A 57,671-nucleotide genomic window follows, 5' to 3' on the forward strand; every position below is an offset into this window, starting at 1 on the left:
CACTGGAAAGCCGCCCGCCTCCCACACGCCCCGTTTCACGCCTTCGGCTAGATCACGAAGGCCCGAATTGCAGGGCGTCAGTTCCGACCATGTGTTGCAGATGCCGATGATGGGGCGCCCGTCAAAAGCGTGATCCGGAAAGCCCTGGTTTTTCATCCAGGACCGGTGAATGAACCCGTCCTTATCGAGTTTTCCGTACCAATGCTGTGAACGGCGTTTCTTGGTCATTATTGGCTCTGTCTGTCTGGCGTTGGAATTGAGTGTTTTTTGAGAAGACGAAGATTAAGCTGCGCGGGCGGGGCGGCACCAATCTGGCAGCCAATCGCCATGGGCAGAAAGCAGATCGGTGACGAGGCCGCGAATTTGGCGCAGATCCAGCTCGGCCGCAGTATGGGGATCCATCATTGCGGCGTGATAGATGTATTCGGGGTTTTCTTCGGTCAGCGCGCGAACCGTTAGCTCTTGTACGTTGATCTGGGTCCGCATCAACGCGATCAGTTGTGGCGGGATATCCGTGACCACGGAAGGCTGGACGCCATTCGAGTCAACCAGACACGGCGTTTCAACCGCTGCACCTAGGGGTAGTTGCGGAATCTGACCCGTATTTGGCAGGTTGCCGTAGGCTGTGTACGGTGTGTCTGTCACGATTGCGTTCATAAGGTCGGCGGCGAATTCATGGCTTCGGGTTACTTCGATGTTCCGACCATCTGTCAGGGTCTTTGCCTGTTCCTTCCAATTGGCCACCTGCTCGACACAGCGGGTCGGGTATTCGTCCAGCGGTATGCTGAACTGTTCGATCAGGTCATTGCGACCGTCTTTGATGAACCAAGGAACGTATTCTGCAAAATGCTCGGAACTTTCGGTGCAGAAGTATCCAAGATGGTCCATCACTTCGTACCGGACTTTGTTTGGACAGCGCGGCATTAGCAGCGGAGGCTTGGGTAAATGCCCGGCGCGATAGCCCTGACGCAAAGCCGGATACAGATCGCGGCCTTCATGCTCGAGCTTGAGGAAGAACGCGACGTGATTGATACCGGCAACTTTGTAGCGAAAGTCCGCCTTGGGCAGGTCTAGATCATGCGCCAGTTCTTCGACCGTGTTCTGGACAGAATGGCACAGGCCGACATGTTTCAGATTAGGGAAGCGCTCAGCCAGAGACCAGGTGTTGATGGCCATCGGATTCACGTATTGCAGCAGCGTTGCATTGGGGCACAACTGCATCATGTCCTGCGCGACGCCCCACAGAACGGGTACAGTGCGCAGGCCGCGCATAATGCCACCAACACCCAGCGTATCGGCGATAGTCTGACGCAGGCCATATTGTTTTGGGATTTCAAAATCTGTCACCGTGCAAGGCTCATACCCGCCAACCTGAAAGGCAGTGATCACGAAATCTGCGCCGTCCAGCGCCGCGCGACGATCCGTGTGGGTTGAGACGGTTGCAGCCGTGCCGACTGAGCGGATCATGGCCTTGGCCACAGCCTCGCTTTCAGCCAAGCGCACCGGATCGATATCCATCAGCGCAAAGTGGCTGTCTGCAAGGGCAGGGGTGAGCAGGGCGTCGCCCACGATGTTCTGCATGAAGATCGTGGAACCTGCACCTACAAAGGTGATCTTGGTCATGAGGTAAACCTCTGGTTTGACGTTATTTTACGGCACCGAGGGTCAGGCCCGCGATGAAGTGTTTCTGCATCAGGAAGAACATGGCAACCGGCGGCAGGGCTGCCACTATAGAACCGGCACTCATCAACTGATAAGCAGCGCGAAATTGCGCGTTAAAGCTGGTGATCCCGGCTGTCACGGGCTGGCTTTCGGCCCCTTGGGTCAGAACAACAGCCCAGAAATAGTCGTTCCAGATGAAGGTGAAAATCAGGACACTGAGTGCGGCGATGGCCGGTTTCATCAGTGGTAGAACGACGTACCAGAAGATTCGCCATTCGCTAATGCCCTCGACCCGTGCGGCCTCGATCAGTTCGAATGGCAGGGCGCGGATGAAGTTGCGCATGAAGAGCGTGCAGAACCCGGTCTGGAAGGCGATGTGGAATAGCACAAGCCCTGTTTTGGTGTTGTAAAGGCCCAACTCCAGCGTGAGATCGCGCACAGGGACCATCAGGATCTGGAAGGGTACGAAATTGCCCGCCACAAACATGAAGAAGATCCAGAGGTTCGATTTGAATTTGTAGATCCCCAGCGCGAAGCCTGTCATGCAACTGAGCGCAACGGCCCCGATTACCGTTGGTACGGTGATCAGGAACGAGTTCATCAAGTAACGTGGCATATCCGAATTGAAAAAGACCTGACCATAGTTGAACGCGCCCTCAAAACTGGACGGCATCCCCCAGTAATTCGCATTGGTGAAGTCTGCGGCTGGTTTGACCGAGAAAAGTGCGACCGCCAAAAGGGGCCCCAGCCATAGTAGCAGTGCCAGAGGCAACATCGCCTGATAAGTGATCTGTGCCGCACGGGGTTGTTTTTCGATCGGTTTGGGAAACATCTCAGTGCCCCCTTTCTTCGCGGTACATCGACCACAGGAAGTAGGCGATGAAGCAGAGCATAATCAGGAACAGGATCACAGCGATAGCTGCGCCATATCCCATGCGGAAGCCGTATTCGGACAGCGCGACCTCGAACATGTAGTAGGCCAGCACGCGGGACGAGCCAAAAGGACCGCCCTGTGTCATGATCGAGATCAGGTCAAAGCTGCGCAGCGCGCCGATGATTGTCACAACGAATGCGATGAAGGTTGCCGGGCGCAGCTGCGGCAGAATAATGTGCCACAGCATTCGCCCACCTTTTGCGCCGTCCAGACGCCCGGCTTCGATCTGTTCGGGGTCGACGGCGTTAAGGCCGGTGAGGTAGAGGATCATGCAATAGGCCGTTTGTGGCCATAGACCTGCGAAGATGATGCCGTAGGTTACGAAGCGCTCATCCCCCAGCACGTTCAGTGGACCGAGGCCAAAGAGGCTTAGGAATTCGTTTAGAAGGCCAAAGGTTGGGTCGTAGAACCATGTGAATACTAGCCCAACGACGACCTGAGAGATGACGAAGGGAAAGAAGAACAAAGACTTGTAGAGGCGGATGCCCCAGACCGTCTGGTTCAGGAACAGTGCAATAAACAAGCCTGCAGGGATTGCGGCCAGATACAGGATCAGCCAGATCAGGTTGTTCTTGAGCGAGATGTAGAAAGCGTCGCGGTCCACCCATTCCCAATACAGATCTTCATAGTTTCGAAAGCCGACATATTCAGCTGCACCTAAACCGTCCCATTCATAAAGAGACAGATTGAAAGACTGAAAGACCGGGATGATCACATAGACCATGAAGAACAACAGACCCGGAGCCAAAAACAGCCAGGGCGCGATGCGCTGTTGGTTTCTGTGGAACCAGCTTTCTTGCTCGGGGGCGTCAACGGCAGCGGTCATGGGCATCTCGGATCTGGTGGGTGAAGGCGGGCTGAAGCCCGCCCTACTATTGTGCAAGGTGTAGGCCGGGCTTCAGCCCGACCCTGGACAAGATTTAGTTGTCGTAGATGCGCTCGCGCGCACGTTCCAGCTTGGCCAGAATCTTGTCAGCGTTGTCCGGCTTGACCATGAATTCCTGGAAGCCTTCCATCGACACTTTTGCCATTTCCGCTGGTGCGTCGCGGTCCCAGAACTGTGCAACACCGCCGGGGCTGTTAGACGATAGCATGACAAAGCCCTGCTGCAGAAACTTGTCGTCGTCCACTGCGGATTGCGCGTTCACAGGCAACTGGCCGAGGTTTGCACCGTTGTTGATTTCGGTCTGTTCGTCCGCAGACACTGCGAAACGCAGGAACTCACGCGCGGCTTCCTTATTCGAGGCATTGGCCGGGATATGGAACGTATCGGTCGGCGCGTCTTCAGCCAGTTCAACATCGGGGTTGATGGCGACAAACTGATAGAAGTCCAACTGATCGTCGGTTAGGCCTGCTTCACGCAGCGGAGCCACAGCGAAGTTACCCATCAGATAGGCGGCGGCCTCACCGTTGACCATAAAGGGCAGGGCTTCTTGCCAGCTATATGTCTGGTGGTTGTCAATGAATGCGCCCATGTCGATCAGCTGTTTCCAGTTGGCGAAGGTCTGCTTAACCCGGTCGTCTTCCCAGCTGATCTCGCCATTTGCGAGTTGATTGTGAAAGTCGAACCCGTTGGTGCGCATGTTCAGATAGTCAAACCAGCCACCTGCTGTCCACAGGAACTTGGTGCCGATGGTATAACAGGCGCGGCCGGAATCGACGATCTTCTGGCAGTTGGCCAGTTCTTCTTCCCAAGTGGTCGGCTCGGTCAGACCCAGCTCATCAAAGATGTCTTTGCGGTAATAAACGCCCCATTGATAGTAGGTGTACGGAACGCCCCACTGTTTGCCATCAATGGTCATCGCACCTTTGGTCGAGGCCAGATTGTCGGCGATTTCAGGTTCAGCCCACAGGTCCGAGACGTCTTCGAAAAGACCCGCTTCAACATAAGGCTTCATCCGGTTGGCTGCATACCAGGTGGCAACGTCTGGCGTGTCAGCCGTCAGGAAGTTGCGAATCTGGGTCTTGTAGGCCTCACGGTCGATCACGGTGGTTTCAATTTCCAGACCGGGATGTTCGGCCGCGAATCGCTCGATCATCGCTTCCATCGTCGCGCGCGGCGCCGGGTTGGACGTATCGAGGAAGATTCGCAGCTCGCCGGTCAGCTCTGCCGCGACGGGCGCAGCAAGTGCCACACTGGCAGCCAAAGCAGCCGCTGTGCGCTTGAACATGGAATGCATAGTTTCCTCCCTAAAGCTTCCATATTGGTCTCAAATATTGAAACCATGTTTTATATATTGAAAACTACACATCGACTCGGCTACTCTTGTCAAGACCCTCGTGCCCAAAGCCGAGGGAAAGTGGAGGAGAACAGGCACCCGTGGCAGGTGACGGAACAATAGGAAAAGCATGTGACGTGCTGGAACAGGTCGCGGCCTTCGAACGCCCGGTGCGGTTCGGGGAATTGCTGGAACGCAGTGAATTTCCCAAGGCGACGCTATACCGTTTTCTGCAGTCGCTAACCAATCAGGGCATGCTGCACTACGAACCGGAACGGCAGACCTATTCGCCAGGTATGCGATTGGTGCGACTGGCGCATTCGGCATGGACGCATAGCTCATTAGCTCCAATTGCGCGGCCTTTCCTGGACGCTCTCAGCGCCGAGACAGGGGAGACCGTGCACTTGGCGCAACTTGATTCCGGGCAGGTGCTTTATGTGGATAAGCGCAACGCGCAACGACCAATTGAGATGTATTCTGAGGCCGGCAAGGTCGGCCCGGCCTATTGCACAGGCGTTGGCAAAGCGATGATGGCCTATTTGGACGAGGCACAGTTGGAAAAGACGATCTCGCAACAAAGCTTTCATCGGTTCACTGACAAGACCTTGGCCTCGGAAAAGGCATTGCGGGCTGATCTCGTTAAGATCCGCAGCCGTGGTTACGCAGTTGATGATGAAGAGCATGAGCCTGGCATCATCTGCATTGCCTGCCCGATTCTGACTAACGGGGGCCGCATGTTGGGGGCCCTCTCGGTGACAGGATCGACTGGGCGAATGGATTTCGAACAATTGCAATCTTGGGTGCCGCGCGTCCGGCGCGTCGCTGAACAGATCGGCACAGAAGCACAGGCGTGGCGGTTCCCCGAGGGCCAACAGAATAGGATGCAAGCAACATGACAGGTGTAACCCTGAAAGGCGCGATCAAACGGTATGGCCAGACGCAGGTCATTCACGGGATTGATCTGCAGATTGAAGATGGTGAGTTTTGCGTGTTCGTGGGCCCCTCGGGCTGCGGTAAGTCGACGCTGTTGAGGATGATCGCGGGTTTGGAAGAAACCTCGGACGGGGAAATCCATATCGGCGCACGTGAAGTCACGCATGTGGATCCGGCCAAACGCGGAGTGGCGATGGTTTTTCAAACCTATGCGCTCTATCCCCATATGACCGTGGCCGAGAACATGGGATTTGGTCTGCGGATGAACGGTGTTGCCAAGGCCGAGATCGATCAGAAGGTTCAGGAAGCGTCAAATATTCTGAAGCTCGACCAATATCTTAAACGCAAACCCAAAGCATTGTCGGGTGGTCAGCGTCAGCGGGTCGCGATCGGGCGTGCCATTGTGCGCGGCCCCGAGGTTTTCCTGTTCGACGAACCGCTCTCGAATCTGGATGCAGAACTTCGCGTGGAAATGCGGGTTGAAATTGCGCGGCTTCATCAGGAAATCGGTGCGACGATGATCTATGTTACGCACGATCAGGTTGAGGCGATGACCATGGCCGACAAGATCGTGGTATTGCGCGACGGTCGGATTGAGCAAGTGGGAGCCCCTATGGACCTGTATCGCGACCCCGACAATAAGTTCGTGGCGGGTTTCATCGGGTCTCCTGCAATGAACTTCCTTGAGTGCGATGTCGTGGACGGCATGGTGCGGCACCCTGCACTTACTGATGATGTCCCGGTCACCGAGAGCGTTCCCAAAGGAGCGACGAAAGTAACATTGGGTATTCGCCCCGAGCATATTCAGGTGGATCGAAACGGTGACACCTGCACAGTTGATCTGACCGAAGCGCTCGGTGGCGTTTCATATTCTTATCTGCTGACGCCAAATGGCGATAAGCTGATTGTGGAAGAACGGGAAGACCAACGCAGTACGACCGGTGACCGCATCGGGCTTTCGGTTCGTCCTGAGCGTGCGATGCTGTTCGATCCCGAGACGGGTCAGCGGCTGCGATAGGGCTTGCCAGACCGGATCTGTTTTGCATGACTGCGCATTATCCATCGGCTTTTCGGAGGCTTTATGCGCAGTTCCAAAACCATCCATGTAATCTCGGCCCATGCTGAAGGCGAAGTGGGCGACGTTATCGTCGGTGGTGTCGCTCCGCCTCCGGGAGAGACGATATGGGACCAAAGGACCTTTATCGCTGAAGACCAGACATTGCGGGATTTCATGCTGAATGAACCTCGCGGCGGTGTCTTTCGCCATGTGAATCTTCTGGTTCCACCAAAAAAACCCGAGGCGGATGCAGCGTTCATCATCATGGAACCAGAAGACACGCCACCGATGTCAGGCTCCAACTCGATTTGTGTCTCAACGGTTCTGTTGGACAGTGGCATTCTTCCGATGCACGAGCCTGAAACCCATCTGACATTGGAAGCCCCAGGAGGGTTGATCCGCGTCCGCGCCGAATGCCGAAATGGCAAGGCCGAACGTATCTTTGTGCATAATGTGCCAAGTTTCGTCGACAAGCTGGATGCTCGGATCGAGGTTGAGGGCATCGGGACGTTGCGCGTGGATACCGCGTTTGGTGGCGACAGTTTTGCAATTGTCGATGCCGCCGATCTGGGTTTCGAGCTTACCCCTGATGAAGGGGCTGATCTTGCAAGGATTGGCGCGCGTATCACCGATGCCGCCAATGAGCAGCTTGGCTTCGATCACCCTAGTAAAGACTGGAGTCACATTTCGTTCTGCCAGATTGCAGGCCCGCTCGATCGTCAGGGCGATATTCTCATCGGACGTAATACTGTCGCCATCAAACCGGGTAAGCTGGATCGTTCACCTTGTGGCACCGGTGCTTCAGCGCGGATGGCGGTTTTGCTGGCCAAGGGAGAAATGACGATGACCGACCGCTACCACGCGCGTTCAGTCATCAACAGTGAATTTCGCTGTCGTATCGTAGAGCGGCATGATCTGAACGGCCGCGTGGCGATCACCCCGGAAATCTCGGGGCGAGGCTGGATTACGGGTACGCACCAGCACATGTTGGACCCCGATGACCCATGGCCTGGCGGCTATCGCCTAAGCGACACTTGGGGGGCATAAGCCGGGGCCAAACTCGACCCCGTACTTTTCTTAGGTTTCAACCTTCGAGACTGAACATCAATCGTGCGGTCACCGGTACGGTGCGGGTGATGCTGGGTAGTTGCGCCAACTCCATCAGCTTGTCTACGCCTGCCGAAACGCCCGCATCCTCGGTGCTGATGAACACCATGTCGTTGGTTGAAACCATGACGGTATCTTCGGCCACACGCAGGACAAACATATCGGTGTAGAATTCCACCTCGGTCCCCGCCAGAGCCAGCTTCGCATCCACCTCAATCGTGTTACTGGCCCCCACATCCAGTTTCGACACTTGGTCCATATCAATATTCGCGCTCAATGTCGCGGTCGCGGCCTTGCGAAACACATACTCGATCATCCTTTCGTTACGGATGTCGATATTCGTTTCGACCGACGACAGATCGATATCGATACTAACCTTGCCATCTTCGCTGACATGACCCGAAAGGTTGGTGAAAGAATTGACCTCTCCAACATCATCGATCTTGACCGTTCCATAAGCCAGATGAGACGCATCCGGGTTTAGTGTCCAATCTGCAGCCAGACCCGGGCCTGCAATAATAGCCGACGCAATCGTGATTGTTTTGAACAGAAGTTTCATTTCTTTCCTCCAGGATCTATGACAGTTCTGACCAAGCGGGCCCGGTCCCATGTCAAAGCAAACACACACAGGTCGCGTTTTATTCGATGAGTGTTGAGATGAGCACCGAACAAGCCGTGCGCGGCGCAATCCAGACCCACTCGAAACGGGTCTGGCGGTTTGGGCTGGCTTTGTCGGGTGCGTCGGACGTTGCGGATGATCTGTTGCAGGCGACGGCATTGCGTGCGTTGGAGAAGCACCACCAGGTCACCTCGTATGAACGGCTGGACAGTTGGCTGATGACGATCTGCCGTTCAATCTGGCTGAACGAGATACGGGCGCGATCCGTAAGAAAGGCGCAGGCGCTTTCAGTCACGCCCGAGGCGGAATTAGTCGCGACAGGGCCTGATTCAGAAACGAATATTTTCGCCGCTCAGGTGTTTACTCAAGTGATGCAGCTGCCAGAGGCGCAACGTGAAACGGTGATGCTTGTGTTTGTCGAAGGCTACAGCTACCGCGAAGCTGCGGATATGCTGGACGTACCCATCGGCACAATCATGAGCCGGCTTTCCAATGCCCGGCAGAAACTGAAAACCGTTATGCAGCACGATGCGGCTGACACCGTGCAACGGAGTGGCAAATGAAGTTTTCCGACGAAACACTTCTGGCCTATCTGGAAGGCAGCCTCGATGAGGCCGAAGCCCGCGCCATCGAAGACGCGGTGGCCGAGGATTCTGCACTCGAACACCGTCTCATGGCGCTCGACCCATTTGCCCAGGTTGTGCAGCAGGCTTTTGAAGGCATTCCAACTGAGGCGCCTTCGATCGATCTGCCCATTCCGAGCGCTCAACAATCCAATGCCGGACCGCTCCGTTTGCTGATGGTCGCAGCCTCAGTTGCTGTTATTGCTGCGTCTGCAACATTCTGGGCCACGCGACCACAGGCATTGGGCTGGGCGGAGCAGGCTGCGATCTATCAATCGCTTTATTCACCGGACACGATTGCCGATCTGGACAATTCTCAGCAAACGCTGGACGCGCAGTTTGTTCAGGCCGAGGCTCAGTTGGGTCGTTCACTGAACCGGGACGTGTTGGAAACTCTGCCGGGCCTTGATCTGAAACGTGCTCAGGTACTGTCGTTCAAAGGTAAACCTTTGGTGCAGGTGGTCTTTGCTGACGCCCAGGGTAATCCGGTGGCGTTTTGTGTGATCCGGCAAGGCGCGGGAGCACCGGTCAAGGATGTGAACCTTGCGGTGCTCAGTGGTCTTGCGACAGCGACATGGGCGAATGATGGCTACGGCTATATGCTGTTGGGTGGAGATGCGCAAACAGACCTGAGTGGAGAACTAAGTGTTTTGACCGAGGCGTTCTCAGGCTGAGCGACAAGAATCCGCAAAACCACTTGTGAACCGCGGTAAATGCCCGAAGAATACCCGACATGAAGCCGAACCCTCAGATACCGGACCCGGATGATGAGGCCTTGGAAGAAGGGCCGCGCAGCATCTATGACGCCGATCCGCCGGAAGACGACGATTTGTGGTTCCTTCCGCCCGACGGCGAAGAAGACCCGGGAGAATTTCTGCCCTCTGTACCGAGACCGGACCAGCGTTTGCTGTTTGACCCAAGGGACTGGCGTGCGGCCCAATCCGAGTTATCAGCTGAACTTGCCGATCTGGCCGTGACATTTGGAGCTCTGGATGAACGTTTGCGCGCGGGTCCCAAGGGGTGGGGTCACCGTCTGGCCCTGATGGAGGTCTCGGATCTGGGCTGGTGGACGGGCGATCGGATCAGCGTCGACCGCCTTGCGCTTTGGACCGGTTTGCGGATCGGAGCAACCGGTGATGATGTGCAGGCTTTGTATCGGGCGGGATGGGCAGTGAGGCGGCTGTCGTCGGGTGCTGCGCCATCAGAGGGCGGCTGGGATGCGGGGCTGACCGCTTTTCTAGACCGTCAGGCCCAAGGTTTCGAAGATACACCCGAAGCAGTGATTGATCTGGCGGAAACCATGCGAAATGTCGCCGGTTTGCACCCGGTTACCCAGGCCGCCATCGGATTTCACGCGTGGCGCGCGTTGTCTCCTGGCATAGGACAGGATACCGAGGCTGCGGTCATCGCGGCCCGTCATGCCTCCGCGATGGGTCGAGGTGGCGCATTGTTCATGCCGCTTTCTCTGTCGGGCCCAGGTGCATTGCGGGGGGCAGGATCGTTGGACGAGAAACTTTCGGCCTGGATTCAGGGGGCAGGTCAGGCCTCACTTGCGGCTTTGCTGCATTTGGACCGGATCAGCGCTTGGGAAGGGCGCGCCCGCGACGCCATTTCGGACCTAAGCGGTCGAATCCCACCCGTGCTGATTGATGCATTAACGGCTTGGCCGATGGTTTCCGCCCCGCTGGCCGAAGAACTGACCCATGCCTCGCGTGCAGCGGCACAGCGAAATCTGGACAAATTCAGCGATAGGGGGCTAATCCGCGAAGTAACCGGGCAGGGTCGATATCGCGTATGGACGGCGGCCTTGTAACTGGCCTTGATCTGCCGCTTTCACAAAGAGTGAAATGATAGGGTTGTTAGCTGGGTTCCTGGTATCGATCTTGGGTACAGGATAAGACAGATCTTTGCGTGTTGTCTGGATCGGTCAGAAACCAATTTGCAAGAACGATAACCGTCCGGGCGATGGCCCGAACGGTCTTTATTCAGTACCAACGTCCGACTGCGATCACTGTTGGCGCTATACTGGTAGCGTCCAAGGATGGAGCCATCACCTGATACGTCGCTTGAGTTTCTGAAGGTGCGTCAAACCCCATAAATCGGCCAATACCGCCGCCGTTCCCGCTGAGAGCGGGAGAACTGCTGTCAGCAAAGGCAATAGGGAAATCCCAATTGGCGGTACCGCTGGCGAACATACTACCAGTTGCGGTCGTGCAGGCCACCGCACTTAGAACGGCGGTGCAAATCTGGGTTCCGTCAGCAAAGCGCGTGTAGTCACCATTTGCATTGCTGCCCCTCTCGATCACCGCTCCGCTGGGTACACCGCTGCTTTCGGATACGGTGCCCAGCACATTGCCCGGTCCGTACCCGTAATCTGCCCGCATCAGGCGACCCGAGGTGGTGTCATCGGCGCTGCTTTGCACAGCCGCTCCGCTGGCTGTTCCGGTTGTGGCGTCAAACCGCAAAGCATCGACCCAGCTTCCGCCATCCTGCGAGACCTTGATTGAAAAATTTGTATCGCCGGATAGGCCCATTTCGGCATGGCCGGTCCAGTTCGATTGAAACAGCAGCGAGGCAGTATCACCGGCACCAGCCTTGTTGATCTTGAGTTGGTGGCCAGCGCCCTCATGCGTCAACAAGGTGGCAGGGCTACGTACGGCCAGACGGTTTGTGCTGTCTGATCCGGTTGCGATGCCGATCCCGGAAAGGTTCTGTGTATTGACCGGCGGGTCGATCCACGCTGACCCGTCCCAGACTTTCAACAGCCCTGCATTTTGATCCCAAGCCCGCCAGCCCATGTCGGGCGTCAAGAAATGCCACCCGTTGTCCAACCAAGCCGCCAGTTTTCCATCCTGTCCGGACCATGCCCCGGTCGGAGACGTGCCCAATGCATAGGTTTCACCCTGATCAGGAGCAGCTGGTGGGATCGTCGCGTTAACGGACGCAACGCTTAGCTGCACCACCAGATCTAGCGCACGCAGAGCTTCGTTATGGGTCACATGTTTTTGGGCCTGCGCGGGTTGCAGATAGGGCAGATTTAGACGGGGAGAGTTCTGTGGCATGGGCATCCTCCTGTGGTGTCGGTCCGATGATGATTGCGCGCCACACTGCCGTGATGTGCGTAAATCCCGCCTGACCCAGCCGAACGCCCAGGTTTCGAATTTTTAAGATTTGGTCTCAGATATATGGAGACATCTGCCTTGCAGATGCCCCAAACTTGGATCAGTTCTTGAAATCAGATCTCAGTCACGCGCGTAGACATCTTCGTAGCGAATAATGTCATCTTCACCCAAATAGGTCCCGGTCTGCACCTCGATAAGAACCATTGGCACTTTGCCTGGGTTTACCATCCGGTGCACGGCCCCGAGCGGCACATAGACGGATTCATTCTCAGACACGAGCTGTACCTTGTCGTCAATAGTCACCTCGGCGGTGCCTTCCACGACAATCCAATGCTCGGACCGATGGTGATGCGATTGCAAGCTCAGCGAAGCGCCGGGGTGGACGTGAATGCGTTTGACCTGAAACCGATCGCCGATGACGAGGCTTTCGAACCATCCCCAAGGGCGATGATCAACGGGCAATGCTTCCGCCTGCTTGGCGCCTTTTGCCTTCAATGCTGCGACGGCCTGCTTGACGTCTTGCGCCCGGTCCATGCTGGCGACCAAAACCGCGTCAGGCATAGCCACGGTGATTACGTTCTCTAACCCCATTGCAACAACTTCTTGCGCGGGCGATTCAGAACGCACCAGCACGTTTCGACAATCTATGGCGGTCACTTCGCCGGCAGTTGCAACGCCGTCCGGATCGGGGTTGCTAAGCTCTTGTACGGCAGACCAGCTGCCCACGTCTGACCACCCGGCGGCATAAGGGACAACGCTGAGATTGTCGGCCTTCTCCATAACCGCATAGTCGATAGAGATGTCCTGAACCGTCGCCCAGGCCTCGGGATCTAACCGCAGGAAGCCCAGATCACACTGCGCATGCGCAACCGCCTTCTGAACGGGCGCAATTAGATCATGTGCATGCTGGTCGAACGCCTCAAGGATATCTCGGACTGCGAACAAAAAGATGCCCGAGTTCCAAAGATAACTCCCTTCAGCCACCATTGCCTTGGCGTTTTCAAGATCGGGTTTTTCAACGAACCGGTCAAGTTGCACAGAAGCGCCTGACGAGTCCGGTGCTTGGGCGAGCTTAAGGTAGCCATATCCGGTTTCGGGTCGGTCGGGTGTGATCCCAAACGTCACCAGATCTCCACGCTCGGCTATTGTGCGGACCCCTTCGGCGACGGCCGCATGAAAGGCCGCACTGTCTGGAATGACGTGATCCGACGCGGCCACCAGCATCATCGCGTCGGGGTCAGTGGATGAAAGGTGCAGGGCAGCGGCCAGCACTGCAGGTGCAGTATTGCGTCCTTCGGGTTCGATCAAGATCGGACCCGGATCGACTCCGATGGCCATCAATTGTTCAGGGACAACAAAGCGGAAAGCCTCGTTGGTCAGGATCAGAGGTTTGGCGTAAGGCGTGTCGGTCGGGCCTTTCAACCGCTCGGCACATTGCTGCAGCAGGCTGGTTTCACCAATCAGCGGAACAAACTGTTTGGGGTAGCTTTTACGCGACAACGGCCAAAGCCGAGTACCGGATCCGCCACATAAAATTACAGGATAGACCATGCTCACGGTGCCTGCCCCTTCTGAACCTTTTAGCTTAAACTATTGAATTGAAATCGGAATAGCTGACACAACTAGGCCTACTGCGCGGCCCGATCAGAGGCTACGACTTCATGCAGATATTGGTTTAGGTCGTCGCGCAGATCATCGCGGGCCAATGCGAACGAGACCGTTGCTTGCAGAAAGCCAGCCTTTGAACCACAATCGAACCGCTGTCCATCAAACTTGTAGCCAAAAACAGGAACACCATTGCCTATATCCTCGGCAATTGCGTCGGTCAGTTGGATTTCGCCGCCACTTCCCTTCTTTTTCTGGTTCAGATTGTATAGAACCGAAGGACCTAAGATGTAACGACCGATCACCGCTAGATTGGATGGCGCGTCCTCGGGTTTCGGTTTTTCAACCATTCCTTTGGCACGGACAACCGTTCCAACATTCTGGCCGGTATCCAGAATACCGTAGGAGCTGGTTTTTTCGTTGGGAACTTCCATCGCGGCGACCATGTTGCCGCCGGTTTCCTCATAGGCTTCGACCATCTGCTGTAGGCAGGGTTTGTCGGCGGCAATCACATCGTCGGGCAGCATCACGGCAAAGGGTTCATCCCCGATCAGTCGACGGGCGCACCAGACCGCATGCCCCAATCCCAAAGCCTTGTGTTGACGGATATAGGCAATTGCTCCGCTTTCCATATTGGTTGCGTTCAATACTTCAAGCAGTTCGTCTTTGCCCTTGGATTTGAGGTCCTGCTCCAGCACGAGATTGTGATCGAAATAGTCCTCAAGCGCTGATTTTCCGCGCGATGTCACGAAGATGAATTCAGTGATCCCGGCCGCACGCGCTTCGTCGATGGCATATTGGACCAGTGGACGATCAACCAATGTCATGATTTCCTTTGGCACCGACTTTGTCGCCGGAAGAAACCGAGTGCCCATTCCCGCTACGGGAAATATCGCCTTGGTGACTTTGCGTACCATACTACCTCACTAATTCTTTATATTGCCGACGACTCTCGGTGATGCCGGAGCCCCACATATAATCTAAAATCCTACCAATCAATCGCACCCGGCTGGTCAGTTACGGGTTCGCTGGAATCTGCCATTAACTTAAGGGCAGAGTCAAAACGAAACACGACCGAAAGCTGGATCAATGAACCAATCCACTAATCACTTTTTCAATAAAGTTTAAAACGCGCCCGATAGATTGGATCGGGCGCGTAAGCTTATGCATTGGCCATAATCGCCTCAAGCGGATCGTGTTCGGCGACGAAGTGATCCGGGGCAATCTCACTGAGTTGAGGTACATAGTCGGTCTCACCCATAGACAATCTGCTGGGCAAAAAGCGCAAAGCTGCTTTCGGATCCATGGGAGAAGGCAATTCTCCAGGCAGTTTAAGCCGTTGGCGGCTGCGCTCGACATCCGGATCAGGGATCGGAACCGCCGAGATCAGGGACTGAGTGTAAGGATGTTTCGGTTCGGAGCAGATCACTTCACCATCGCCCAATTCAACGATGCGGCCCAGATATAGAACCATGATCCGGTTCGAAACCGCACGTACCACAGACAAATCATGGCTGATGAAGATCATCGATAGGCCAAACTCTTGTTGCAGTTCACGCAACAATCCTACGATCTGGGCTTGAATGGACACATCCAGCGCAGAGACTGCCTCGTCACAGATAATCAGTTTTGGTTTGTTGATCATGGCACGCGCGATTCCAACACGCTGGTTTTGCCCCCCGGATAGTTCGTGCGGATATCGGTTGATCATGTTGGCCTTCAAGCCAACACGCTCCATCATCTCGGCGACCAACTCTTTGCGTTCCCGCTCGGTCAGATCCGGGCGATAGGTTTTCAGCGGTTCCGCGATCGAGGCCGAGATCGTCATCCGTGGATCAAGGCTCGCCAGCGGGTCCTGAAACACGATCTGCAGGTCCTTGCGGTACTTGTTCAACTCGGCCCGTTTCAGCCCGACGATCGGATGCCCCAGCCAGCTGACATTACCCGCGCTGGGTTCGATCAGTTGCAGCACAGCCCGGGCCAGCGTGGATTTGCCACAGCCGGATTCTCCAACAACACCCAGGGTCTCGCCCTTTCGAATGTCGAAACTCACGCCATCTACGGCTTTCAGCGGCACCTTATGTCCAAAAAGACCGCCCGAGACATGGATCGGGAAATGCACCTTGACGTCATCCACTTTCAGTAACGGTTCTTCCGTCTGCGTAAGAGCTTTCGGAGCATCGCCCGCATCAATTCGCGGCATAGCCTCAAGTAGCGTTCGGGTATAATCATGCTGAGGAGAACGAAAGACTTCGCGCGTGTCACCGGCCTCGACAAACTCACCCATACGCATGACTTGAATATTGTCGCACATGCGCGCAACAACGCCCATGTCATGGGTGATCAGAGCTATGGCCGTACCTTCATCCTTTTGCAACCGTACCATCAGGTCCAGAATGTCGGCCTGAACGGTCACATCCAACGCGGTTGTGGGCTCATCCGCAATCAGCAACTTGGGATTGCACAGCATCGACATGGCGATCATCACGCGCTGGCGCATGCCGCCAGACAATTCATGTGGATATTGATCCAGCCGCCGTTTCGCTTCGGGGATGCGAACGCGATTCAGCCAGTCAAGGCAACGTTGGCGGGCAGCCGAGCCCTGCAAACCTTCGTGAACCTGTAGCACTTCGCGCATCTGCTGGCCGACCCGCAGATGTGGGGTCAGGGCGGTCAGCGGATCCTGAAAGATCATGCCGACGTCTGAGCCACGGATCTTGTTGATTTTGTTCACAGGTAGATTCAAGATTTCCTGACCATTCAGCAAAGCAGAGCCAGACGCATGGCCAGCGGAGGGCAACAGCCCCATTGCTGCCATGAACGTCTGGCTTTTGCCTGAGCCACTTTCGCCGACGATACCCAGACATTCGCCGTGATTAATATCGAAACTGATGCCCTTTACAGCTTCAACCACGCCGTCGGGTGTATCAAATCGAACGCTCAGGTCCTTGACGGAAAATAGACTCATATCAGCGATCCTTCGGGTCCAAAGCGTCGCGTAGCCCGTCACCGATGAAGAACATGGTGATGATGATGGCGACATAAAAAGTAAGAGGGAACATCAGCTGCCAGAGCGTGCCATACGCCATGGTGCCAGCCCCTTCGGCAATCAGCCGGCCCAACGAGGTGTAGGGTTCCGATATTCCGAGGCCCAGGAACGAGATGAAGCTTTCCGTCAGGATCATCTCGGGCACCAGTAACGAAGCGTACACGATCACAACGCCCAACAGGTTGGGCAGAATGTGACGGTACATGATGGTAAATTCGCTGACACCGGCGGCGCGCGCGGCTTCGATAAACTCGCGGTTCTTGAGGGTCAGGGTTTGCCCACGAACAATCCGTGCCATCGTCAGCCAACCAACAGCGCCCAAGGCGATGAACAGCATGAAAAAGGATCGTCCCGCCACGACAAGCAGCAAAATGATGATCAGTGTTGCCGGAATTGCAAGCAGGATGTCCACGAACCGCATCATGGCACTGTCGGTGCGCCCGCCAATATATCCAGCGGTGATGCCATAGCAGGTGCCGACGATCAGAGCGGTCGCGGCCCCGATCAAACCGACCAGCAGCGATGTGGTGGTGGCCTGAATGACACGGCTGTATAGGTCGCGCCCCAGATCATCGACGCCGAAATAGTGTCCGGTTTCGATGGATGGCATCCCCATGCCGCGCACGTCCCCCATGACGTTCCAATCGATCTCTTCATTGTTCCAGACCGCGAAGTAAGGCCCAACAATCGTGAACAACACGATCAGACCCAAAATGAAAACGCTGGCCATTGCGGCCTTGTTGCGGACAAAACGTATCCGTGCGTCCTGCCAAAGCGAGCGCCCCTGAATGACCGTGTAATCAGTGATTTCCTCGGCCAGATGGGCGGCTTTTTGTGATTTTCCAAGCATTGCCTGCCCCTCAGTATCGGATTTTTGGATCGAACCAGGCATAAGCCAGGTCGGTCAGAAGGTTCACAACCACGGTCAACGCGCCGTAAAGAATGGTGACCCCTAGCAGCACAGCATAGTCGCGAGACAAAGCCGAGCCGACATAGGCCTGCCCCAGACCACCGGTTGAGAAATAGATGTCGACAAAAACCGAACCGGTCAGAACGTAGACAAAAACCGGCCCGAGGTACGAGACAACGGGAAGCAATGTCGGCTTAAGCGCATGGCGCCAGATCACGGTTCTTGTCGGCAATCCCTTGGCCCGTGCAGTTCGAATGAAGTTCGAGTTCAGAACCTCCAGCATCGATGACCGCGTAATCCTTGCGATTGAGCCCATGTAGGAGGTCGCCAACGCAATCACCGGCATCACCAGATACTGCCATTGACCGCCATGCCAGCCGCCACCCGGCAGCCACCCCAACCACAGGGTAAAGGTCAGGATCAGGATCGGCCCCATGATGAAGTTCGGAAGCGCCTGAGCGGCGATACCCAGACCCACCGCAAAGTAGTCAATCCAGCTGTTGTGTTTGATTGCAGCGGCAATTCCCAGCGCGACGCCAACGGATGTTGCCACCAGAAAGGACAACGAACCATAGGTTAGCGAAATCGGGAAACCCTGCGCGATGATGTCGTTCACATCCCGATCCTTGAATTTGAAGGACGGTCCGAAATCAAAATGCACCACGATGTTGTACAGATAGTCCCAAAGCTGTTTCCACAGCGGTTGGTCCAATCCATAACGCGCCTCGATATTGGCCAGAACCTGCGGCGGCAATGGCCGTTCCGAGGTGAATGGCCCGCCAGGCGCGATGTGCATGAGGAAAAAGCAGGCGACGATCAATAACAGGATCGTCGGAATAGCGACCAGCAGCCGCTTTATACTGTAGGCAAGCATTTCATGCCCCCCGTGTTTATTGGCCCTGCCCCGGATGTCTCCGGGGCAGGGCGTGGTTCAAAGACGATTATTCAGCGAGCTTGTAGAGGTTCTTCGAGTACCAGTTCTGCTCGACGTTGTTCACCGGCCAGTTGCCTACATCGCTGTCCATCATATAGACGCCTGCGTAGTGATAGATCGGGATCACAGGCGTTTCTTGGGCGATGATGCGTTCAACTTCGGTGTAAAGCGGAGCCGGATCGTCCGAGGTTTTGGCCTCGGCCAGCAGCTCATCAACGCGCGCGTTGGCATATTTGCCGTCATTATAGCCCGAGTCCGACTGCAGCAGGTCCAGGAAGGTCGACGCTTCGTTATAGTCTCCGCACCAAGCACCACGTGCTAGCTCAAAGTTTTGGTTGCCGCGCTCCTCGAGGAAGACTTTCCACTCCATATTTGCCAGTTCGGCGTTCACGCCAAGCTTCTGCTTCCACATCTGGCTCAGCGCAACGGCGACCTTCTTGTGGTTTTCCGCGGTGTTATAAACCATCTGGAAGCTCAGAGGGTTGTCAGGCCCATAACCTGCTTCTGCTAGAAGCTCCTTCGCCAACTCGTCGCGTTCGGCTTGGGACATGGATGCCATTTCAACGGCCGGGACGGTGAAGCCTGCGGTTGCTTCGGGGGCGAAGGTGTAGGCTTCGGGCTGACCGCCTGCCATCACTTTTTCGGTGATGATCGCACGATCAACGGCCAGTGACAGGGCTTGGCGGACGTTCGGGTCCTTGAAAGCCTCGGGGCCACCATCAGACAGATTGAAGGTGTAATAATAGTTGCACAGGCGTGGGAAGCTGATGGCTTCTACGGGGTGCTCTTCCTTCAGACGTGGGTACTGGCCGGCTGGAATTTCGGTGCGGTCCAGTTCGCCAGCCAAATAGCGGGTCAGGGCGACGTTTTCATCATTGATGACCAGCGCCACGACCTTGTCGATGATGGTGTTATCGTTGTCCCAATAGGCGGTGTTGCGTTCACGTACCGAGCGTTCTTGCGGCAGGTGCTCGGTCAGAACATATGCGCCGTTCGAGACGATGTTTTCCGGTTTGGTCCAGGCGTCACCAAATTCTTCGATCACTTTCTGCGGTGCCGGGAAGGTTGTCGAATGTGTGGTCATCTGCGGGAAATAGGGAAGGGGGGCGCTCAGGCGGACTTCCAGCGTTTTGTCGTCGATGGCTTTGACACCCAACTCATCTACCGGTTTTTCGCCCGCGATGATCTCGGCAGCGTTTTCGATCGACATCAGTTCCATGAACCACGCATAGGGCGACGACAGTTCGGGATCGACGGCGCGCTTCCAGGCATACACAAAGTCACCTGCGGTCACCGGATCACCATTCGACCACTTCGCTTCATCGCGCAGGGTAAAGGTGTAAACGTCCTTGGTATCGTTGACCGAGAATTCGGTGGCGACACCAGGAACCAGGTTACCGTCCTCATCCTGATTCATCAGGCCTTCAAACAGATCGCGAACAATTTCTGCACCCGACACATCTTCTACGACTTGCGGGTCGACCGAGCTGTGTTCATCAAGAATCCGATAGGTGAAGGTCTGATCGTCGGCCAGGGCTTCTCCGGTTTCGGGATGTGTACCGGCAGCAATTGCAGCACCGGTAATGATGGTCGAGGACAACAGTCCTGCCAAAGAGGTTCTGATTATTTTGTTCATGTGTTTACTCCCATTTGTATGGTTTCGAACGTCCAAACCGCATTCGCGGTGGGCGCTTGTCTGCCATTTTGTCTCCGGCAATTGTCTGGACTTTACCTTGATCTAGATCGTGCCAAGATCGATAATTTCGGCATTCATGCATCAGGCAATGTCGGAGATCCGAATGCGAAAGCTATCTTTCACTGCCCATGAACCTGTCAGTTTTGAAGCAAAGGTAAAGGGTTTTGCGGTGGGTGAAGACCACAAAGGCTGATTAGAACCGCAGCCGGCGGAGGTGTTAAAATTTTATTTTGAAACGCTTCGTGGCAGTGACATTTTCGTGAAGCTCAACATATCACCGTGGGTGAATGTGTTCGCATTGATGCTCGTAAATGGCGAATCAGTACGCTGCTACGGCTTCAGAACGGCCTTAAATGAGGCATCGGGGAAGCAGGTTGGTGTGCTTCCAGAAGCCTCTTGCCAGCGCCCGATCGAGCGTCGGGTTTTGTATCCGGGCAGGCCATCGACGCCACCGACGTCATGACCCTGTTGAACAAGCACCTGCTGCATGCTGGCGACATCTGAGCGATAGAGATTGCCGACATCGCCCCAACGACCCCGAAAATCGCCAACTCCGTATTGGATGCGATCGCCGACATGACCCACAAACAGCGCATAAAGGTCGCTGGTGTTATAGTCTTTGAGGACATAGAAATTGGGCGTTACGATAAAGGCCGGACCGCTACGACCGGCAGGCATCATAAGATAGCCCTCGGCATCAAGTTCATGTGCCGGAAAAGGTTTGCCGGAAACGCGATTTACGCCCATGGCGACCCAATCGCGGATCAACCGCCCCTGATCAGGGCCCTCCAACGCGCAAGAAACGGTCGTGGGTAGGATAACTTCGAACCCCCAGTCGCGGCCTGTCACCCATCCGTGCTCGTCAAGATACGCGCCGATTGATGCAATCGTGTCCGAGGCTGAGCCCCAGATATCAGTTCGGCCATCGCCATCGCCATCGCGCGCGTAAGTCAGAAAATTTGTGGGCATGAATTGAGGCTGCCCCAAGGCACCCGCCCAACTGCTTTTCAGTGCGTGGCCTTGGCCGTGACCGGATTCAGCGATCTGTAGCGCAGCAATCAGTTCAGCCGTGAAATACTCTGCCCGTGTGCTCATGAACCCTTTGGTGCCCAGCACCTGAAACGCATTATGGCGGATCGGGACTTGTCCGTATCCGCTTTCGCGGCCCCAGATGGCCAGTATGATTCGGGCGGGTACGCCGGTTTCTGTCTCGACACGTGATAGCGTGTCCGCGTGGCGCTTAGCCATCTTGCGACCGACGGAGGTGGCACCCTGGACTGATCCGGCATTGAAATAACGACCAGGTGAGCCGAACTCGGCCTGCCGTTGTTGCTTGGGTGTCTTTTTAGAGCTGCCCGGCGGAACCAGGTCAGGAAGGTCCCAGTTTAGTGTTACCCCGTCAAAGGCACTTTGGAATGTGCGTTTCGAAACGCCCTTGGCTTTTGCCTGAGGCCATATGGTCTGTTGCAGCCAGCTCTGAAACTGACGCTCAACCGCAGCGCGATCCTGCGCGGCCGAAGGGGCCGCAAGACAAAGCAGGGAGAGGAGAGCAAGAACCAAACGCATATGATTGGTCTCGCGCGCGCTTGACCTCATGTCAACAGCGGCGGCGCAGGGTGATTTTGGAAAAGTTCTTGAGAAAATCCGTGACTCTGCCGATAGTTGCCGGGAAACCCCGCCGCAAGAGGATCATCAGGTGTGACCTTGTCTCGGATACATTCAGTCGCTGTGCCAGCCTTGGTGATCTTTGTTGCTCTGTTGTTGACGGCTGAGTCTGCCGGGGCGAGTGATAGCTTCATGGACCCCCAAGGCCCGATTGCAGCTGTGCAAAAGACACACCTTTTGCGCGCGACGGCTCTTATCCTGATCGCTGTGATACCGGTTCTGGCTCTGGTGCCGCTGATTGCCCTGCGTTATCGCCGACGTAAGGGTGGAAATGCTGCATACACGCCGCATTGGGATTTTTCGGCGAAGCTTGAATTTCTGATGTGGGGCGTCCCGGTCGTGATCGTGATGATCCTGTCTTTCTATCTCTGGAAAGCGACACATCGTCTTGACCCTTATTCGGCCCCTTTTGGAGAAGAGCCTGCCCTAAATGTGCAGGTGGTTGGCCTCGATTGGAAATGGCTGTTCATCTATCCAGATCATGGCATCGCAACGGTGGGAGAACTGGGCATACCGATCAAACAGCAAGTTGCGATGACGCTGACCACAGACACGGTGATGCAGTCGTTTATGATCCCGGCGCTGGCAGGGCAAATCTATGCCATGCCGGGGATGACGACTCGGCTACACCTGGTGGCAGACTCGCCTGAGACGATGCAAGGCGAGAACACACAGTATAATGGCCGAGGATTCACAAAGCAGAAATTCCTGGCGCAAGCCATGCAGCCCGAGGATTTTCAGGCATGGGTCGCCAGTGTAAAAGCGCATGGCATACCGTTGACCGAAAGCACTTATCGGACGTTGGCGATGCGTACGGATCGGGATGAGGTGCAGGCGGCATTGGGCACAGAACTCATGCCGCTGAATGCGCTTTATTTCACGCTGGAAGAGGGCGACCTGTTCCATTCGATCCTGCGTCGTTACCACAGCGGAGAGCCTCTGCAGTTGGATCAGCAACCCGGAACGGCTGAATACGGGCAGGAGGCAAGCCAATGACAAATGCCGAGACCGGCTTCTTCGGTCGCCTGAGTTGGGATGCATTTCCCATTGCTGGACTGATCCAGAATCCTGGCGCAAATGAGATCATTGCAAACGCTGCTGCTGCCATTGTGATCGTGGGCGTAGTGGTAGTGATTGGCATCCTGACGTGGTTCCGGTTGTGGGGCCCGCTCTGGCGCGATTGGCTGACCAGCGCTGATCACAAGAAGATCGGCATCATGTACATTGTCTTCGCCATCGTGATGCTGGCGCGGGGCGTCTTGGAAGGCGTGGTGATGCGGGCCCAACAGGCGGCGGGACCGGGGGACGGATTTCTGGAACCCGAGCATTTCGCGGAACTGTTTAGCACTCATGGCACCATAATGGTGTTCTTCGTCGCGGTACCTTTTGTCTTTGGCGTCGCTAATTACATAATTCCGCTCATGATAGGCGCGCGCGACGTGGCCTTTCCGGTGATGAACCAGATCGGGCTTGGTCTGACCGTCTCGTCCGGGCTAATGCTGATGGTCTCGCTGGTGGTGGGCGAATTCTCAACAGGTGGTTGGACCGCCTATCCGCCCTATACCGGGGCCGCGTTCAATCCCGGCGTTGGGCCGGATTACTGGATCTGGGCCATCGTGGTCTCTGGCGTGGGCACAACACTGACTGGCATCAACTTTGCCGTCACGATCTACAAGCTGCGTGCGCCGGGGATGAAGTTCATGCGGTTGCCTATGTATTGCTGGACGATAATCTGCAGCTCGATTCTGATCATCTTTGCCATGCCCCCCCTTGGCGTAGCTGCATTGTTGCTGGCCGCGGATCGCTATCTCGATTTCCACTTCTTCACCAATGACCTTGGCGGCAACATGATGAACTATGCCAACCTGTTCTGGCTGTTTGGCCACCCCGAGGTCTACCTGTTGGTCCTGCCTGCATATGGTATCTATTCCGAGGTCTTTGCCACCTTTTCGGCCAAGCGTCTCTATGGTTACAACTCACTGGTCATCGCAACAATGTCGATTGCGGTCATGTCCTTCACGGTTTGGTTGCATCATTTCTTCACCATGGGGCAAAGCGCTCTGATCAACGCGGTGTTCGGGATTGCCACGATGCTGATCGCCATTCCGACCGGGGTAAAGGTCTATGACTGGATGGCGACTCTGTACCGTGGGCGCATTCGATTCTCGGTCCCGATGCTTTATGGCCTTGCGTTCTTGATGTTGTTCGTCATCGGCGGCCTCAGCGGAGTGGTTCTTGCCAATCCAACCGTCGACTATCAGGTCCATAATACGCTGTTTCTGGTTGCGCATTTCCACAACGCGTTGCTACCAGGTGTGCTGTTCGGGTTGCTCGCCGGCTATAACTACTGGTTCCCAAAGGCCTTTGGGTTCCGTCTAAACGAGTTCTGGGGCCGCGTTTCGGTTTTCTGCTGGACGGTTGGGTTTCTGCTGACCTTCATGCCGCTCTACTTCGTTGGTCTGATGGGCATGCCCCGCCGGTCGTTCAGTTGGGAGGATCCCAGCTTTCACCCCTACATGATCACCGCCGCCATAGGATCGCTAGTGATTACTTGCGGGTTGCTTTCGATCCTGGTCCAATTGTGGGTCAGTATACGCGACCGAGAACAGACCCGCGCACCGGTCGGTGATCCTTGGGACGGGCGCACGCTGGAATGGTCGATCCCGTCTCCGCCGCCACCCTACAACTTCGCTATTATTCCGCAGGTTAGTGACCGCGATGACTTTGCTGCAGCTAAGGAGCGCGGACAAGCCTATCCTGCACCCGCGGCCTACGAAGATATCGAGATGCCGCGCAACACCGGCATCGGGTTTATCCTCTGCGTGCTCAGTGGCATCTGGATGTTCTCTCTGGTCTGGTGGATCTGGTGGCTGGCAGCACTGATGACCATCGCGATGATCCTCGCCATTATCATCTGGAGTTTCGACACCAGCACCGAGGTCATCATCCCCGCCGAAGAGGTCCGCAAAGAACACGAGGCGTGGTTGGCGCTGGTCCACAGCACCGCCGCTGTGGATCGCGATCATGAAAGTACACCGGAAAATCGCGGCCTCGCCCGCCCGGATATGGAGGCCGTGACATGAGGCGCGCACCCAAGCACAGCTATCCGGGGATAAACCTCGGCGAGGACCACGCCAGCGCCCACAAGGCGACCGAGGTCGTCACTTTCGGCTTCTGGGTCTTCCTGATGAGCGATCTGGTCTATTTCGGCCTGATGTTCGCGATCTATATCACCATGATAGACGCGCAGGCCGGCGGTCCAGGCCCGCATGAGCTGTTCGACCTGAAAAGCATCTTTGCCCAGACTCTCATTCTGCTGACCAGCAGTTTGACCGTCGGGCTGGCGATGTTGGCGCTGAAATACAACCTGCCTCGGGCACGGATCGTGCTGTGGTTCGGAGTGACTCTGTTGCTGGGGCTCAGTTTTCTGGTTTTGGAAATCCGTGATTTCATGAACATGGCAGCCCAAGGCGGTATCCCACAGCGTAGCGGGTTTTTGTCGGCCTTCTATGGTCTCGTACCGCTCCACGGCTTGCATGTTGCAGCCGGGTGTCTGTGGCTAATCGTGCTGGGTATTCAGCTGCGTATGTTCGGGCTGACCGATCTGCTGATGTCGCGTATGGTGCGGTTGGCGCTATTCTGGCATTTCCTCGATCTTATCTGGATCGGCATAATAACCATCGTGTATTTCGGAGGGCTGGCCTATGGATAAACGATCCGAGATGCATCACCGCGAACGGCGGCGTTACGTGATTGGCTATGGTGGGTCACTGCTGCTCACGCTGGTGGTATTTGTGATCGCCTATCATTTCGGTATTGAAACACCAGGCGTCTATATGACCATAGGCCTTCTGGGGTTGGCACAACTGGTTGTTCAACTGATCTATTTTCTACACATCGACCGCCGCCGCAGCAGCCGAGAGGATCTGGACCTGGTTCTGTTCTCGACACTTGTTCTGCTGATTATCATCGGCGGGACAGTTTGGATTCTGGGCAATCTGGCCATGCGCATGCATATGCAGGTGATGTGAGGTCGCTCGCTTAGGCACCAAAAAGGAAGCTGCTTATGAAGTCATTCAAGGCAATTGCCGCCGCAGGGATCCTGGTCACGATTGCTGTTGGATTGTTCCTTTTCTGGCGGCATGAAGAGCGGTATCCGTCAACAAAAGACGCCTATATCGGCGCGAATATCATCTATGTGGCCGCACAGGTGACCGGGCAGGTTTCAGACGTTGCGGTGGTCGAAAACCAGCCGGTCAATGCAGGCGATTTGCTATTCTCGATTGATCCGACACAGTTCCAAGCCTCGGTCGATCAGGCCAAAGCTAATCTGGACAGTGCCATTCAGCAGGCTGACTCCTTCTCGAACCAGATCACCGCTGCACAGGCCGCTGTCGAAAGCGCCAACTCTTTCTACGAAACGGCTCAGAGCAATCTTGAACGCGCCCGAGCTTTGTTTTCGGACGGGGACCTCGCGCAGGCCTCGCTGGACCAAACTACATCCGAATTCGCACAGGCTTCGGCCCGGTTGACCACCAGCCGGTCCGAGCTTTCCGCATTGCAAAGTGGTCTCGCGGCCCGGCAGGACAATGTGTTGTCCTCACAGGCTGCGTTGGAAATCGCGCAGGCCGATCTTGTCTGGACCAAGGTCTATGCCGCGGCCGATGGCTGGATCGCAAATCTGACGCTGCGGCCAGGGTCGTCTGTCTCGGCCAATGCGCCGCAATTTTCCATTGTCGAGTCGTCTGACTGGTGGGTCGATGCAAATTTCAAGGAAACATCACTGCCACGCATCCGACCCGGTCAGCCGGTCACAGTGCAGGTGGATATGCTTCCAGACACGACCCTGACCGGCAAGGTTGCGTCGATCGGTCGAGGCTCGGGCGATACGTTTTCGTTGTTGCCGTCCGAAAACTCCAGCGGCAACTGGGTCAAGGTCACTCGACGTTTCCCGGTGCGGATTGAGCTTGATCCAACTGATGCTCCGCTACGTGTAGGAGGCAGCAGCAAAGTTACGGTGGATACAACCGGAACCAGCCAATGACTGATGCCGGCCATATCAATCGCGTGATTGTCGTGGCCGTCGTGCTCAGTGCAATTCTCGAAGTTCTGGACAGTACCATCGTCAATGTTGCGTTGCCGCATATTCAGGCGGCTTTTGGGGCCACAACCGATCAGGCGACATGGATCTTAACCAGCTATATTGTCTCAGCCGTTGTGGTCATGCCGCTGACCGGGTTTGTCGCGCGTCGGGTCGGGCGGCGCAGGCTGATCCTGACTGCGGTCACGGGTTTTGCCACAATGTCTGTCATGTGCGGCCTGTCATGGAGTCTTCAGACTATCGTCGCGTTCCGCCTGGCGCAGGGGATGTTCGGCGCGTTCCTGATCCCGTTGTCGCAGTCCATCCTGTTTGATGCCTTTCCGCGCGAAAAACGGGGGCAGGCCATGGCGGTCTTTGGCTTGGGCGTCGTGGTCGCACCAGTGTTGGGCCCAACTGTAGGCGCAGTCCTGACAGAGTATTTTTCGTGGCGAATGGTGTTTTTCGTCAACCTTCCGGTCGCTGCCATGGCCCTGCTGCTTTTGGCGGGCGAGTTGCCGGACGACAAAACCGAAGAGGTGCGCATCGACTGGAAAGGTCTGGCGCTGCTGGCACTTGGCATCGGATGCCTTCAATTCATTCTTGACCAAGGTGAGACCAAGGACTGGCTGTCATCGAGGATGATACAGCTGGCGCTGATCGCTTCGGTTCTTGGGGCGCTGGGGTTCATAGTCCATTCTCTGACATCCCGGCATTCTGTCGTTGATTTGCGCCTTTTTGCGGATCGCAACTTTGCCCTGTGCAACCTGGTGATAGCGGGGTTCGCGATCTCATTGTTTGGCGGGATCGCCATACTGCCAACCTTTGTGCAAAGCCTGCTCGATTACCCCGTGATCGAATCCGGTCATTTGTTCATACCGCGCGGGATCGCCGCAGGTGCATCGATGGTGCTGACCGGGGCCGTACTGGTCACCCGGTTTGATCCACGAGTTTTAGCCGGGTTGGGGATGCTGTTGACAGCAGTGGGGAATTTCATGTTGGGCACACTCAACCTCGACGCCGGTTTCTGGCAACTGGCTTGGCCGGGCTTTGTCAGTGGTCTGGGGATGGGGCTGGTGTTTGTGCCGATGTCTATTCTGGCATTCGAGAGCATCAGTAAATCAAGGCAGGATGAGGCCTCGGGCCTATTCAACGTCACCAGGCAGCTTGGCTCTTCGGTAGGTATTTCATTGGTGGGGACTTGGGTCGTGCGAGGCCTGCAAACCAATACGGCAGTGCTCAGCCAGAATGTGACACCCTACAATCCTGCTGCACAGGCTTATCTTGCGCCGCTGGGGCTGACACCCGATAGCGCCCAGGGCGCCGCCATTTTGGGACAAGAGATTGCTCGGCAGGCCGAGATGATCTCGTACCTTACAGTATTCAACAATCTTGGACTGCTGGCGTTGGCCACGATCCCACTGTTGTTCTTCTGCCGCGCGCCCAGGCCCGACCAAAGGGCTGCAGCACCCGTTCACTAGCGCGTCAGAACAAGGCCCAGCCATAGCGCGAACCAGCACAAGACGAGGCTGAGAGCGATGTTACCGGCAGCAAATACGATCGTCCGTTCACGGTGCAATTGCAGCGATTGATAGGCGAAGCTTGAGAATGTGGTGAAGCCGCCGCAAAACCCGAATACAAGGCGTTTTTCCTCTTCGCCCATTTCTGCAGAGCCACCCAGATAACCAATCCATAGACCCAGCAGAAGGCTGCCCAGAACATTCACGATCAGGGTCGAGTACGGCAGATCATGCGTCACCCGAAGCGCCAGCCAATGCCGCAGTACAGCCCCCAATCCTCCGCCCAATGCGAACATGGCATGCAGATACAAGGTCGTCATTCCGATGTTTCCCGGGAATGATGCCGCCGACCCAGCGCTTCCCCAAGAACCGCCGCCGTAAGACCAAATGCGATCTCCGCGCTTACGGCGATAACCACAAACCAATTCCCGGTTTCTGCCAGTCTTTCCAGCTCGGCGACGAATGAGGAAAACGTCGATAGCCCACCGCAAAATCCAACGGCCCCTAGATGCAGGACGTGGGCGTGGACACGATTTCGAATGGCATAGAGCCAACCTAGAACGAAACAGGCCGCAACATTGATGCCGAAAGTCGCGGTTAGGAACGGAGCGCCGGGGATCTCCAGCGAAAATAGCTCGCGCAGCAACGACCCTGCAGCACCCCCCACAAAGACGGCTGTATACATCAGGGCGCGATGCCCGAATACAGGCGCTGTTTTCGACACTGCGGTTGATCCTGCTCTGACCAGCGTTTCATTTTGCATACAGACTGCTTTTGCTTGGTTCAACCGGCCTCGCTAACCCAACCGTTATCTTTGTTTGATTAGCAAGGGCTTGCGCAAACAGGTCAATTTGTTCCACGTTCTGGATGAAGAGCAGGGTCATGGACCCAATGTCCATTCAAAGTCACGCTGTCACAGCGCTACTCAGGGAGATAGGAAATGATTGTTCGCAGGCTTTACTATTTCCTCAGCTATGTCTGCTTGCCTTTGACTTTGCTTTGGGGTTTTTTCTGGCCACCCGCACACTGGTTGCTGATCATACTGATCCCCTATGCGGTTGTCGGTCTCTACGATATGCTGACAACCAAGCATAATGTGCTGAACAACTACCCGGTACTGGGTCACTTCCGATATATGTTGGAGTTTGTCAGCCCTGAAATCCGGCAGTATTTCGTTGAAACCAATGAAAGCGGGCGGCCCTATAATCGGATCATCCGCAGTCTGGTCTATTCCCGCGCCAAGGGGCAGGTGGATACTCAGGCGTTTGGCACTCAGTACGATATCATGACGGTAGGTTATCACCGCGCTGATCACTCGCTATCCCCCAAGCACGTCGAAGAGAGCGAAGAACGGGTGATACTGGGCGGCCCTCAGTGCGACAAACCCTACAATGCGTCGCGTCTGAACGTATCAGCAATGAGTTTCGGTGCACTCAGCGCCAACGCAATCCGTGCTTTGAATGGCGGTGCAAAAGATGGGGGTTTTGCGCATAACACGGGCGAAGGCGGACTGTCCCCCCACCATCTGGCAGAAGGTGGAGACATCATCTGGCAAATCGGAACAGGGTATTTTGGATGCCGCACGCCTGAAGGTGGGTTCGATAAGGACCTGTTTGCCGAAAAGGCCAAGAAAGATGTCGTCAAAGCGATCGAGATCAAACTATCGCAAGGGGCGAAGCCGTCTCATGGCGGGGTCCTACCGGCAGCAAAGGTGGATGAAGAAATCGCCGAGATTCGTGGGGTTCCAGTACATCAGGATGTGATTTCCCCACCTATTCATTCGGCCTTTGATGGACCGAATGGATTGATGCATTTCGTTCAGCATCTGCGAGAGATGTCAGGTGGCAAGCCCGTGGGCTTCAAACTGTGCATCGGTCGTCGATCCGAGTTTATGGCGATTTGCAAAGCGATGTTGGAAACTGAGATTCTGCCTGACTTCATCACGGTGGACGGCGCGGAAGGGGGCACTGGCGCTGCCCCGGTCGAGTTCACCAACCGATTGGGGATGCCGCTTAACGAGGCACTGATCTTTGTAAACAACTGTCTGCGCGGTATTGGAGTCCGCGACAAGATGAGGGTGATCTGTTCGGGCAAAGTGGCCACTGGGTTCGATATGGTCGAGAAATTCGCTTTGGGTGCGGATATGTGTAACGCGGCGCGGGCGATGATGTTTGCGGTGGGGTGCATTCAGGCGCTGCATTGCAACACCAACAGGTGCCCCTCGGGGGTAGCGACGCAAGATCCGATCCGTGGGCGGGCGGTGAATGTGCCACAGAAACGACAGCGCGTGCATCGGTTTCATGACGCGACGCTTGAAAGCTTCCGCGAGATATTAGGGGCTATGGGCAAAGCAAAAGTTTCCGACCTGCGCCCTGCCGACATCCGGCGCCGAAATGCGGATGAACGAGAGCGGTCTTATGCCGAGCTATACAGCTTTCTGGATGACGGCTCTCTGTTGGGCAAGACCATCCCTGAAGAGTTCGCCGCCGACTGGCAAGTCGCCTCAGCGAGCCAGTTCTAGCGACCACTAGCTAGGTCTTGATCGCGGGTTATTGAGCGTATGCGTATGGATTTTGCGGATGCTCCATTCCACGGCATCCCGCATTGTCTTGCCCAAGGCGATATCAAAGGCCTCAACCAGTTCGGGTGTTTTATCGCTGGTCGCCAGCACTGCTTCCTGGAATGAGCTTGAAGCGATGATCTTGTCCTCATACTCATCGATGATCTTGATATTGATGCGCACTTCTACGCGGACCGTTTTCGTGTCTTCGGTTTCGCTGATGACGATGCCCTGAAATTCGCGCAGATCAGGCGCGATCACATAGTCCGCTCTCAGGCCTACGGTCGAACGTCCTACGGCCGCGACCTTGCCGGAATTTTCATAGCTTTCGACCATCAGCGCCTGCACAATTAACGGAGCGCGATCCACCCATCGGGCCCGCGGTAGATACTGAACCTGAAGCAAGGTGGGCTGCACGGCGATCTGATCGGTGTTCACGGCCGCCGTCGCTGTGGGCTCTTCGACAACGATCTGTTTTTGGATTCGCGGCAGCGATGACGAGAACGTGCTTTTGGGTGTCAGCAAATACAAGTCATTGGGCTTAGAAGCCTGCCGCAGCGTGCCCAAGCCCGTGCAGCCCGTCAAAGCGGCCAAAACCAGAGTCAATATTAAGGGCCGTATCATTGACGAAACTCCGATGCTTGGGTGCCTAACAAAAAGCGGGCCGGGTCGCGTTCGACCTTGTCGACCAATCTATCCAGACTGATGACCAGACGCTGTGATTCCTCGATGAACCGGATGAACTGAGGCAACCCAACGCGCAAGAAGTCCGAAACCTGACGGCGGTTGTCCTGAACGATCCCGTCGATGGTTCCCAGCAGATCCGACGCCGATTGGGAGGCGCTGAGAACATCGTCGGAAATCTTGTCAATCTTTTCGGTGATATTCGAGACGGTTTCCGCAACCTGATTGGCCGCCTTACTCACATCTTCAGCGACAGGTGAGATATCCTCGTCCATCACGCGGTTTGCCGAGTCAAACGCCCTCTCTGCTGAATCGAGCGCCCCTTTGGCTGAATCCATAGTCGATGTAACCGATTCAAGGGTGGTGTTTGCATTCAGAACAGTCTCGCTGATTACCTCAAGCGTAACGCTGCCTTCATCTGACAGCCGAGTCAGCCTTTCGGCCAGGATTGACCCGCGTTCGATAAAGGGCCGGATATCTTCCTGAATCACGCTTTCAGCACTGGCAATGGCGTTATTTGCAGTCTCTAGCGTTGTTTTGGCGGATTCTGAGGTCTCTTTGATGCTCTTCAGCGTGTCCGTTCCTGTGCTCAACGTCGTCTCGGCCGTGTTCGCCAACGTATCCAGTCTCTTGGTAAATTCTCCAACGTCTTTGGCCGCACCGCCCAAATCGGACGAGAGCGACTGGAAATCCGTCAGAGTTTTATCGAGCTTGCCCGACGCTTCTGCCAGATTGTTCAGGATATCCGACACCGCCTTTCGGTTTTTGTCATCAACAACCGAATTGAGGTTCTCCAACAGGGTGACCGCCTTTTCCAGAACCTCTGGCGCACCCTCAAGCAAGGATTGAATCGAACTGCGCTTGCTTGGGATGACACTGTTCTGGGCCAGCCTTTCTGCGGTTGGAGACCCGCCGGAAAGCTCAACATAAGCAACCCCTGTCACACCCAGAGATTGCAACTGTGCGATGGTTTCTTTGGTAACAGGGATGTCGGCATCAACCTCAAGCCGCACTCGCACCTTTGACGGGTCATCTTTGTCCAAGTCCAGGGAAACCACCTGACCCACGGGCAAGCCGTTGTAATTTACGCCACCTGCAGCCGACAGGCCCGAGACATTGTCGAACAACACATCATAATAGGCGTATTGCCGAGTCACTTCGAATTTGGCGAGCCACAGAAAGAACCCGAAGGCACCAAGGATGCCCGCCAGGGTGAACGCACCGATCAGGATGTAATTCGCTCGGGTCTCCATCGCCTCTACCTGTCCTGCCCCTTCTGTTGTGCCGCACGGGCGCGGGGGCCTGTGAAATATTCCTGAACCCAAGGATGGTCGACCTTGGTCATCTCTTCTATCGGACCTTCAACCAGCACGCGTTTTTCCGCAAGTACCGCGACGCGATCACATATGGCATAAAGGCTGTCCAGATCATGCGTTACCATGAACACGGTCAGCCCCAACGTGTGCTGAAGTTCCCCGATCAGGTCATCATATGCGGCGGCCCCGATCGGGTCCAACCCGGCAGTTGGTTCGTCCAGAAAAACGATTTCCGGGTCCAGCGACAGGGCGCGGGCCAACGCAGCGCGTTTGCGCATTCCACCGGACAGTTCCGAGGGGAACTTGCTGCAACTTAGTTGAGGCAAGCCAACGAGACTGATCTTCAGCCCACCTAGTGCGGCCATCAATTTTTCACTGATACCCGTGTGCTCGCGCAGAGGCGCCATCACGTTCTGCAATACAGTCAGTGAGGAAAACAGCGCACCGTCCTGAAATGCCACGCCCCAGCTTCTTTCGATCCGCTGACGTTCTTCTTCGGGGCCATTAAGAACATCGACGCCAAGAACCTCAATACTTCCCGACTTGGGCTTGTTCAGCCCGACGATCGTACGCAAAAGCACGGACTTCCCAGTGCCCGATCCACCGACAACACCCAGCACTTCACCGCGCCAGACATCGAGGTTGAGGTTATCGTGGACCACTTGCTCGCCGAACTGGTTGGTTAAATTGCGCACACGAATAACGGCCTCGCGTTTCGTGTCGGATCGGGGCTTGTCCTGAAGCGCGGCTCCATCCATGTCAGATCCCCAACTCTGAGAAGAAGATCGAAAACAGGGCGTCGATGGCGATGACCATAAAGATCGATTGCACGACCGAGGCTGTCGTCCGCTGACCAACGCTTTCGGATGAACCTTTGACCTGCATAGCCTGCCAGCAGGCAATGACACCGATCACCAGTGCAAAGAACGGTGCCTTGATCATCCCGACGGCAAGTTGTGCGACGCCGGTATTTTCCTTCAACCGGGTCAGGAACATGCCGGGGCTGACACCGAGGTCGATCCAACTCATCAACGCTCCGCCGATCAGGCCAGCCATATCGGCAACAAAGCCAAGAATGGGCAACATGATCAACAGCGCCAGAACACGGGGAATGACCAGAACTTCAATCGGATCCAACCCCAGGGTGCGCATCGCATCAATCTCTTCCTGCACCTTCATCGAGCCAATCGAAGCCGTAAAAGCCGAACCGGAGCGACCAGCGACGATGATTGCTGTCAGCAGGATACCAAGCTCACGCAGGATCGAGATGGAGATCAATTCGACAACAAAGATCTCAGCCCCGAACTGTTTCAACTGCGTCGCGCCCTGAAAGGCCAGAACGACGCCGATCAGGAAACCCATCAAGGACACAATCGGCAGCGCCTTGAAGCCGACTTGCTCCATCTGTGACACCAACGCAGCACGACGCAGTCGCCATGGCATGAACAGAGTCCGGACCAATCGATGCAGAGTAAGGCCAAGAAAGCCGATGATTGATAATGTGTCCTTCCAGGCGCCAAAAGTTTTTTGCCCAATCCGGGCAACCCAATTCACAAAGCCATGCGGCGGCAGTTCTTCTCCTGTAACCTCGGGTATGTTGTGCGATACTGTTTCGATCAATGACGAATGTGCAGGGGCCAACCCTTCGAGTTGGACCTGAGCGCCCTCACTTCCCATCCGCTGCACCAGATTGGCGACTAGCCAGGCCCCTCCGGTATCCAGCGATTCAACTTGCGACATGTCCACAATGACATCTTGGCCGTTGGGCTTTTGGGCGGCAAAACCCGCTTCGACACGATCCAACGATTGAGTGCGCAGATCTCCGGCAAGGCGGATACAAACGCCGGTTGCGCTGGTCTCGGAAATAATCGTCGGCCGTGTCATAGCGGTATGTGATGGCAAACACCGGGTCGCTGCAATGGATTTGTTCGAACCCCTCAGGATTTTGCGCCCGCGCATTGCGGTAGAGCGACAGTGAAGCCCATGGTTCCGGCTCTGGAGCAGGCAGAGCGGGCGAGCCATGCGTTTCGCGTGTTTGCATTGTGGCGCAGGCTCAGTCAGGGTGTTCTGAATGAGGGCGGACAAGCAGAACTATTAATATTCAGATAATTATAGACAAATGTCCTTTGTAAGGTATCGTGAGGCCGAAGTTTTCCTGTTGCGGTTGTGTGTTCGAACAGGCGGCTTGGTCGGGCAGCAAGTGGGCCAATTGGGCGCTTCTTCACCTTGTCTCCGGCTTTTGCCTCAAATGCCTGTCAGGCGCGGATTGAGAGGTGATTGATGGTCGATTGGCTGGTGCATATTCTTCAAAACTACCCTGAATTGGCGGTGTTCCTGTCCATCGGTATCGGCTTTCTCGTTGGTCCCTGGAAACTGATGGGGTTCAGTCTGGGCACGGTCACGGCAACGTTGTTGGCGGCAGTGGTGATCGGGCAGGCCCAGATTGAAATCGACTCGGCGGTCAAATCGACTTTCTTCATCTTGTTCATCTTTGCTGTGGGCTACGGTGTCGGACCTCAGTTCATCCGCGGCCTGAAAGCAGACGGCGCGCGCGAGGTGTTCTTTGCGCTCAGCGTGCTCGCACTTTGCCTTGTAATCCCGATCATCGCAGCCAAGGTCGCGGGTCTGGAACTTGGCTATGCCGCGGGGCTTTATGCCGGATCGCAGACGATTTCAGCGGCGATCGGTGTTGCCACCGACCAAATCGGCCAGCTGGGCCTGTCGGCGGAACAGGCCAAAACCTATGCGAACCAGATTCCGATTGCCTATGCGGTGACCTATATTTACGGCACAATCGGGTCGGCCATCATTCTGGCCAAGATCGGCCCGCGTCTGATTGGCGTCGATCTGGTCGCGGCCTGCAAGGAATATGAGGCTAAGCTGGGTGGCACGACGTCGGTTGAAACCGGTGATGGCATCGTCTCGGCATATCGCGCGATCGAGGCGCGGGCCTTTGAGATCCCAGAAGGTAGCGATTTGCTAGGGCAACCAGTCAAAGATCTGATGCCCGGTATCCGCATCTATGCCGAACGCCTGAGACGCGACGGGAAGATCATAGAGGTAGATGATAACACCGTATTGCAGGCCGGAGATGTTGTGATGTTCTCAGGCCGCCGCGCTGATCTCGTGAGTTTGCTTGAGACCAATCTTACAGAAGCTGACGCGCCTGATCTGCTGAGCATACCGTCGGAAAAACTGGATGTGCTGATCACCAGCAAAGAGGTTCATAACAAGACGCTTGAAGAGCTAAGCAAACTGTCGATCGCGCGGGGCATTTATGTCTCGAAACTGATGCGAAACATGCAGGATTTGCCGCTGCTACCCGGGACAGTCGTGCATCGTGGTGACATCGTCACAATTCAGGGCAGCAAGCGGCATGTCGAGGCCGCAGTTGCCCAGATTGGCTATGCCGACCGCCCGGTAGACACCACGGATCTGGCCTTTGTAGGCTGGGGGATTTTCATCGGCGGCATCATTGGAACATTGTCAGTCATGATGGGTGGTTTCCCGATCAGCCTTTCCACTACCGGAGGCGCGCTGCTGGCTGGGCTGGTGCTGGGTTGGCTGCGTACGGTGCACCCGACCTTTGGGCGCATCCCGGGGCCGGCACTGTGGTTGATGAACACGCTGGGCCTGAACGTCTTTATCGCGGTGATAGGGATCACCGCAGGGCCGGGATTTGTCGCGGGACTGCAACAGGCCGGTATTGCGCTGCTGCTATGGGGAATCGTCGCGACTTCGCTACCAATGATCTTTGCAGTTTACGTCGGGCATTACGTATTCAAGTTCCACCCGGCTATTCTGTTTGGTGCTTGCGCAGGCGCACGCACCACCACTGCCGCGTTGGGTATGATCCAGGAAGCCGCGCAAAGTCGCATCCCGGCGCTTGGCTACGGAATGCCGTATGCGATCGGAAATACACTATTGACCATCTTCGGGATGGTCGTTGTTTTGATCCTAAGCTGATTTGGAGAGGTTCACGTTATGGATAGAGTAGCGCTGCACGATTACGAAGCACTCAGCCCGTTTCAGATCAAGGATGAGCTGATCAAACTGGCCTCGGCCGAGGCGCGTAAGGCCAATAGTGCTTTCCTGAACGCGGGGCGCGGCAATCCTAACTGGGTTGCCACCCGTCCGCGTGAGGCGTTCTTTGCCCTTGGTCAATTTGCCATAACTGAATCCAAACGTGTGATGGATCACCCCGCTGGTTTAGGCGGAATGCCGGCGCAAAAAGGTTGCCATGGACGGCTGCAAAGCTGGGCGTCTGATCATTCCGAAACGCCGGGCGTCGATACGCTGCTTGAGCTCGTGGCGCATGCCATATCCGCATTTGATTTCGATGCGGACGAGTTTGTGCATGAACTGACGGATTCGATCATCGGTGATAACTATCCGGTGCCTGACCGCATCCTGAAACACAATGCCACCATTGCCCATGAATACCTGATGTGGTCCATGTGCCGAGGTCACCGGCCTGACGCTCAGTTCGATCTGTTCGCAGTCGAAGGCGGCACGGCGGCGATGTGCTACATCTTCAAGACGCTCAAAGCCAACCGATTGCTGAACCCGGGTGACACGATAGCTCTGTGCACTCCGATCTTCACGCCTTACTTGGAAATGCCGGAGTTGGAGGATTACAGCCTTGAATCCGTGCATGTGGAAACCGATGAAGAGGATGGTTTTCAACTGACCGACCAAGCTGTGGAAAAGTTGAAAGATCCCAAGGTAAAAGCGTTCTTCCTAGTCAATCCCGGCAATCCGTCTTCGGTCGCGCTCAGTACCGCATCACTGCGCAAACTGGCGGATTTGGTGGAGAATCACCGGCCTGATCTGATCGTGCTAACGGATGATGTTTACGGCACCTTTGTGCACGATTTTACCTCGGTCATGGGCCATCTGCCGCGCAACACAATCGGTGTGTATTCCTACTCGAAGTATTTTGGCTGCACCGGCTGGCGTCTCGGCGTGATTGCCGTGGCGCAAGACAGCATCTTCGATCTCAAGCTGGCGGATCATCCGGATGAGATCAAACAGGCCCTGGACAAGCGCTATGGCACGCTTAGCCTGACACCACGTGACATTCGCTTTATCGACCGGCTTGTGGCCGATAGCCGCGATGTGGCCCTGAACCACACAGCAGGCCTGTCGCTGCCGCAGCAGGTGATGATGACGCTGTTTTCACTCAGTGAATTGGTCGACAGCAAGAAAATCTATCAGACCGCCTGCATGGAGCTGGTTCATCGCCGTTTCAAACTGCTGACCGAAGCGATGGGCGTCGAGGTGCAGGCAGGTGAGCATTACGACGCCTATTACGGCATCATCGATTTCGAATATTGGTTGCGAAAATATGTCGGTGAAGATGTCGTGGCTTGGATCAAGCAGAATGTTCACCCATTGGATATTGCGTTCAAATTGGCGGAAGACTATGGGATCGTTCTGCTGAACGGCAGCGGATTTGATGCTCCGGGCTGGTCGGCTCGCGTGTCCTTTGCGAACCTGCCGGACGAGGCGTATTCGCAGATCGGGACAGCCGTTCGATCAGTGGCACGCGGCTATGTTCAAGCCTACCGTGCCGCGAACAATTTGCCGCTGCACGGATAGGTAAATCTCCCTACACCTGCGCCTGAACTGGTGATACCCATGGGCGCAGGGGAGGATGAATTTGGACATTTCCGAACAGCGCATCAAGGCGATGACCACGGCTGGCCTGAACCTGATCGGTCAGGCGCTGTCAATTTATGACAGCCAATTGCGTCTCGTTGTCAGCAACCTGCGGTTTCAGGAAATGTTCGACTTGCCAAACGAACTTGTCGAGCCTGGGGCTCTGTTTCGCGACACCATATATTTTCTTGCTAGCCGCGGGGAATACGGTTCGGTCGGCGATGTTGACGAGATGGTCGAGCTACGCGTTTCGCAGGCCCTCGCGTTCGAGCCGCATTATATGGAGCGGACCCGGCCCAATGGTCAGGTGATCTCGGTCGAAGGTGCACCTTTGCCCAATGGGGGTTGGGTGGCCGTCTATACCGACATAACTCGCACGAAGCGGGTAGAAGATTTGCTGCGTGCCCGTTCAGAAGAACTGTCTGGCCAACTTCTGAGCCATGCCGAAGAGCTTTCCGCAACCAACCGCAAACTGGCGGCAACCATCACCGCGCTGGAAGAAGCCAAGCGTCAGCTGACCGAGATCGAGGCCCGCACGCGGATGACGACCGAGATGATGCCGGCTCATATCGCGCATCTGGATGCCGATGGACGATACGATTACTCAAACCGCCGCCTCAGTTCGGTCATGCCCGGCCGTCCGTCTGACATTCTGGGCCTTCATATATCAAAGGCTTTGGGGTCATCTGCCTATGACCGGGTAAAGCCACATCTGGAACAGGCCTATGGAGGCCAACCTTCGGTTTTCGAGTTTACCGAAGATCAGGATTCACGCCGCATTCGGGTATCATTCACCCCGGATAAAGCGGGTGGTGTTTATGTCATGTCGGTGGATATCACCGAAGAAACTCAAGCCCGTGTCGCCCTTCAGCAAACGCGGCGCAGAGCCATGGCGGCGCAGATGACAAGCGGGCTTGCCCATGACTTTTCTAATTTGCTGACCATCATTCTGGGCATGCAGGCGCGATTAGAGAGGATGAATCTGCCCGAGGAAGCCGATCAGCTAGTCACGGCTACGCAACAAACTGCCCGACGCGGGGGGCAATTGCTGAATCGCATCGCAGACATGACCGGCAATCGCACGCCTCAACCTCAGGCGACGGATATGCGCGGTTTACTTGAGGATTTGCGGATCCTCGCCACCCCGTCCTTGCCGCGGGGCATGGGGTTGTCGGTGGTCAATACTCTACCCGACAAGGCGCTGATGCTCGATCCCGGCATGGTTCAGGATGCACTGCTGAACCTGGTTCTGAATGCGCGGGATGCTTGCGGCACATCGGGCCAGATCACGATCACTGCGCATGCAATCGGGACAATATGGGTTGAGATCACGGTGTCGGACACTGGCCCGGGGTTTACCGGGGAAGCATTAAAGAAGGCGTTAAACCCATTCTTTTCCACCAAAGGCAGCGATGGCTCGGGGTTGGGACTTCCAATGGTCTACGACACGGTAAAGCTGGCGGGCGGTGACCTTAATTTGCGCAACACGCCTTCTGGTGCTTCGGTCGTGATACGTTTGCCCTACCGTCCTGCCCCGTCCGCGCAAGCGGGTCTCGTATTGTTGGTTGAAGACAGCGATGAACTGCGCAGTCAGTTCCGGGACATGCTGGTCGATTTGGGGTGTTCGGTGATCGAGGCAAGCTCGGTCGATGAAGCTTTGACCTTGACGTCGGAAATCGGTGATATCGCGCTGGTTCTATCAGATATTAAGCTGGAGGGCGAAGGCACTGGGATCGACATTGTCGACCGCCTGAATGGTGCGTTGCCCTGTATACTGATGACGTCGCTGCCGCTAAATGACCCGCTGCATCATCAGGCATTGACCCGTGCACCTGTCCTAAGCAAACCATTCACATCGTCGCAATTGTCGGCGTTGATCCGAACCGAGGCCGCCTGAATGACACAACCTTTGGTGACCATTCTCGATGACGAACCTGAAATCCGCCGTATCCTAACGGAAGCGCTGGAAGATGCCGGGTTTCAAACTCAGAGCTTTTCACGTGCCCGTGAATTTGAAGCTTCGCTGAAAAGGGTCACTCCGGATCTGTGTTTGGTGGATTTATCATTGCCGGATACCGACGGTCTTGCACTTGTGCACAAACTGGCGCTTGAGCAAGGTGCTGCCGTCATCATCATTTCAGGCCGCGCTCAGGTACAGGACCGGGTAACGGGATTGGAGCTTGGCGCAGATGATTACATCACCAAACCATTTGATCCAGCCGAAGTAATTGCTCGGGTCCGCGCCCGGCTACGCTCTACTGGACCAGCAACGCCGAATTCAGACATAGCCGAATTCAATGGTTGGACCGCACAGTTTGATCGATATGTCTTGATCAATGCCGATGGCGTCGAGACACCTTTCAGCCACGCCGAAGGTGAGGTTCTGCGATTGTTTCTTGAAAGTCCCAAACGCCTGATCAGCCGCGCGCGCATGCAGGACATGTTGGGTGGCGGGGCAGGTGACAGCTTTGACCGCGCTATGGATGTTCGGATTTCCCGCTTGCGAACGAAGCTGGGCGAAGATCCCAAAAACCCGCGCCTTATTAAAACGATATATGGTGCGGGATATATCTTTCTTGGTGACGTGACCTGGTCTTAGTCGTCGGTCCCCCCCGACGCCTAAGATGTCTATCGGCTGGCGCTTTGCTATCTGCTGCCCATCTGTCGTTCTCTTCAATCGCGCAGCGCCTCGTCTTTTATCTTCAGAACAGGTTGGATCAGATAATCAAGAACTGACTTTTGGCCTGACAGAATATCGACTTGAGCGATCATTCCTGGGATGATTTCAACCGCTGTACCACCCGCATCCAACATCGTGTCTGAAGTCTGAATTTCGACGACGAAAACCTCTTCTTCACTTCGTTCCGAGCGAGTGATGGTGTCGGCACCGATTCGAACGATCTCACCATCCAGACTGCCGTACCGCGAAAAATCGTAGGCCGTGATCTTGATTTTGACCTTTTGCTCTGGGTGCAGGAAGGCGATGTCCTTGGGCCGGACATAGGCTTCCACCAACAATCTGTCGTCCAACGGAACAATCTCAATCAGTTCCTCACCGCTTCGGGCCATCCCGCCGATCGTCGTCCGGTGAACCCGGTTTACGACACCCCGTACGGGGGCCCGGATCAGCGCGCGAGACGCACGGTCACGCAAAGAGGGCAGGGCAGGTTGCAAGGCAGCAAGCTCTGCCGAAACCAAAGCCAGATCAGTTAGTGCGGCACTACGAAACCGACTGCGCGTCGCGCGGACCTTGTCATCCACTTCATCCAGCCCGGCCTTCAACCGGTTGATCATCGCCTCTGCTCTGACCTTGCGGCCTTTCCATTCCGCCTCGCTACGGCGCAGGGCCAAAAGGGTTGTTGCCGGTTCCATCTTCTGTTCGACCAACGGCACCATCATAGCGCGCTCATCGGCCAACACATTCAGGGTCTCGGTTGACGTGACCTGGTCAACCAATCCCTCTTCGTACTCGCGTTGCCGCTGTTCGCGCTGTCGAGAGAGAATTGCAATCTCAGCTTCAAGTTCTGCTTGCCGACCGTGGTACAGCGCAGTCTCCGACCGCACGACATCTGGCGCGCCAGTCAGAAGATCGTCGTCGAACTCAAGCTCAGCCCCATCGATTTCGGCACGTAGTCGTTGTGCGCGGGCCATCAAACCAAAGGCACGCTGTTGCTCTTGGCTCAACTCTCGTTCGATCTGAGTAGTATTCAGCTCCATCAGCAATGTACCAGCCTCAACCACCAGACCCTCGCGCACGTGAACGGACCGCAAAACACCGGGTTCGGTCGCTTCGATCACCTGAATATCGCCGGATGGCACGATACGCCCATCTGCCCTCACGACATCGTCGAGTTCAGTTAAATGAGCCCAGGCGACGGCGCTTATCAAACAACTGAGTATCAGGAGCAGCAGCAATGATCCCCGCAGCGGTGACCCTCCACGCATTTCACGGGCGAGGCTTTCCAGATCAGGATGCCGCGACATTCAGATGCCTCCCGGGTTTGCGAACTGCCTGCGTCAGGATGTTTTTGGGTCCATCCATCGCAATTTTGCCATCCTCAATCACTATGACCCGATCAACCAGTTCCAGCAGGCTGGTTCGGTGCGTCACAATGATCATCGTGGTATCTGGCGTGGTCTTTTTAAGACGGCGTATAATTTCGGATTCGGATTTGACGTCCATCGCACTCGTAGGCTCATCCAGCAGCAGGACAGGAGGATGCCCGATAAGCGCCCGGGCCAATGCAATCGCCTGCCTTTGACCACCTGACAATCCTTCTCCTCGTTCGGCTACAGGCTGATCATAGCCCCGTGGGTGCCGCGCGATAAAATCTTCGACACCTGCAATGCGCCCTGCACGGATCAGTTCATCATCACGCGGGCGCACCGACCCGCTGGCAATGTTTTCCCGGACGGTACCGGAAAACAGCCAGATGTCTTGCAAGACTGAACCAATATTTCGCCGCAAGTCGCCGGGATCAATCTGGCGAATGTCCAGCCCGTCCAACATCACCGAGCCCACGCGCGGTTGGTAGAGGCCCAACAGCAGTCGCGCAATCGTACTCTTGCCCGACCCGATCTGGCCCAGGACAGCGACTTTTTCACCGGGTTCGATTGTAAATGAAACACCTTTCATCGCGTCTTCCGATTGATCGGGATATGCGAAATGAACATTGTTAAACGTTATCCGCCCGGAAAACTCGGATCTGCTGATCCAAGATTTGCCTTCAGGCCGCTCATTGCTTGCCTGCATTAACGTGTCCAGATTGCGGTAGGCACTGCGTGCCTGATTGACACGTGTCAGGGTTTGCGCCAATTGTCCCAGCGGTGCCAGGGCACGGCCGGTCAGCATCACCGACGCAACAAGTGCCCCCATGCTCGTCAGGCCATCCGTGATCAGAAATACACCATAAAAGACGATAAGTACTTGCGCGGCCTGCTGAGTAAATCCAGTTAGGTTCAGGGCAAATTGAGTAACGGCCCTGCTGCGTGATCCGTAGTTTGACTGGCGTGCAATTGCACCTTCCCACCGCATTCGCATCTGCCGACTGGCGGCGGTTGTCTTGATGGTTTCCAAGCCTGATACAGCCTCAACCAGAACAGATTGCTTGGATTGTCCGTCTGCAAAACTTTGTTCAGCAAGACGCGACAGGATCGGTTGAACAGCCAGTCCGCTGAGAAGAACGACTGGTACAGCGAGTGCCGGAACAAACGCCAGCGGGCCGCCCACCATATAGATCGCGAATATGAATACCGCGATGAATGGCAAGTCTACGACAGCGACGAGTGTGGCAGAAGTAAAGAATTCACGCAAAGTTTCGAATTCGCGGATGGTACTGGCCATTGCACCCGTTGAGCCCGTTCGGGACGACATGCGAATATTCAGCACCTGGTCAAATACTCGCCGTCCCATGGACATGTCAGCATTCTGGCCGGCGCGATCTATGAACCCCGCGCGAAGGAGCTTCAGCGCGAAGTCAAAAAGAAGCGCCAACCCCACGCCAAGCGTCAAAGCAATCAGCGACTCGGTCGCCTCGTTGGGCAAGACCCGGTCGTAGACGATCATGATAAAGACTGAGGTCGTAAGCCCCAGAACGTTTGCCATCGCCGCAGCCAGCGCCACCTGAACATAAGACCAGCGGTTTGCGGAAAGGGACGACCAGAACCAATGACCCCGCTGATCCGCTTGATCTGCGTTAACCTCGTCGCGGTGCAAGGGTCGAAACAACAATGCATAGCCCGTGTAGACTTCGTCCACGCCGCTTTCGGGAACCTCTCCGATACCGTCATCCAAAGTGGGGTCGTAAAGCAATAGATCGCCATTGCGCGTGCGCCCGTGGTACACAACGGCGCGATCGCCTTCCAACAACAAGATCGCGGGTGCCAGCGGTGCATCAAATGCCGACAGCTTTCGCGCACCAAACCCGACCTGCAGGCCTGCTCGTTGTGCCGCGTACATCGCATCGCGCACGGTCAACTCACCTGTATCACCAGATTGGCAGGCGTTCAGTGCTGCAACTGTCAATGGCCGCTCAAGTGTCGCTGCGACATTCAACAAGCAAGCTTCCAATTCGGTCAGAGTTGCACGATCAACATTCATAGCGACTTATCCAGCGTGTCCATCGTGAACCCCGGAGAACCCAGAATGGTCTCGGTTAGGCTCGATGAGGCGTGATTGGCCAAAGCGAAGTTCTGCTCTGCCAGAATCAGCCGTTCCTGTAGCTGCATGTAGTTGCGTTTCGTACCCGACACTCGGGATTTCGCGGTCAATACACCCATTCTAGATTCATGACCGTTTGATACCCGCAAGTAAGACGGCACTTCACTACTAATGGAGTTCGTCTGAACGGGCCGTGCTATCAACCCCAATAAAGCCTGAGCCAAAAATGCACCGCCAGCGGCATTCTGGTAAGCTTGGATTGTCCTTGTTTTGGACCCACTTCGTGCCACAATCGAACTGCTCTGAACAGCCTTTCGCACTTGTTGGTCAAAAGCGTTCTTTGACAGTTTTTTAGATCGTGCTGTTGCGCTTGCTCCGGTCGTTCCTCGCGTTAAAGATGTCTCGACATCGGCTAGGTTGGGCGTTGAGGTGCAGGCTGAAACTGACAGCAACTCCGCTGTTATGCCAAGGATTCCAAGCCCGAACTTAACCCATTGCATGGATCGCGCCCTCCTTGCATTGCCCGTGCCGAACCTCTTCAGCAAGTGCAGTCATGAATCCGCCAAAGGTGTCGTTTTGTTCTGAACTCCTCGTGCCTGATTGGCTCTGCGCACTGGACAGCCACGTGCAATGCGACAGGGATACTTGATGAGCGTGAATCAGCCGTAGCGCGCCGCTGGAAAGCAGGGCCAATTTGTTAGACTCGGGCAATCGTTCCAGCAGAATTGGATCAACGCCCCAGTAACCCTCGGTCAAAGTGATGCCATTCTGTTCGTCCAGTGGTACAAGCAGACCCATTTCAGCGATCAAAGAGCAGACTTGGTCCGTTTTGTTTGCCGAGGCCAGGCGATTTTGCAGAAAGCGGCGCACACGGCAGAGATCCTGCGTCAAAAGTCCGTCCACTGTAAAAAATGGTTGGTCCTTAGGGTCATGTGTTACCAACCCTGAATCCTCGTCGACAAACAGACGTGACCGAGAGTCGCCCTTTTTTAAAGCTTCTGCCTGGAATGGAAAGCAACGCAACGCTGAGGGCACATAAGGCGCAAGCCAGCGACCGTTTTGGTCGACGAAGGGCGGTGCCATTTCCGGGATGACTGAGAATAGTGCGACGGGAGAAAAACCTGTTTGGTTTGACAGGAACACAATCGGAAAAGATGTGGCAATTTGCGGAACTTCTGAGATGACGATGGGACAGGCGTCCATCTCTGCAACAAATTGGTATGATGTGAACCGGCGCCAGAATCGATTCCTGTGCCGTACAAGGCTGACTGGGAAAAGGCCGTTCTCTGCCATGTGATCCTCTTGTTCTGAAGAGGCGAGGCTACATTTGTGCATCGCCCCAAGCTACGAGCGCCGTTTAGGCTGAAGCGCCAGTTGGGTCAGTGATCAGGATGTTGTCGTCGGACAAACTGCTCAGATCGGAAAGGCCATCGAACTGTGCAAGCGCTTCGACCGACGCCGAATCTGGGCCAGAGTAGTCAACCTTGACCAGAATGCTGTCAGTGCCGTCCGTTGCCAGCAGATACATCTCATCACCTGATTGAGCACCATTCAGGTTTTCGGCTGCGCTAGTGATTGTATCCAGATCAAGGTCCGAAAGCGTGGTCTCCAGCCCGACGAACCCGGTGTTGGCACCAATTGTGCCGCCGGCCACCAAGGTCTCCACACCGGTCCCGTCGCCGCGAAGCGATGTGGTATTCAACCCCTGGAACATCAAGGCGTCAGAAACGCTGGCTGCTGGGCCCAGTGTGAAACCATTGATCGTATCAATGCCATTTGAAGATGGGTCAGCTTCGAAAACGATGACGTCTCGACCCGCCCCGGACACATCTATGGTGTCGTCGCCCTGGTTGCCGCGGATGACATCATCAACATCCGAGCCCGTAATGGTATCATTCCCACTGGTGCCGAGATGGAGCTGTGATGGCCCTCCGTCTGGAGTGGTCAACGTCAAAACGATGGGTTGGCTCGCGTCCTGAACTGTCATGGCAAATGTCACCACAGGCTGCGATAAGTCCCCATAGCTCGTGGCCGCGCCCGCGAAACTGATTGCGGAACCTCCATTCGGGTTAGCCAGAAAGAGATTGAAGTCAGGGTTTTCTGTCTCGGAGCCGCTATCGTAGATCGCCACCGAAGGATCGAACCCCAGCTCGGCGGTAAAGGCCAGACCGCTTGAGATATCGCGATCGGAATCTGCGTAGACCTCGAACGTCACTGTCGTTCCACTGCGATCGGCTTCAACGATGGTGTAGGCCGCCGGAACATGAGCAATCGCGTGTTCGGACACCGGATCAGGATCGGGGCCGCCTGCGACTGTCGCCTGTGCCGCGAAATCGAGGGCGTCTCCCGCTTCAATCGAGGCAAAGCTTGCGGCAGGCGCGGACAGGGTCCAGCTCCCATCGGCCGCAACCGTCGCCGAACCAAGCGAGACCGAGTTAAGTGTAACATCGACCGCTTGTCCGGCTGACAGGCCTGCGGAACTGCCTGATACGGTCATTCCAGTGTTTTGTGCATCGCTCAGCGACACGGCACTATTGGCACCAAGATCATCGATGTAGAGGATAGGTTTGAAATCCGTGGCCAACATGATTGTCGCATCGTTTGCCGGGTTTCCTGCGGTGTCTTGAACCGATGCCGTGATCGCAAAATTGCCTCCATCGGCCAAACTGGCCAAATCCGCCGAAGGAATGCTTGTGCTCCACAAGCCACCGGAAACCACCGCACTGTAGGTCTGGTTATTAAGGCTAATCGTTACAATCTGCCCGTCCTCGGCATTTGTTGTCCCCGACACATTGAGGTCTGTTCCCTGTTCAACGATATCCAGAACCGATCCAACCGAAAGCGGGTTCAATGCAATTGTTGGTGCGCTGAGGTCGGTGCTGAAACTGGTAGTCGCAGCATTCGTGTTGCCAGCCGCATCCGTGATTGAGGCGTTCACGTCATACGTTTGCCCGTCCTGCAGGCTGCTCAAATCGGCAGCAGCCGCTGTGAATGTCCAGATGCCACCATTTACAGTGGCGGTTCCGCCGGTCAGAATCGCACCTCCGGATTGGATGATCTGTACCGAAACTTGCGTACCATTGGCCGCATCAGAAGTTCCCGAGATCACCAGATCCGTTGCTTGTTCGGTCAGGTTGACTACCGCTCCACCTGACAGTGATGATATGGCGAGCGACGGGGCGGTGAAGTCCGTGTCAAAGCTGTTGGTCGCCTGTATCGCCAGATTGCCGGCGGCATCCGAGACATCCGCTGTCACGCTGATCGTGGCCCCATCGGGTAGCGCCGCCAAATCCGCCGAGGGGACACTCACCGACCAACCCCCGGTTGAGGCCTGTCCAGTGTAGGATTGGCCGTTCAGATTTACGGTGATTGTCTGACCATCTTCGGCGGATGTAGTGCCCGCAATGGTCAAGTTCGTACTACGTTCCGCAGCATTCAAAACCGCTCCGTCCGAAAAACTGTCGATACTCAGAGTTGGGGCGGTGACATCTTTGGATAAGTTGACGCTGGCTTGCGGGGCGACAAGGCCGTCGGCGTCCGTCACGTCGCCTGTGATATTGAAGTCTCCGCCATCGGCAAGCGCAATGAGATCGGCGCTGGGGATTGTCACACTCCAACTGCCGCCCGAGACCGAGTCGGTATAAGTCTGCCCATCAAGGGTTACTGTTACCTGCTGCCCGTCGGTTACGTTCCCTGTTGTCCCGCTTACGACCAGGTCAGATCCGGTTTCGACCGCATTCAGGATAGCCCCGACCGACAAGGGAGTGATTGCAATTGATGGGCCCGTAAGATCGACCGGAACGGATACTGATATCGGTGTTGCCGGATTGCCTGCAGTGTCGCTGACGGCAACTGAAACGGATGCGGGCACAGCGGTAGTCAAACCAGACAAATCGGCATTCGGGATCGTCACTGACCAACTGCCGCCCGATACAGAACCCGTGTAATCCTGACCGTCGAAAGATACATTGACCATCTGGCCGTTTTCAGCTGTGGTCGTGCCCGACAAGACAAGATCCCCAACGACATCGGCCAGATCTATTGAACCGCCACCCACTGGGTTTAATGTCAGATCAGGCGCGGTCAGATCAGTGTCAAAACTTCCATTGGCCTGAGCTGCTGGGTTCCCAGCGCGATCCGATACATCAGCCGTCACCGTGACGCTTGACCCGTCTGGCAGCGTGGTAAGATCTGAAGCGGGCACCGAAACGCTCCAGCCGCCGCCCGAAACGGTGCCACTATAGGATTGCCCACCAATCGCTACCGTTACGGTCTGCCCATTCTCGGCATCCGTTGTGCCAGAGATTTCGAGATTTGTACCTTGTTCTGCAGCATTCATTACCGCACCCGCCGAGAATGTATCGATGGTCAGGACCGGCGGAATGGTATCAACGTCGAACCTTGCGGTTTCAGCCGATAGCTCCATCCCGCTACCATCCAGATGGCGCACGGAAACATCCGAGATCCCCTGAGGCAGGGCCGCTGCCTCGGCCTGCGTCAGTGAAACGCTCCAGCTTCCGTCGCCTGCAGGAGTGACTGATTTTGTCACCGATCCGATGGTAACTTCGACAGTCGTTGTTCCATCCGGCGCTGTTGTTTGGCTGCTGAGATTGCTCAATGCGTTTGATTGCAGCTCAGCCAGGTTCAGGCTGGGCGGTCGAGGAGGTGAGGGGGTAACGGTGGGTTCGGCATCAGTTTCATCGTCGCTGTCTCCACCGCCGCCGCCTCCGCCACCGGCAGCTGCAGCACCGGCTATTCCCAGCCCGCCCAAGGCCAGCCCGGCACCGCTTACGCCACCTGCGGTCGCTGCGGTCGCACCTGCGGCCTCTGCGGCTAGACCTAATTGTGCAATTTCGCCGACGACTTCATCTGCGACCATTATGGTGCCGTTTTCCAGAATCTGTACGTTCTCGGCAGAGACAACAATCGTCCGCCCATCTGTCAGTTTCAGCTGCACGTCGCCATTCGAAAGCAGCTTTGCCACCCGAACGCCCGGAATTGACTCAGCAAACTGATGAGACGCAAGCTGTTCATCGGTGGCCTGCGCAAGAGCTGGTAATGCGAATAGTGTCGAGCCAAGGCCGCCAGCAACCCCGCGTCCTACCCATCGCTGAAGCTTTTTTTCGAACCATTTGCGGATATGGCGCGTACGTTGCGCATCGGGCCCGGCGTCCGTGGTCGATTTATTGGTCGAAACGGTATCTTTGGTCATTTTGCCCTCTCATTAGATGGACGCTGGTCGTTGCGTGATATGCTGTTTTCGGCCGATCTGGTCTGTGGTTTGATCTTCTGAGCCATTCGACCGCTGCGAAAAATTTGAGTTAATCTGGAACTGAAGTCCTTGTTTTCACCACATTTCTGTTCTGGTTCAGAACCGAACATCGCTTCATCCTGAATGTGTTGCCAGGGGTGGCAGGGGGTAACGGGCGATGATGCTTCAGTTCGAAAGAGTGGTGGCAACGGGGACCGCAGCGCTCGATTCAGGTATCGGCGATACGGCTTTAAAAACGTTTAACGGGGAAACGTATCTTTACAGCACGAGCGGATCCGGGGGAGGGCTCGTGTCTTGGCGCCTTGTGGAGGGGGCTGGCCCACAAGAACAGGACCAACAATATTTCGATGCCTCGATTGCCTATCAGGTCGGGCACAGCGGAACCCCGATTCATCTGGCGGGCAATGATCAACTGGTCCTCGACGTCGATACTGCCACAGGGCTTGTGGGTTATGAACTAAACGCGGATGGCACTATCGGTGCCTTGCAAGAAACCAATGCCTTGTCGGGCGGCGGGGATATTGCTGCAGCGGTCCAGGTAACGATTGGGGCTGGCGACTTGCTTGCGCTTGCGCATGAGGACACAGGCCAGATCGGCACCTATAGTATCAATGGTGATGGATCGCTGAGCCCGGCGCATAGCATCAACGCGTCTGCCAGTACGCTTCAGACCCTGCAATCGGGTTCGAATCATTTCATTGTCGGCGCAGATGCAACCAGTGGAACAATCTCGTCATATTCGATCGATCAAGGCAGTGGCGTGCTCTCTGAGGTTGCCGGTAATGACGATATCCAAACGCTGGGCATCAGTTCTCCTACGGCGGTTGAGACAATTCAAGCCTATGGAAAGTCATGGATTGTTGTGGCCGGATCGCAGAGCAATTCGCTAAGCGTTATGGAATTGGACGCCAGCGGGCAGTTAAAGCCGACGGATCATATTCTGGATACCCTGCATACCCGGTTTGGGGCCGTACAGGATCTTTCAATTCTTGAAGTTAATGGTCGGGTTTTCGTGGTGGCTGGGGGCGGGGATGATGGGATCACGCTGTTTACAATGACGCCGGACGGGCAGCTCATCCATATGGATAGTTTTGCTGATACCCTGGACAGTGGATTGCAAAATGTCCAAACGATCAGCGTTGCGCATATGGGGGATGAGCTGCAGATATTTGTATCATCTCAACAGGATGCAGGGCTCACTCAGCTGAGCGTATCGATTGCCGACCTTGGAATTGTTGCCGAAGGGTTCGGAACAGTAACCGGAACCGCGCAGGACGACATGCTAAAAGGCGGTGTACTGGACACTATTCTGGACGGCGGAGCAGGGGACGATATGCTGATTACGGGCACCAGTTCCACGACCATGACGGGTGGTGCTGGCGCGGACATCTTTGTGATCCGTCAAACAAGTGGCCCGACTGTGATCACGGACTTTCAGGCCGGCACCGACCGTTTGGATCTGACTGATTATCCTTTTCTGCGCACCCCAGCGCAGTTGGATTTCACTTCCACCGCTCGAGGCGCCCAAATCGCTTATCGCGACGAAACGATAGAACTTGTTTCAGCTAATGGCACGTCCCTGACAAATGAGCAGGTATTCGGCGCAGGGTTTGGTGGTCCCGATCATATTCCTGTCAATCTGGGTAGCGGGCCGGATAACAACTCATCAGACGGGGTAGCTGGTGGGTTCACGCTGAATTCGACGACTCCAAACGCAGCGTTGGGAAATGCTGAAATCCGGTTCACCCCAGACGGAGGGTCTGCAGTTGTTGCGCAGGCAAATGCACAAGGTGAATTTGATCTGGATCTACCAGACGGCGCGTTTTCCGGCCAATTGGACATCATCAAATCTCATTTAACGGCAAGCAGCGAGATAACAGCGCTGGATGCATTGCAGGTTTTGCGCATGTCGGTTGGACTTGATCCGACATGGGGTCCGGCAACGGCCGAAAATTACATTGCGGCCGATATCACCCGGGACGGATCGGTAAACGCGTTGGATGCACTGGCAATTCTTCAGGTTGCGGTCGGCCAGCCTTCTGCGCACAACGCTGAGTGGGTTTTTCTGGATGCAAATGCGGATCTATCCGGAATTTCACGCAGCAACGTCACCTACGAAACCGGAGCAGAGGTCACAATTGTTGATAGTGATCTGTCGGTCGACATGACCTCAATACTGCTTGGCAATATCGAGGCAGTTTGAATGCGATTGCGTGATCGGTGCTATTCTCGAAACGCGCGGTAGAAGTAATCTGCCAATGGTTTGACCAGGTAGGAAAGCGGAGTGCGTTCATCAGTTTTGATCATGGCTTCGACAGGCATACCCGGCAACAGTTCCTGACCATTCAAACGGTCCAGTTGTCCTTCGTCAGGCACAACTTCAGCACGGTAGAAGGTAAAGCCGCTCGTCTCATCTGTGAATGAATCTGCTGAGACATTGATCACACGGCCATTCAGCTCGGGCGTGTCGCGTTGATTGAATGCGGGAAAGCGCAGGGCGACTTCCTGTCCGCGATGTAACTGATCCACATGCAACGCATCCACCCGTGCTGCGACCAACAAGGGCGTATCCTGCGGCACTACATACATCATCGGCTCACCCGGCTGGATCACAGACTGGATGGCAAAAACCTGACTGTCATAAACTGTGCCAGCGACGGGTGCACGGATGTCTAGACGCGACAAACGCTCGGAAAGAGAAAGACGACGTTCCGCCAGTTCTACAACGCGAGACTGCACATCCCGAAGCTCGGTGATGGCTTCTTCGCGCCGCGTGGCCTGCAATTCAACAATTTGAATCTCGGTCGTGGCGATCTGGCCTGTCAGTCGCGCAACTGTGGATTCGAGGCTGCCGATTTGCCCTGTTAGATTTGCCTCTTCCCGCTGCAATGCAGAAACGCGGCTGGCCTGTGTCAGGCCGCGATCAAGCAAACCTTGCTGATCTTCGAGCTCCGTTCTGATCAATTCGACCTGAGTATTCAGTGACGCCAATTGCGCCTGCGTCCCCTCAATCTCGTTCTGGATCTGTATTTTCTGTTTCCCAAGCTGGTCGATCTGCTGGGTCAGCGTTTCCAACCTGGCGTTGAACAGACGTTGTTGGCCTTCCAACAGATCGTCGTCGATCGATTCGCGGGCTTTGAGCTCTTGCAGATTTTGCTTTAACGTATCTGCGTTCGCACCATCCCGTTCAGCCTCTAGCCGGGTCTTTCGGGCAAGTAACTCAAATAGCTGAGATTCCACGATCGTTTGCTCCGAGGCCAAAAACGTATCGTCAAGCCGCAGCATCATGTCCCCACGCGCCACTGCGTCACCGTCACGTACGAATATCTCGCCTACAACGCCACCATCGGGGTGTTCGATGACCTGACGATTGCTCTGAACTTCGATCACACCTTGCGAGATAATAGCACCGGCCAGCTCAGTGCGGACGCTCCATAATCCCAGTCCCAGGATCAAAACTGCCAGAGCCAAAAGGCCGACAAAAGCGGGCGCTTTAATACTCCAAACGGGACGTGAACTCTTGTCTGCCATTATTCACCCACCTTGTTCAGGTGCCTTTTGATAACGTTGGCGTTTTGGACCATCGTGTTCAAAACTTCATCGCGCCCACCGGATTTGACGATCTGGCCTTTCTCGACAACGACAAGATCGTCGCATTCCGAGATCGCTTGAGGCCGGTGCGTCATGATAATCGTGGATTTGCCCGCGCTCTTGAGCTCGCGGACCGCGTTGTTCAGGGCGAGGGTTCCGTCTGCATCCAGGGCCGAGTTTGGCTCATCCAGAATCAACAATACCGGATTACCATAGAGAGCGCGCGCCAATGCAATCCGCTGTTTCTGCCCACCGGAAAGCTGGCTGTCATTGCCCTCAAGGAAGGTATCGTATCCTTTCTCAAGCCCCAGAATCAGCTCATGCGCATTGGCTGTTTTCGCTGCGGCAACTACAGCTTCGGGATCAGGGGTTTGTGACATTCGGGCGATGTTTTCAGCAACCGTTCCGTTAAAGAGGGTCACTTGCTGGGGCAAATAGCCAATATGTTGCCCAAGATCATCAGGGTCGTATTGATCAAGTGTAGCGCCGGCCAAACGGATTTCCCCTGCCGCCGGTTGCCAAAGGCCCAACAACGCTTTGGCTAGGGTCGTTTTGCCAGACCCACTTTTACCAATCACACCCAGAGCTGTGCCGGGGCGCAACTCAAGTGCCGCGTTCCGTAGTGTCGGTGTCTTCGCGCCCGGAGGGATCACCGTCAGGCCCTTTGCGACAAGATGTGCTTTGGGAACAGGCAGTTTGGTGCGCGACGCCTCGGGGGGCGTTGAATCAAGAAATGTGTTCAGGTTAATCCATGCCGTGCGCGCGCGTTCGATCATCGACCATTGACCCACCGCCATTTCGACCGGAGCCAAAGCGCGACCTAGAAGGATCGTGCCAGCAATCATAGCGCCGGGCGTCATTTCGTTGCGCAGAACCAGCAACGCGCCAAGCGCCAGCATGGCGGATTGCAAAAACAGCCGCAGAGACTTAGTCAACGAAGTAAAGCTGCCGGTCCAGTCGCTTGCGGATATGGATTGAGAAAGCGCCTCGGTGCGTTGGTTCAACCAGCGTTTTGAGACATCTTCCTGCATGCCCTGAGATCTGACGACCTCGGCAGCTTGTCTGGCGTGTTCAGAAAATGCATTTGCTTTGGCAGAGGCGATTTGAGCATCTGCCACTTTGCGATGGGTCAACGCTTGGTTCAGTAGGGCGATAACAACCAGAAGCGTTCCGCCTGCGACGGCCAACCAGCCTAGCAACGGGTGGAACAGGAAAATTGCAGCCACAAAGATTGGAGTCCAAGGGATGTCCATTACCGCCAACAAAACGGGCGAGGCACATAATGCACGGATCGATTCCAGATCTCGCAATGCAGTCGCAGGCGCTGATCGAACCTGTGGGAACAATGCGCGTCGCATGGTCCCTTCAAACACGCGTTCATCGAGTGCCGATTGAAATCGCGCTCCGAACCGAGCCACAATTCGGCCGCGCGCATAGTCCAACATCGCCATCAGCGCATAAAGCAGCGCGACAAGCAGAAATAGCGCTGATAAAGTCTCGACCGAGCGTGACCCAAGGACCCGATCATACACTTGTAGCATGAACAGCGGTCCGGTCAGCATAAGCAGATTGACAAAAACGCTGAAAATGAAGGCAAGCGCCAGGAAACTGTTCCCCTGATTACGCACCTTTCGCAGCTCATGGCGCTGAGGCGGGGTGTTGCGGTTTTTCAAGCTCACGCGTTTTGGCCCTTGATTGCTCACAATTGGAACTCGTCAACAGCCAATCTTCCTGTACCCGAAGGCGGCCTGACATTTCCCGCAACTATATCTGCCTACCTGCACCGGAACAACGCGCGTTTCATGCGCCGCCAGTTGTTTAGGCGGTGTTCGTACCTATGAATTGATTGGAATGGCAGGAAAGTGCCGACATTTTTTCCTTGCGGGTCCAATTCTCAGCGCATTCATCCAGCGCTTAGGACACCGTCAAACCATTCAGAGTTTTGGTCCCGCGTAAGCGGTCATACGAGCGACAGCCGTTCCTAAGTACCATCCGCCAGATGTTCCGGCCCAGCTACGCAGAGCCGGTCGCAGTTTCATTTAAGCACGAACAATATTTTGCTCAGAGGTACGGTATTTACCGCGGGTGTCGATGAGGAGCTTCGCGTGTTTTTTGATCAACTCATAATCAAAGGCATCGTGATTAGTCGCCAGAATAACTGCATCCTGCTCCGACAGAACCTCAGGGGTAAGGGTCTCAGATGACAATTCGAAGAAGTGTTCCCGCATCGTGGGAAACTCGGGCACATGGGGGTCCGAGTAGCTGAGGTCTCCGCCATTGTCTCGGATCAGCTCCATCAAGCTGACAGAAGGGCTCTCACGCATGTCGTCGACATTTTTTTTGTACGCGATGCCCAAAACCATAATTTTACTGCCACGAATCGCTTTGCTGCGATCATTCAGCGCATTGGCGAGTTTGCCAAACACATATTCCGGCATCGCCGTGTTCACTTCACCGGCCAATTCGATGAAGCGTGTGTTGATGCCGTATTCACGTGCTTTCCAGGTCAGGTAAAATGGATCGATAGGGATGCAGTGCCCTCCAAGTCCCGGACCCGGATAGTAAGGCGTGAACCCGAAGGGTTTGGTCGCGGCCGCGTCGATAACCTCAAAAATATCGATCCCCATGCGGTCAGCAACGATTTTCATCTCGTTCACAAGGCCAATGTTTACCGCCCGGTGGATATTTTCCAGAAGCTTTGTCATCTCGGCAGTTTCAGTCGAGCTTACTGGTACAAGTTTATCAATTGCGTGTTCATAAAGCGCGATACCCGCTTTCAGGCAGGCGCCTGTATGCCCGCCGACAACCTTTGGGATGGTATTGGTGGTAAAATCCGGGTTGGCTGGGTCTTCCCGTTCAGGTGAGTAGACCGCAAAAATATCCTCGCCGACCTTGAGGCCGTTCTTCTCAAGCCGAGGCAAAACTTCTTCTTTGGTTGTGCCTGGATAAGTTGTGCTTTCCAGCGCAATAACCTGACCCGGACGCAAATGATCTGCTATCTGATCGCACGTGTCGGTGACAAAGCTCAGATCAGGCTCGCGATATTTGTTGAGTGGCGTTGGCACGCAAAGCATAATGCCATCCGCCTCAGCGATACGCGAAAAATCCGTGGTAGCCTCGAACCTATTTTCCCGTGCCGCTGTGATGCGGGCATCGTCGATATGCTCAATCGAACTGTGACCGGAGTTTAAGTCCTGCACCTTTGTGGCATCCAGGTCGAAGCCAATGACCCGGTATCCAATTTCGGTATATCTGAGGGCCAGGGGCTGTCCGACATATCCCAGTCCAACAATCCCGATCACAGCCTGCTTCGCATTAAGTTTGTGTAGCAGGTTGTCCAGTGATGTCTGTGTCATGACAAAATCGCTCATTATCTAAGTCTGCGCAGGAAAGTCAGAGGGGGCCCGAATACGAAGTCGCGTCTCTACTAGTTGCTTTGGTGGAAAAGGCAATGGGTATTTGCTTTGCAAACAGTTTTGGCCATTGTAACTTCGTCAAGTTCGGAAGCCATTGACTTGCAGCTTTCACTTTTTTCCCGATTGGAAAATTGAACTGAAATCATGATTGAGTTCATCGGCTGGCTGACGCGCAGATAGCACGCCTAGACCCTTCATCCCGAAGTCGCCTAGAAAGCCCCGGTTCGACGATAGGTGTGTATTGAGAGAAATAGTCTTTTTCATTCACAATGATATGCG

General features: G+C 55.5%; 46 protein-coding genes (1 of these 46 running past the window's edge). 18 read left to right on the forward strand and 28 right to left on the reverse strand.

Annotated elements, in window-relative coordinates; genetic code table 11:
- The 5 genes from ACRZ9U_RS11065 to ACRZ9U_RS11085 form a co-directional block, all read right to left on the reverse strand.
- On the reverse strand, window positions 1-228 hold the beginning of the coding sequence (locus ACRZ9U_RS11065; RefSeq protein ID WP_170407768.1) for an IlvD/Edd family dehydratase. It extends 1,482 nt beyond the left edge of the window; only the first 228 of its 1,710 coding nucleotides appear in the window; it begins with the start codon at window positions 226-228; its stop codon lies beyond the left edge, outside the window.
- Between the two features lie 54 nt (window positions 229-282).
- Window positions 283-1,623 (reverse strand): alpha-glucosidase/alpha-galactosidase, encoded by a 1,341-nt coding sequence (melA, locus tag ACRZ9U_RS11070; RefSeq protein WP_170407771.1) that lies wholly within the window; start codon window positions 1,621-1,623, stop codon window positions 283-285.
- 22 nt (window positions 1,624-1,645) lie between these two features.
- Window positions 1,646-2,494 carry a carbohydrate ABC transporter permease gene (locus ACRZ9U_RS11075; RefSeq protein ID WP_170394442.1) on the reverse strand — a complete coding sequence of 283 codons (849 nt, stop codon included), beginning with the start codon at window positions 2,492-2,494 and terminating at the stop codon, window positions 1,646-1,648.
- 1 nt (window position 2,495) lies between these two features.
- Window positions 2,496-3,422 (reverse strand): carbohydrate ABC transporter permease, encoded by a 927-nt coding sequence (locus ACRZ9U_RS11080; protein ID WP_170394445.1) that lies wholly within the window; start codon window positions 3,420-3,422, stop codon window positions 2,496-2,498.
- A gap of 94 nt (window positions 3,423-3,516) precedes the next feature.
- The gene (locus ACRZ9U_RS11085; RefSeq protein WP_170394448.1) at window positions 3,517-4,776 is read right to left on the reverse strand and encodes an ABC transporter substrate-binding protein; all 1,260 of its coding nucleotides are present in this window, start codon (window positions 4,774-4,776) and stop codon (window positions 3,517-3,519) included.
- Between the two features lie 140 nt (window positions 4,777-4,916).
- On the opposite strand from ACRZ9U_RS11085, the gene ACRZ9U_RS11090 reads away from it, so the two are divergent.
- The 3 genes from ACRZ9U_RS11090 to ACRZ9U_RS11100 all read left to right on the forward strand — a co-directional run bounded on the left by ACRZ9U_RS11090 (window position 4,917) and on the right by ACRZ9U_RS11100 (window position 7,852).
- The gene (locus ACRZ9U_RS11090; protein WP_170394450.1) at window positions 4,917-5,711 is read left to right on the forward strand and encodes an IclR family transcriptional regulator; all 795 of its coding nucleotides are present in this window, start codon (window positions 4,917-4,919) and stop codon (window positions 5,709-5,711) included.
- Entirely contained in the window at window positions 5,708-6,766 is a 1,059-nt protein-coding gene (locus ACRZ9U_RS11095; protein WP_170407775.1) for an ABC transporter ATP-binding protein, read from the forward strand. Before ACRZ9U_RS11090 ends, ACRZ9U_RS11095 begins: the two co-directional genes overlap by 4 nt.
- Before the next feature lie 63 nt (window positions 6,767-6,829).
- A complete protein-coding gene (locus ACRZ9U_RS11100) occupies window positions 6,830-7,852 on the forward strand; it encodes a trans-3-hydroxy-L-proline dehydratase (protein WP_170646941.1) in 1,023 nt (340 codons plus the stop codon).
- A gap of 37 nt (window positions 7,853-7,889) precedes the next feature.
- Here ACRZ9U_RS11100 and ACRZ9U_RS11105 read toward each other — a convergent pair whose 3' ends face one another.
- The gene (locus tag ACRZ9U_RS11105) at window positions 7,890-8,471 is read right to left on the reverse strand and encodes a YceI family protein (protein ID WP_170635849.1); all 582 of its coding nucleotides are present in this window, start codon (window positions 8,469-8,471) and stop codon (window positions 7,890-7,892) included.
- 98 nt (window positions 8,472-8,569) lie between these two features.
- Here ACRZ9U_RS11105 and ACRZ9U_RS11110 point away from each other — a divergent pair, with 98 nt between their 5' ends.
- Genes ACRZ9U_RS11110 through ACRZ9U_RS11120 form a run of 3 tightly spaced genes read left to right on the forward strand, consistent with a single transcriptional unit; the run spans window position 8,570 to window position 10,967 of the window.
- Window positions 8,570-9,094, forward strand: a complete 525-nt coding sequence (locus ACRZ9U_RS11110) for an RNA polymerase sigma factor (RefSeq protein ID WP_255612221.1) — start codon at window positions 8,570-8,572, stop codon at window positions 9,092-9,094.
- The gene (locus ACRZ9U_RS11115) at window positions 9,091-9,828 is read left to right on the forward strand and encodes a hypothetical protein (protein ID WP_170407787.1); all 738 of its coding nucleotides are present in this window, start codon (window positions 9,091-9,093) and stop codon (window positions 9,826-9,828) included. Before ACRZ9U_RS11110 ends, ACRZ9U_RS11115 begins: the two co-directional genes overlap by 4 nt.
- A gap of 59 nt (window positions 9,829-9,887) precedes the next feature.
- Window positions 9,888-10,967 carry a helix-turn-helix domain-containing protein gene (locus ACRZ9U_RS11120; RefSeq protein WP_170407790.1) on the forward strand — a complete coding sequence of 360 codons (1,080 nt, stop codon included), beginning with the start codon at window positions 9,888-9,890 and terminating at the stop codon, window positions 10,965-10,967.
- A gap of 172 nt (window positions 10,968-11,139) precedes the next feature.
- Here the strand turns inward: ACRZ9U_RS11120 and ACRZ9U_RS11125 are convergent, their stop codons facing one another.
- The 8 genes from ACRZ9U_RS11125 to ACRZ9U_RS11160 all read right to left on the reverse strand — a co-directional run bounded on the left by ACRZ9U_RS11125 (window position 11,140) and on the right by ACRZ9U_RS11160 (window position 22,036).
- Entirely contained in the window at window positions 11,140-12,216 is a 1,077-nt protein-coding gene (locus tag ACRZ9U_RS11125) for a DUF2793 domain-containing protein (protein WP_170407793.1), read from the reverse strand.
- Between the two features lie 180 nt (window positions 12,217-12,396).
- The gene (locus tag ACRZ9U_RS11130) at window positions 12,397-13,827 is read right to left on the reverse strand and encodes a mannose-1-phosphate guanylyltransferase/mannose-6-phosphate isomerase (protein ID WP_170407890.1); all 1,431 of its coding nucleotides are present in this window, start codon (window positions 13,825-13,827) and stop codon (window positions 12,397-12,399) included.
- A 77-nt stretch (window positions 13,828-13,904) separates the two neighbouring features.
- Window positions 13,905-14,798 carry a UTP--glucose-1-phosphate uridylyltransferase GalU gene (gene galU / locus ACRZ9U_RS11135; RefSeq protein ID WP_170407796.1) on the reverse strand — a complete coding sequence of 298 codons (894 nt, stop codon included), beginning with the start codon at window positions 14,796-14,798 and terminating at the stop codon, window positions 13,905-13,907.
- Window positions 14,799-15,043: 245 nt separating this feature from the next.
- On the reverse strand, window positions 15,044-16,849 hold the full coding sequence (locus ACRZ9U_RS11140) for an ABC transporter ATP-binding protein (protein ID WP_170407799.1): 1,806 nt from the start codon (window positions 16,847-16,849) through the stop codon (window positions 15,044-15,046).
- Between the two features lies 1 nt (window position 16,850).
- Window positions 16,851-17,780 carry an ABC transporter permease subunit gene (locus ACRZ9U_RS11145; RefSeq protein WP_170407802.1) on the reverse strand — a complete coding sequence of 310 codons (930 nt, stop codon included), beginning with the start codon at window positions 17,778-17,780 and terminating at the stop codon, window positions 16,851-16,853.
- A 10-nt stretch (window positions 17,781-17,790) separates the two neighbouring features.
- Window positions 17,791-18,714 carry an oligopeptide ABC transporter permease OppB gene (gene oppB / locus ACRZ9U_RS11150; RefSeq protein ID WP_170394485.1) on the reverse strand — a complete coding sequence of 308 codons (924 nt, stop codon included), beginning with the start codon at window positions 18,712-18,714 and terminating at the stop codon, window positions 17,791-17,793.
- Between the two features lie 67 nt (window positions 18,715-18,781).
- Window positions 18,782-20,410 (reverse strand): peptide ABC transporter substrate-binding protein, encoded by a 1,629-nt coding sequence (locus ACRZ9U_RS11155; protein WP_170407804.1) that lies wholly within the window; start codon window positions 20,408-20,410, stop codon window positions 18,782-18,784.
- 390 nt (window positions 20,411-20,800) lie between these two features.
- Window positions 20,801-22,036 (reverse strand): lytic murein transglycosylase, encoded by a 1,236-nt coding sequence (locus tag ACRZ9U_RS11160; RefSeq protein ID WP_170407807.1) that lies wholly within the window; start codon window positions 22,034-22,036, stop codon window positions 20,801-20,803.
- 231 nt (window positions 22,037-22,267) lie between these two features.
- On the opposite strand from ACRZ9U_RS11160, the gene ACRZ9U_RS11165 reads away from it, so the two are divergent.
- Genes ACRZ9U_RS11165 through ACRZ9U_RS11190 form a run of 6 tightly spaced genes read left to right on the forward strand, consistent with a single transcriptional unit; the run spans window position 22,268 to window position 28,693 of the window.
- Window positions 22,268-23,131, forward strand: coding sequence for a cytochrome ubiquinol oxidase subunit II (locus ACRZ9U_RS11165; protein WP_480436524.1), 864 nt, complete (start codon window positions 22,268-22,270; stop codon window positions 23,129-23,131).
- Complete coding sequence (locus ACRZ9U_RS11170) at window positions 23,128-25,218, forward strand: cbb3-type cytochrome c oxidase subunit I (protein WP_170407812.1); 2,091 nt, start codon at window positions 23,128-23,130, stop codon at window positions 25,216-25,218. Before ACRZ9U_RS11165 ends, ACRZ9U_RS11170 begins: the two co-directional genes overlap by 4 nt.
- A complete protein-coding gene (locus tag ACRZ9U_RS11175) occupies window positions 25,215-25,847 on the forward strand; it encodes a cytochrome c oxidase subunit 3 (RefSeq protein WP_170394501.1) in 633 nt (210 codons plus the stop codon). The genes ACRZ9U_RS11170 and ACRZ9U_RS11175 overlap by 4 nt, the downstream gene beginning before the upstream one ends.
- Window positions 25,840-26,166, forward strand: coding sequence for a cytochrome o ubiquinol oxidase subunit IV (locus ACRZ9U_RS11180; RefSeq protein ID WP_255612219.1), 327 nt, complete (start codon window positions 25,840-25,842; stop codon window positions 26,164-26,166). The genes ACRZ9U_RS11175 and ACRZ9U_RS11180 overlap by 8 nt, the downstream gene beginning before the upstream one ends.
- A 35-nt stretch (window positions 26,167-26,201) precedes the next feature.
- On the forward strand, window positions 26,202-27,179 hold the full coding sequence (locus ACRZ9U_RS11185) for an HlyD family secretion protein (RefSeq protein ID WP_170407817.1): 978 nt from the start codon (window positions 26,202-26,204) through the stop codon (window positions 27,177-27,179).
- Complete coding sequence (locus ACRZ9U_RS11190; protein WP_170407819.1) at window positions 27,176-28,693, forward strand: DHA2 family efflux MFS transporter permease subunit; 1,518 nt, start codon at window positions 27,176-27,178, stop codon at window positions 28,691-28,693. The genes ACRZ9U_RS11185 and ACRZ9U_RS11190 overlap by 4 nt, the downstream gene beginning before the upstream one ends.
- Here the strand turns inward: ACRZ9U_RS11190 and crcB are convergent.
- Together crcB and ACRZ9U_RS11200 are read right to left on the reverse strand one after the other, a co-directional pair.
- Entirely contained in the window at window positions 28,690-29,052 is a 363-nt protein-coding gene (gene crcB / locus ACRZ9U_RS11195) for a fluoride efflux transporter CrcB (protein ID WP_170407821.1), read from the reverse strand. The genes ACRZ9U_RS11190 and crcB overlap by 4 nt on opposite strands.
- Window positions 29,049-29,456, reverse strand: coding sequence for a fluoride efflux transporter FluC (locus ACRZ9U_RS11200; RefSeq protein ID WP_255612218.1), 408 nt, complete (start codon window positions 29,454-29,456; stop codon window positions 29,049-29,051). Before ACRZ9U_RS11200 ends, crcB begins: the two co-directional genes overlap by 4 nt.
- A 216-nt stretch (window positions 29,457-29,672) precedes the next feature.
- Between ACRZ9U_RS11200 and ACRZ9U_RS11205 the strand changes: the two genes are divergently transcribed.
- On the forward strand, window positions 29,673-31,253 hold the full coding sequence (locus ACRZ9U_RS11205) for an FMN-binding glutamate synthase family protein (RefSeq protein ID WP_170407824.1): 1,581 nt from the start codon (window positions 29,673-29,675) through the stop codon (window positions 31,251-31,253).
- 6 nt (window positions 31,254-31,259) lie between these two features.
- Here the strand turns inward: ACRZ9U_RS11205 and ACRZ9U_RS11210 are convergent, their stop codons facing one another.
- Genes ACRZ9U_RS11210 through ACRZ9U_RS11225 form a run of 4 tightly spaced genes read right to left on the reverse strand, consistent with a single transcriptional unit; the run spans window position 31,260 to window position 35,176 of the window.
- Window positions 31,260-31,916 carry an ABC-type transport auxiliary lipoprotein family protein gene (locus ACRZ9U_RS11210; RefSeq protein ID WP_170407827.1) on the reverse strand — a complete coding sequence of 219 codons (657 nt, stop codon included), beginning with the start codon at window positions 31,914-31,916 and terminating at the stop codon, window positions 31,260-31,262.
- Entirely contained in the window at window positions 31,913-33,229 is a 1,317-nt protein-coding gene (locus tag ACRZ9U_RS11215) for an MlaD family protein (RefSeq protein ID WP_170394518.1), read from the reverse strand. Before ACRZ9U_RS11215 ends, ACRZ9U_RS11210 begins: the two co-directional genes overlap by 4 nt.
- Before the next feature lie 5 nt (window positions 33,230-33,234).
- Window positions 33,235-34,050 (reverse strand): ABC transporter ATP-binding protein, encoded by an 816-nt coding sequence (locus tag ACRZ9U_RS11220; protein ID WP_170407830.1) that lies wholly within the window; start codon window positions 34,048-34,050, stop codon window positions 33,235-33,237.
- A 1-nt stretch (window position 34,051) separates the two neighbouring features.
- Window positions 34,052-35,176: an ABC transporter permease gene (locus ACRZ9U_RS11225; protein WP_170407832.1), complete on the reverse strand. Its 1,125-nt coding sequence runs from the start codon at window positions 35,174-35,176 to the stop codon at window positions 34,052-34,054.
- A gap of 396 nt (window positions 35,177-35,572) precedes the next feature.
- On the opposite strand from ACRZ9U_RS11225, the gene aspT reads away from it, so the two are divergent.
- From aspT to ACRZ9U_RS11245, 4 genes are read left to right on the forward strand one after another with little or no spacing between them, the layout of a single operon-like run.
- Complete coding sequence (aspT, locus tag ACRZ9U_RS11230) at window positions 35,573-37,258, forward strand: aspartate-alanine antiporter (RefSeq protein WP_170407834.1); 1,686 nt, start codon at window positions 35,573-35,575, stop codon at window positions 37,256-37,258.
- An 18-nt stretch (window positions 37,259-37,276) separates the two neighbouring features.
- Window positions 37,277-38,893 carry a bifunctional aspartate transaminase/aspartate 4-decarboxylase gene (locus tag ACRZ9U_RS11235; protein WP_170407836.1) on the forward strand — a complete coding sequence of 539 codons (1,617 nt, stop codon included), beginning with the start codon at window positions 37,277-37,279 and terminating at the stop codon, window positions 38,891-38,893.
- Between the two features lie 55 nt (window positions 38,894-38,948).
- Window positions 38,949-40,850, forward strand: coding sequence for a PAS-domain containing protein (locus tag ACRZ9U_RS11240; RefSeq protein ID WP_480887540.1), 1,902 nt, complete (start codon window positions 38,949-38,951; stop codon window positions 40,848-40,850).
- On the forward strand, window positions 40,851-41,552 hold the full coding sequence (locus ACRZ9U_RS11245; RefSeq protein WP_170394537.1) for a response regulator transcription factor: 702 nt from the start codon (window positions 40,851-40,853) through the stop codon (window positions 41,550-41,552). It abuts the gene before it with no gap.
- Window positions 41,553-41,626: 74 nt separating this feature from the next.
- Here ACRZ9U_RS11245 and ACRZ9U_RS11250 read toward each other — a convergent pair whose 3' ends face one another.
- The 5 genes from ACRZ9U_RS11250 to ACRZ9U_RS11270 all read right to left on the reverse strand — a co-directional run bounded on the left by ACRZ9U_RS11250 (window position 41,627) and on the right by ACRZ9U_RS11270 (window position 50,325).
- Window positions 41,627-42,937, reverse strand: a complete 1,311-nt coding sequence (locus ACRZ9U_RS11250; protein WP_170407840.1) for an HlyD family type I secretion periplasmic adaptor subunit — start codon at window positions 42,935-42,937, stop codon at window positions 41,627-41,629.
- Window positions 42,921-45,053 (reverse strand): type I secretion system permease/ATPase, encoded by a 2,133-nt coding sequence (locus ACRZ9U_RS11255; RefSeq protein ID WP_170407842.1) that lies wholly within the window; start codon window positions 45,051-45,053, stop codon window positions 42,921-42,923. The genes ACRZ9U_RS11250 and ACRZ9U_RS11255 overlap by 17 nt, the downstream gene beginning before the upstream one ends.
- The gene (locus ACRZ9U_RS11260; RefSeq protein WP_170509688.1) at window positions 45,050-45,232 is read right to left on the reverse strand and encodes a hypothetical protein; all 183 of its coding nucleotides are present in this window, start codon (window positions 45,230-45,232) and stop codon (window positions 45,050-45,052) included. The genes ACRZ9U_RS11255 and ACRZ9U_RS11260 overlap by 4 nt, the downstream gene beginning before the upstream one ends.
- 367 nt (window positions 45,233-45,599) lie before the next feature.
- Window positions 45,600-46,406 (reverse strand): SapC family protein, encoded by an 807-nt coding sequence (locus tag ACRZ9U_RS11265; RefSeq protein WP_170407845.1) that lies wholly within the window; start codon window positions 46,404-46,406, stop codon window positions 45,600-45,602.
- Between the two features lie 64 nt (window positions 46,407-46,470).
- A complete protein-coding gene (locus tag ACRZ9U_RS11270; RefSeq protein ID WP_170407847.1) occupies window positions 46,471-50,325 on the reverse strand; it encodes an Ig-like domain-containing protein in 3,855 nt (1,284 codons plus the stop codon).
- A 349-nt stretch (window positions 50,326-50,674) separates the two neighbouring features.
- Between ACRZ9U_RS11270 and ACRZ9U_RS11275 the strand changes: the two genes are divergently transcribed.
- On the forward strand, window positions 50,675-52,588 hold the full coding sequence (locus ACRZ9U_RS11275) for a dockerin type I domain-containing protein (RefSeq protein ID WP_480887534.1): 1,914 nt from the start codon (window positions 50,675-50,677) through the stop codon (window positions 52,586-52,588).
- A 20-nt stretch (window positions 52,589-52,608) separates the two neighbouring features.
- Here the strand turns inward: ACRZ9U_RS11275 and ACRZ9U_RS11280 are convergent, their stop codons facing one another.
- The 3 genes from ACRZ9U_RS11280 to ACRZ9U_RS11290 all read right to left on the reverse strand — a co-directional run bounded on the left by ACRZ9U_RS11280 (window position 52,609) and on the right by ACRZ9U_RS11290 (window position 57,347).
- Window positions 52,609-53,916 carry an HlyD family type I secretion periplasmic adaptor subunit gene (locus ACRZ9U_RS11280; protein WP_170394559.1) on the reverse strand — a complete coding sequence of 436 codons (1,308 nt, stop codon included), beginning with the start codon at window positions 53,914-53,916 and terminating at the stop codon, window positions 52,609-52,611.
- A complete protein-coding gene (locus ACRZ9U_RS11285) occupies window positions 53,916-55,655 on the reverse strand; it encodes a type I secretion system permease/ATPase (protein ID WP_170394562.1) in 1,740 nt (579 codons plus the stop codon). The genes ACRZ9U_RS11280 and ACRZ9U_RS11285 overlap by 1 nt, the downstream gene beginning before the upstream one ends.
- A gap of 360 nt (window positions 55,656-56,015) precedes the next feature.
- Window positions 56,016-57,347, reverse strand: coding sequence for a nucleotide sugar dehydrogenase (locus ACRZ9U_RS11290; protein ID WP_480760921.1), 1,332 nt, complete (start codon window positions 57,345-57,347; stop codon window positions 56,016-56,018).
- Window positions 57,348-57,671 lie beyond the last annotated feature (324 nt).

The sequence above is a fragment of the Ruegeria sp. D7 genome (assembly GCF_056534355.1).

Coding starts and splice junctions, on each gene's coding strand:
- melA (WP_170407771.1), bottom strand. CDS start 1,623: ATGACCAAGATCACCTTTGTAGGTGCAGGTTCCACGATCTTCATGCAG.
- ACRZ9U_RS11075 (WP_170394442.1), bottom strand. CDS start 2,494: ATGTTTCCCAAACCGATCGAAAAACAACCCCGTGCGGCACAGATCACT.
- ACRZ9U_RS11080 (WP_170394445.1), bottom strand. CDS start 3,422: ATGACCGCTGCCGTTGACGCCCCCGAGCAAGAAAGCTGGTTCCACAGA.
- ACRZ9U_RS11085 (WP_170394448.1), bottom strand. CDS start 4,776: ATGCATTCCATGTTCAAGCGCACAGCGGCTGCTTTGGCTGCCAGTGTG.
- ACRZ9U_RS11095 (WP_170407775.1), top strand. CDS start 5,708: ATGACAGGTGTAACCCTGAAAGGCGCGATCAAACGGTATGGCCAGACG.
- ACRZ9U_RS11100 (WP_170646941.1), top strand. CDS start 6,830: ATGCGCAGTTCCAAAACCATCCATGTAATCTCGGCCCATGCTGAAGGC.
- ACRZ9U_RS11105 (WP_170635849.1), bottom strand. CDS start 8,471: ATGAAACTTCTGTTCAAAACAATCACGATTGCGTCGGCTATTATTGCA.
- ACRZ9U_RS11110 (WP_255612221.1), top strand. CDS start 8,570: ATGAGCACCGAACAAGCCGTGCGCGGCGCAATCCAGACCCACTCGAAA.
- ACRZ9U_RS11115 (WP_170407787.1), top strand. CDS start 9,091: ATGAAGTTTTCCGACGAAACACTTCTGGCCTATCTGGAAGGCAGCCTC.
- ACRZ9U_RS11120 (WP_170407790.1), top strand. CDS start 9,888: ATGAAGCCGAACCCTCAGATACCGGACCCGGATGATGAGGCCTTGGAA.
- ACRZ9U_RS11125 (WP_170407793.1), bottom strand. CDS start 12,216: ATGCCACAGAACTCTCCCCGTCTAAATCTGCCCTATCTGCAACCCGCG.
- ACRZ9U_RS11130 (WP_170407890.1), bottom strand. CDS start 13,827: ATGGTCTATCCTGTAATTTTATGTGGCGGATCCGGTACTCGGCTTTGG.
- galU (WP_170407796.1), bottom strand. CDS start 14,798: ATGGTACGCAAAGTCACCAAGGCGATATTTCCCGTAGCGGGAATGGGC.
- ACRZ9U_RS11140 (WP_170407799.1), bottom strand. CDS start 16,849: ATGAGTCTATTTTCCGTCAAGGACCTGAGCGTTCGATTTGATACACCC.
- ACRZ9U_RS11145 (WP_170407802.1), bottom strand. CDS start 17,780: ATGCTTGGAAAATCACAAAAAGCCGCCCATCTGGCCGAGGAAATCACT.
- oppB (WP_170394485.1), bottom strand. CDS start 18,714: ATGCTTGCCTACAGTATAAAGCGGCTGCTGGTCGCTATTCCGACGATC.
- ACRZ9U_RS11155 (WP_170407804.1), bottom strand. CDS start 20,410: ATGAACAAAATAATCAGAACCTCTTTGGCAGGACTGTTGTCCTCGACC.
- ACRZ9U_RS11160 (WP_170407807.1), bottom strand. CDS start 22,036: ATGCGTTTGGTTCTTGCTCTCCTCTCCCTGCTTTGTCTTGCGGCCCCT.
- ACRZ9U_RS11165 (WP_480436524.1), top strand. CDS start 22,268: ATGGACCCCCAAGGCCCGATTGCAGCTGTGCAAAAGACACACCTTTTG.
- ACRZ9U_RS11170 (WP_170407812.1), top strand. CDS start 23,128: ATGACAAATGCCGAGACCGGCTTCTTCGGTCGCCTGAGTTGGGATGCA.
- ACRZ9U_RS11175 (WP_170394501.1), top strand. CDS start 25,215: ATGAGGCGCGCACCCAAGCACAGCTATCCGGGGATAAACCTCGGCGAG.
- ACRZ9U_RS11180 (WP_255612219.1), top strand. CDS start 25,840: ATGGATAAACGATCCGAGATGCATCACCGCGAACGGCGGCGTTACGTG.
- ACRZ9U_RS11185 (WP_170407817.1), top strand. CDS start 26,202: ATGAAGTCATTCAAGGCAATTGCCGCCGCAGGGATCCTGGTCACGATT.
- ACRZ9U_RS11190 (WP_170407819.1), top strand. CDS start 27,176: ATGACTGATGCCGGCCATATCAATCGCGTGATTGTCGTGGCCGTCGTG.
- crcB (WP_170407821.1), bottom strand. CDS start 29,052: ATGACGACCTTGTATCTGCATGCCATGTTCGCATTGGGCGGAGGATTG.
- ACRZ9U_RS11205 (WP_170407824.1), top strand. CDS start 29,673: ATGATTGTTCGCAGGCTTTACTATTTCCTCAGCTATGTCTGCTTGCCT.
- ACRZ9U_RS11210 (WP_170407827.1), bottom strand. CDS start 31,916: ATGATACGGCCCTTAATATTGACTCTGGTTTTGGCCGCTTTGACGGGC.
- ACRZ9U_RS11215 (WP_170394518.1), bottom strand. CDS start 33,229: ATGGAGACCCGAGCGAATTACATCCTGATCGGTGCGTTCACCCTGGCG.
- ACRZ9U_RS11220 (WP_170407830.1), bottom strand. CDS start 34,050: ATGGATGGAGCCGCGCTTCAGGACAAGCCCCGATCCGACACGAAACGC.
- ACRZ9U_RS11225 (WP_170407832.1), bottom strand. CDS start 35,176: ATGACACGGCCGACGATTATTTCCGAGACCAGCGCAACCGGCGTTTGT.
- aspT (WP_170407834.1), top strand. CDS start 35,573: ATGGTCGATTGGCTGGTGCATATTCTTCAAAACTACCCTGAATTGGCG.
- ACRZ9U_RS11235 (WP_170407836.1), top strand. CDS start 37,277: ATGGATAGAGTAGCGCTGCACGATTACGAAGCACTCAGCCCGTTTCAG.
- ACRZ9U_RS11240 (WP_480887540.1), top strand. CDS start 38,949: ATGAATTTGGACATTTCCGAACAGCGCATCAAGGCGATGACCACGGCT.
- ACRZ9U_RS11245 (WP_170394537.1), top strand. CDS start 40,851: ATGACACAACCTTTGGTGACCATTCTCGATGACGAACCTGAAATCCGC.
- ACRZ9U_RS11250 (WP_170407840.1), bottom strand. CDS start 42,937: ATGTCGCGGCATCCTGATCTGGAAAGCCTCGCCCGTGAAATGCGTGGA.
- ACRZ9U_RS11255 (WP_170407842.1), bottom strand. CDS start 45,053: ATGAATGTTGATCGTGCAACTCTGACCGAATTGGAAGCTTGCTTGTTG.
- ACRZ9U_RS11260 (WP_170509688.1), bottom strand. CDS start 45,232: ATGGGTGTATTGACCGCGAAATCCCGAGTGTCGGGTACGAAACGCAAC.
- ACRZ9U_RS11265 (WP_170407845.1), bottom strand. CDS start 46,406: ATGGCAGAGAACGGCCTTTTCCCAGTCAGCCTTGTACGGCACAGGAAT.
- ACRZ9U_RS11270 (WP_170407847.1), bottom strand. CDS start 50,325: ATGACCAAAGATACCGTTTCGACCAATAAATCGACCACGGACGCCGGG.
- ACRZ9U_RS11280 (WP_170394559.1), bottom strand. CDS start 53,916: ATGGCAGACAAGAGTTCACGTCCCGTTTGGAGTATTAAAGCGCCCGCT.
- ACRZ9U_RS11290 (WP_480760921.1), bottom strand. CDS start 57,347: ATGAGCGATTTTGTCATGACACAGACATCACTGGACAACCTGCTACAC.